This window comes from Bradyrhizobium sp. JHI2711, from assembly GCF_056156565.1.
The window spans coordinates 54319-109758 of the sequence record NZ_JBPZPT010000001.1 but is presented as its reverse complement, the minus strand read 5'-3'; the positions used below and the strand labels follow the sequence as shown (position 1 = coordinate 109758).

Here is a 55440-nt window from a genome sequence, read left to right as displayed (position 1 = left end):
CTGCGCCGCCAGCAGAAGGACGGCGCCGATCTGCCCGACGAACATCGCAACGAAGATGAAGAGGCCCCACACCGCCGTGCCCCAGAACTTCCAGACGCGCGGCGCCGCCGGCGTCGCGGTCAGCGGCGGATGATCGGGATTGAGGGAGTCCATCGGGAGGCTTTCGTTTTGGAGATTCACGGCAGCGCCCGCTCCAGCAGCGCGCGCACGGCGGCGCTGTCGAGCTCGACCGCGCCGTACATGCTGGCATGGTTCGTCGCGAGGCGGGTCGCGGCAAACAATTCGGCCTGGCGCGGCGACACGCCATTGAGCGCGGCCGTCGCGGCCAGCAATGCCAGCTTCTCGACCGCAAGCCGCGCGACGCGCTCGCCGTCGGCGCGCCGAAACGTCTTGCCGATGAAGCTGGCCGCCTCGCCCGCCCCCGGCAGCCCCTTGGTCTCGGCCGCCAGCGCTTGCAGCACCGCCGTCGCCGCCTCGCCCTCGCGCGAGAGCGCGCGGAGCACGTCGAGGCACATCACGTTGCCCGAGCCCTCCCAGATCGCGTTGACCGGCGACTCCCGATAATGGCGCGCCAGAATGCCGTCCTCGACATAACCGTTGCCGCCGAGGCACTCCATCGCCTCAAACAGGAACGGCGGCGCGCTCTTGCAGGTCCAGTATTTGATCGCGGGCGTGAGCAGCCGCATATAGGCCGCCTCCGCCGCATCGTGCGGCGTGCGGTCGAAGGCGCGGCAGAGCCGCATCACCAGCGCCGTGCTCGCCTCCACATGCAGGGCCATGTCCGACAGCACGGCCTGCATCAGGGGCTGATCGGCCAGATGCTTCTGGAACACGCTGCGATGCCGGGCATGGTGCAGCGCATGCGCAAGCCCCGAGCGCATCAGGCCGACGGAGGCGATCGCGCAATCCTGCCGCGTCAGCTGCACCATCTGGATGATGGTACGGATGCCCTTGCCCTCCTCGCCGACCCTTTCGGCATAGGCGCCCGTGAATTCGACCTCGGATGAGGCATTGGAGCGGTTGCCGAGCTTGTCCTTCAGCCGCTGGAACTGAATGGCGTTGACCGATCCGTCCGGCGCGAAGCGCGGCATGAAGAAGCAGGTCAGCCCGCCTTCGGCCTGCGCCAGCACCAGGAACGCATCGCACATCGGCGCCGACATGAACCATTTGTGGCCGGTGATGCGATAGCCGTCCCCGTCGCGCACCGCACGCGTCATGTTAGCGCGCACGTCGGTGCCGCCCTGCTTCTCGGTCATGCCCATGCCGAGCGTCATGCCGCGTTTCTGCCACCACGGCGCAAAGCTCGGATCGTAGCTCTTGGTCGACAACACCGGCATCACGCGCGCGAGCAAGTCAGGCTGCATCGCCAGCGCACCGACGGAGGCGCGCGTCATCGTGATCGGGCAAAGGTGGCCGGTCTCGACTTGCGCAGCCATGTAGAACTTTGCGGCACGAATGACCTCAGTGGCATCGCCCGCAGGTTTTCCGTCCGCCATCCACGTCGAATTGTGCACGCCGGCATGCGCACTGTGCGCCATCAGCTCGTGATAGGCGGGATGAAACTCGACCTGGTCGCGGCGATTGCCTTTGGCATCGAAGCTGCGCAGCTTCGGCGTGTTCTCGTTCGCAAGGCGCCCGCGATCGGCCATTGCTGCCGAGCCCCAATGCCGGCCGAACTCCGACAGTTCCCGCTCCACCGCTGCGCCGCCATTGGACCTGACCGCCTCGACCAGCGGTCGGTCCACGGCGAAAAGATCGACGTCCTCGAACGGCGGCGACTGGTTGAAGACCTCGTGGGTCGCAAATGTGGGCTGGGTCATTTTGCGTCCTCGGCGCGGAATCAGTTCCGTCGCGGCTGGATCGGGAAATCATAGGCCGCCCCGCCTGCCCCCGGCAGCGAAAAATGCCACCACTCCTTCGAATAGTTCACAAAGCCTTGCCTGGCCATCACAGCCACCAGCCGCTTGCGCCAGGCGCGCTGCTCCGGAGTGATCGATGGTGCCGCAGTGTGCCCCTTCGGGTCGGTACAGTCGTAGCCTGTGCCCATGTCGACGCTGCCCTCGGGCGCCCGCGCCTCGACCGGCGCCGTGCAATCCGCATAGGTCTTGGCTGGATCATATTTGGCAGAATTGTCCGCCCTGAGATCGACCAGCGTGAGATCGAGTGCCGCACCGGTCGAATGCTGCGAGCGGCTCGCAATGTAGCCGAGGCGGAACAGCTCGGTCTTGGGGATCTTCGGATTGTAGCGCCGCTCCGACGCCGTCTCGCGGCCGTTCTGCGACCACTTGACCATGTCGAGCGAGGCCCGCGCCGGCCGGTAGCAGTCGAACATCTTGAGCGAGAGATTTTGCGCCGCCAGCTCCTGCTGCACCGCTTTCAGCCGCAGCCCCACCTCGCGCTTCACCACGCATTCGCCTGCTTGGTAGCCGGCGAGCGGACGGCCGACGAAATTGTTCGACGTGGCGTAACGGATATCCTGGATGATGCTGGGATCGATATCGCGCAGATAGACGAAGTCACCGGGCAAGCTCTGCGCCCGCACGGGAACGAGAAACGATAGTGCGAGCAGCACGACAAGCGCGACGCGCGCCGCGGTTCCGGTCCTTGCGGTCATTGCACCGGATCCGAGTTGACCAGAAGTTTCGTGATCGCGGTGTCCGTATATTTGTTGCCGGCCCAGACATCGTCGATGATGAACTGCATCCAATGGGCCGACACCGGCGGCCGCAATGTCAGCAATTGCGCCGACAGCTTGTCGTCGAGAATGAAGGTCTGCGACTCGCCGCCCGAGAACAGCACGCGGATCTGGCGAACCCTGTTGTTCTTGGCGAAGATGTCGGGGCTTTTCTGGTAGCCGTTCTGCACGTGGATCGACTTGACCCGCCGCAGGGTTTCGAACTCGATGGCGATCCATTCGCCGATGCCGTTGCCGGATGCGCCTTCGACCCAGGCCGTCCCCGTCGAGGCGTCGAACAAATTCGCTGCGCCGTACGAATTGCCGAATTGCGGCTTCAGCATCGAGCTGACGCAATAGGTCTCGAAGCCGCTGCGGGCGCAGCTTTCGCCTGCCGCGGAGGGACGCGGCGGACGCATGGTGGCGCGCTCCGCGACAGCAGGCCTTGCCGGCGGCTTCGCCAGCATGCCCGCCACTTTCGGCGCCCCGTTCGACGATTCCGCATTCCAGAGAAAGATGCGCCCGCCGAGCGTCTGGTCGTAATAAGCGGGCGTCTGCTCGTGCGGTGCTGCTTGTCCTCCGGCATCCGTCGCCGTCAGCGCCAGCGCCGCCACGCGCTCGCGCACCTCGACCGCGAGGTCTCCGAGATGTAGCTCGGGCCGCTTGAGCTGCTCGACGAATGTCCGCGTGAACACCGAATTGTGCGCCGTATCGTTGCTGCCGAGCTGGTCGAGCGCGGTCTGGCCGATGCCTGCGGAATAGAGCGTGAAGATCCCGCGCGCAGGCCGGGCGTCAGCAAGCCCCCGCGTGTTCCCGATCGAACGGCCGGCGGCGCGCGGAAACGGATTGTCACGGCAGGCATCGATGACGACGAAGGCGACCCGCACTGCCTTGGCCTGAAGCTCCGCGATCACGTCGGGCTCGGCGATCGAGGCCCCGCGCACCCGCGCCTCGGCGCCCTCGTTCACGGTGGGAACGTCGCTCGGCACGAGGTAGTTCACGCCTGCGATCGCAACGCCGTGTCCGGCATAGAAAACGGCGGCGGTATCGCCCGGCTCGAGCCGCGACGTGAAATCCGCAAGCCGGTCGATCATGCCCTGGCGGCCAAGATTGGTCCCGAGCACGATGTCGAACCCGAGCGACCTCAGCGCGTCGGCCACGGTCGTTGCGTCATTGGCGGCCTTCTTCAATTGCCGGTCGGCCGGCAGGTTCGGATAGAGATCGTTGCCGATCACGAGTGCGACGCGTTTTTCGGCCCAAGCCGGTGTCGCAAGGCCAGCCATGCACGCGGTCGCGAGCGCAGCAACATTGCGCGCCAGTCGATTAAAATACCGCGTGCCCGTCATGATCCAGCCCGTGACGCAACCAATGTTGCGAGTCTAGCGCAAAGCGGCTGCCCCGAACACCGGCTGGCGGCGCCGCCTCCGCCGCAAAGCGCCGTGGATAAGTCCGGCGGCGGGATTTGAAGCTTGCTCCCCCCGCCGTCCGCCCCTATAGCTCTGCTTTTAATGACATCGAAATCGACCTTCGTCCTCGGCCACCGGCATTTGCTGGGCATCGAGGGCCTTTCCGCGGCCGACATCAGCGGCCTCCTCGACCTGTCCGAAGAATATGTCGAGCTCAACCGCCAGGTTGACAAGAAGCGCACCGTCCTGCGCGGACGGACGCAGGTGAACCTGTTCTTCGAGGCCTCCACCCGGACCCAATCCTCGTTCGAGCTTGCGGGAAAGCGGCTGGGCGCCGACGTCATGAACATGTCGGTCGCCTCCTCGTCCATCAAGAAGGGCGAGACACTGATCGACACCGCGATGACGCTCAATGCGATGCACCCGGACATCCTGGTGATGCGCCATCACGCCTCCGGCGCCGTGGAACTGCTGGCCCGCAAGGTCGACGGTTCCGTGATCAATGCCGGCGACGGCGCGCACGAGCATCCGACCCAGGCGCTGCTCGACGCGCTCACCATCCGCCGCAACAAGGGTCGGATCGAGGGGCTCGTGGTCGCGATCTGCGGCGACGTGATGCATTCGCGCGTCGCCCGCTCCAACATCATCCTGCTCAACACCATGGGCGCCCGCGTCCGCGTCGTCGGGCCCTCCACGCTGCTGCCGCCGGGCATCGAGCGCATGGGCGTCGAGGTCGCGCGCGACATGCGCGAGGGTCTCAACGGCGCCGACATCGTCATGATGCTGCGGCTGCAGCGCGAGCGCATGAACGGCTCCTTCGTGCCCTCGTCGAGCGAATACTTCCACTATTTCGGGCTCGACCAGAAGAAGCTCGCTTACGCCAAGCCGGACGCGCTCGTGATGCATCCCGGCCCCATGAACCGCGGCGTCGAAATCGACACGGCCGTCGCCGACGGTGCGCAATCCCTGATCCGCGAGCAGGTGGAGATGGGCGTCGCCGTGCGCATGGCGGTGCTGGAAGCGCTCGCCCGTAACCTGCCGAACGCGTGATGCCGATGCTGACCGATCGCCGCCCCATCCTGCTGGCCAATGCCCGCGTCGTCGATCCCTCCAGGGATTTCGACGGCGTCGGCGACGTCCTGATCGCGGACGGCAGCATCCGCGAGACCCGCCGCGGCATCGGCGCGGCCGGCGTCCCCGAGGGCACCGACATCGTCAATTGCTCCGGCAAGATCGTCGCACCCGGCCTGATCGACATGCGCGCCTTCGTCGGCGAACCCGGCTTCAGCCACCGCGAGACCTTTGCCACCGCGAGCCAGGCGGCCGCGACCGGCGGCATCACCACCATCATCTGCCAGCCCGACACCTCGCCGGTGATCGACAATTCGGCAACGGTCGACTTTGTGATGCGCCGCGCCCGCGACACCGCGATCGTCAACATCCAGCCGATGGCCGCCCTCACCAAGGGCATGCACGGCCAGGAGATGACCGAGTTCGGCCTGCTCAAAGCCGCTGGCGCCGTCGCCTTCAGCGATGGCGCCAGAAGCGTGACCAATGCGCAGGTGATGCGCCGCGCGCTGACCTATGCGCGCGATTTCGACGCGCTGATCGTGCATTACACCGAGGACCCCGATCTTGTCGGCGAAGGCGTGATGAATGAGGGCGAGTTTGCCTCGCGGCTCGGCCTGATGGGCATCCCGAATGCCGCCGAAGCCGTGATGCTGGAGCGCGATCTGCGCCTCGTCGCCCTCACCGGCGGCCGCTACCACGCGGCGTCGCTGACCTGCATCGATTCCCTCGACATCCTTCAGCGCGCGCGCGATGCCGGGCTCGCCGTCAGCGCCTCGGTCTCGATCAATCATCTGGCGCTGAACGAGAACGACATCGGTCCTTACCGTTCGTTCCTGAAGCTGTCGCCGCCGCTGCGCACCGAGGACGACCGCCGCGCCCTGGTGGCGGCGATCGGCTCCGGTCTGCTCGATGTCATCATGTCCGACCACAATCCGCAGGACGTCGAGGGCAAGCGCCTGCCGTTCGCGGAAGCCGCGCCCGGCGCCGTCGGGCTCGAGACCATGCTGCCGGCCGGCCTGCGGCTGGTCCACAACGGCGAGATCGAGCTGAAGACGCTGATCCGCGCGATGTCGACCCGCCCGGCCGAGCTGCTCGGCCTGTCGGGCGGAACCCTGCGCGCCGGCAGCCCCGCGGATGTCATCGTGATCGACCCCGACGTGCCCTGGGTGGTCGATCCCGCCGACCTCAAGTCGCCCTGCAAGAACACCCCGTTCGACGAGGCCCGCTTTACAGGCCGGGTGGTGCGCACCATTGTCGGCGGACGAACGGTATATGAGCATGTCTGACGTGCGGCTTCGTTCGACGTGGAGAATGGGCCTTTGGAGATGCCGCCATGGCGCTTGAACCATTTCTGCCGGTGGCTTTCGTCATCGGCTATCTCCTCGGCTCGATTCCGTTCGGGCTGATCCTGACCAGGCTCGCGGGCACCCAGGATATCCGCTCGATCGGCTCCGGCAGCATCGGCGCCACCAACGTGCTGCGCACCGGACGCAAGAGCCTCGCCGCGGGAACCCTGCTGTTCGACGCGCTCAAGGGCACCGTGGCGGTGGTGATCGCCGGCTACATCGCAGGCCCCTACGCCGCAATGGTAGCCGGGCTCGGCGCTTTCCTCGGCCACCTCTTCCCGGTCTGGCTGAAGTTCAAAGGCGGCAAGGGCGTCGCGGTGTATATCGGCATCCTGCTGGGGCTGTTCTGGCCGGGCGCCGTCGTGTTCTGCCTGCTCTGGCTGGCGACCGCCTTCACCACCCGCTATTCCTCGCTCTCGGCGCTGGTGGCGGCGTTCATCACACCGATGTTCCTCTGGTGGTTCGGTCATCTCGCATTGTCGGCGCTCGCCGCCGTGCTGACCCTGCTGTTGTTCTACGCGCATCGCGAGAACATCAAGCGCCTGCAAGCGGGCAAGGAAAGCCGGATCGGCGAGAAGGCCTAGAGCATGATCCGGAAAAGTGCGTAGCGGTTTTCCGAAAAGATCATGCTCAAACAATAACCTAAAGCGTGATGACGATTCCTAATCGCATCGCGCTTTAGAGCGTTTTCGAGCGAATTGGATTCCGGTTCGCGTCGCGACAACGCCTCAAACAAGAATTTGAGGTCGGAAAAAGTACGGATACCGCCGCACCCCTTCCGCATTATATGCCAAATCCTGTTCGCAATTCTCCTGCGAGTCACGGCAGGCTGTAGCGAACTGGTTCCATGCCTGTCATCCTGATACGGGAAACGGCGTTAGGCGGTTGCTCAGAATGAGCGAGAAGATTGTCGGCGTGAATGACGGGATCGGCTCGCTCGGTGCTTCCGGCACTGCAGCAAGCCGGCTGCTCTCGGCGACCAATATCTGGTCCGACGCGCCGCTGCCCGCGCCCGCTGCACGGCCAGCGCCGCAGCCGGAGCCTGCAGTCAAGCCTGACGCTCCGCTCGATGTCGCCGTCGCCAAGGCTGCACCGGTCGCGCCCGCGCGGGCGCGTTCCGAGCAATGGCCGCCGCGAAAGCTTTCGCTGGCGCTGCAGGGCGGCGGCACCTTTGCGGCCTTCACCTGGGGCGTGCTGGAGCGCCTGCTCGAAGAGACCTCCATCGAGATCGACACCGTCAGCGGCGCCAGCGCCGGCGCCATCAATGCGCTGCTCCTCGCTTGCGGCCTGGCCGAAGGCGGCCGTGAAGGCGCACGCTCCCGGCTGAACCGGTTCTGGGTCCGGCTGATGCACGAGGCCTCGTTCCGCTCACTGATGCTGATCGGCGGCTTTTCGCCGGCGGGAAGCTCGGTCGCGTTCGGCCCGACCCTGCGCTCCGGGCAGTTCGATCCGTTCGATCTCGATCCGCTGCGGCAGGCGGTCTCCCGCGACATCAATTTTTCCGTCCTGCGCCATGCGCGGTGCCCAAAACTGCTGATCGCGGCGACGCGGATCCGCGACGGGCAGCAGCAGATTTTCGGCAACGAGGCCATCACCGCCGACGTCGCGCTGGCCTCGACCTGCCCTCCGCTGGTCCATTGTGCGGTCGAGATCGATGGCGAGGCCTATTGGGACGGCGGCTTCGGCGGCAATCCGCCGCTGCTGCGCCTGGTGCAGGACACCGCGGCAACGGATCTGCTGCTGGTCCAGGTCACGCCGACGCGCGACAGCTATGTGCCGATCACGCTCGCCGCGATCGACCGCCGGCTCGACCAGATCGCGGCGAACGCCGCGCTCAATGCCGAGATCTCCGCGATCGAATGGGCGCAGTCGCACATGGCCTCTCCGCTGCGGCTCACCAGGATCGCGGCGGAAGACTCCGTTGACGGCCTGGCGCAGCGCTCATCCACCGATCTCGGCCGCGGCTTCATTCGCCTGCTGCACCGGAGCGGTCGCGAGGCCGCGGAGCGTTGGCTTGGACAACGTGCAAGAGCCGGCTCAGCGCCCGCTCAGGCCCGTGCTCCCTCCGAACCTGCGCTAGCGTGATTTCGCCAGCGCGTCCTCCAGGAACCAGGCAGAGGTCAGCGCGACAGGATCATTGCCGAAGCGCGCGATCACCTGCACGCCAACAGGCAGGCCGCCAACCTTCAGCACCGGCACATTGACGCAAGGATTGCCCATCAGCGTCCACAGCCGGTTGTAACGGGGCGAGCCGGTCGAGGCGAGCTCCTTGGCTGGCGCTATGCCCGGCGCCGAATAGGTCAGCAACACGTCGAACCCTTCGAACAGCTCGCCGAGCTCGCGGCGGCCGCGGCGGGCGATGCGGCGCGCATCGTCGTATTCCTTCGATGTCAGTCCGACCGTCTCATCGAGGCTGGCGCGCAGCAGCGGCGCGATCTCGTCGTGACGCTCGGAAAACTCCCAGGCCAGCGCGCGATGCGCCTCGAAGTTCTGGATGATGGGATGGATGCGCCAGGCTTCCTTGACCGCCTCGGGCAGATCGATGATCTGCACGCGGGCGCCGGCCTTCTCGGCCGCCTTGATCGCAGCCAGCAAACCCTCCTCTGCCGCCGGCTCCACGGCTTCGGCAAATTCCTGCCTGACCACGCCGATGCGCGGCGCCTTGGCTGGACCGATGCCGTCGAATTCAGTGCGGCCGGTAATCGCCAGCAATCCGCGCGCGAGATCTTCCGCGCGGCTACCGAACAGGCCGACCGTGTCGAGGGCCCACGAATAGCACTTCACGCCGATGGTCGGCAGCATCCGGAACGATGGTTTTATCGCGGCAGCGCCGCAATAGGCCGCCGGCCGGATCACCGAGCCTCCGGTCTGGGTGCCCAGCGCCAGCGGGATCATGCCGGCGCCGACGGCCGCCGCCGAACCCGCGGACGAGCCGCCGGGCGAATGCGCCGTATTGTGCGGATTGAGCGTCGGCGTCGGATCGCTCGAGGCGAACGCGGTCGTGGTGGTCTTGCCGATGATGGTGGCCCCGGCTCGCTTCAGCATCATCACGACCGGCGCATCGGCGCGCGGCTGCCAGCCGCGATAGATCTCCGAGCCCATCTCGGTCGGCATGTCAGCGGTGTCGATGATGTCCTTGATGCCGACGGCAATGCCGCGCAGCGGGCCCGAGGCTTGCGCTCTCGCGGATTTGTCGTGCCGGACGAAAGCCTGAACGTCCTTCTCCTTGGCTTCGATCGCCGCATGCGACTGAGCGATGGCGGCGTCGGGCGAAAGCTCCCCCGCTTCAATGCGGCGCTGGAGGTCGGCGAGTGAGATCATGACAACATCCTTCTTATTGGCATCGCTTTTAGCATCGCAACAAGGTCGTGCAAGCGCACGTCCCTGTTGCGCAACGCCCTCTGGTTGTTCCATGCTGTCACTGCAAGGAGACGCCGTGGACGCCATCAATTCAAGCGTGGAGCTGACCGAGGCCGAGCGGATCGACCGCCTGCGGCTGATCCGTTCCGACAATGTCGGGCCGCGCACCTTCCGCTCGCTGGTCGATCATTTCGGCAGCCCGCGCGCCGCGCTGGAGCGGCTGCCCGATCTCGCCCGCCGCGGCGGCGCGGCGCGATCGGCGCGCATCTGCAGCGCGGATGAAGCAAAGGCCGAGCTCGCCGCGAGCCGCAAGTTCGGCATCGCCTGGCGCGCGCCCGGCGAGGACGGCTATCCGGAGCGGCTGGCGATGATCGACGATGCGCCGCCGCTGCTCGCGGTGCGCGGCGACACCAAATTCCTGATGCGGCCGATGATCGCGATCGTCGGCTCACGCAACGCCTCCGGCGCCGGCCTCAAATTTGCCGGCCAGCTCGCGCGCGAGCTCGGCGAAGCCGGCTTCGTGGTCATCTCCGGGCTCGCCCGCGGCGTCGACCAGGCCGCGCATCGCACCAGCGTCGAGAGCGGCACGATCGCGGTGCTCGCCGGCGGCCACGACTGCATCTATCCGCCCGAGCATGGCGACCTGCTCGCCGCGATCCTCGACCACGCCGGCGCTGCGATCTCCGAAATGCCGCTCGGCCATGAGCCGCGCGCCCGCGACTTTCCCCGGCGCAACCGATTGATCTCGGGCGCTTCGCTCGGCGTCGTCGTGGTCGAGGCGGCGCACCGCTCGGGCTCGCTGATCACGGCACGCATGGCGACCGAACAGGGCCGCGAAGTGTTCGCCGTCCCGGGCTCGCCGCTCGATCCGCGCGCCGCCGGCACCAACGACCTGATCAAGCAGGGCGCAACGCTCGTCACGGAAGCTGCCGACATCGTCAACGCGGTTCAGCCGATCATGGAGCGGCCGCTGATGCATCCCGTGGGCGAGCCCGACAGCGAGCGGTTCGAGAGCGATCCGCAAAGCCATGATCGCGACCAGATCACCGCCCTGCTCGGCCCGGCCCCTGTTACAATCGACGACCTCGTCCGGATGTCCGGCGCCTCGCCTGCGATCGTGCGCACCGTGCTGCTGGAGCTCGAGCTCGCCGGCAAGCTCGAACGCCACGGCGGCGGGATGGTGTCGCTGGTTTAGCCTCCCCAGGTGTCATTCCGGGGCGCGACGAAGTCGCGAGCCCGGAATCCATTCATCCACTTGATCTGTGGCCAAATGGATTCCGGGCTCCCTCGCTTCGCTCAGGCCCCGGAATGACGGGATGAACTATCGAGGCGCAACGCTAGCCGTCGTTACGCTGGTCGAACTTCGTGCGCGCGGCCTCGATCTGATCCAGATGCTCCTTCGCCCATTTGCCGAGCGCCTCGACGGGGCGCGATAGGCCGCGGCCGAGATCGGTCAGCTCATAATCTACCCGCGGCGGGATGGTCGGAAAGATCGTGCGCGTGACGAGGCCGTCGCGCTCGAGGCCGCGCAGCGTCAGGGTCAACATCCGCTGCGAGATGCCGTTGATCATGCGCTTGAGCTCGTTGAAGCGCTTTGGCCCGTCGCTCAGCATCATGATGACGAACACGCTCCATTTGTCGCCGACGCGGGACAGCACGGAGGCGACCCCACGGCAGTCCGCATGGTTGGGATCCGGCATCGGCCTGGTATCCAGTCTCGGATTTGGCCGCGGCGGTGCGGGCAATTCGGTGTGCGCAGGTTTCAATGATGTGCCCATGGCTCAAAAAAGTGCGTTCTTGCGGGGATTTCGATAGTCACACATGTAGTGCTGGTTACAAACTTATACCAGGGTGACCCCACATGAAACTCCTCCATGTCGACTCCAGCGTGCTCGGCCCCCACTCCGTCAGCCGGCAGGTTTCCGCCGCCATCGTCGACCGGCTCCGGCAGGCGACGCCCTCGCTTCAAGTCGTCTACCGCGACCTGACCCAGACACCGCTAGCCCACCTCTCCGGCTCGCACCTCGCCGCCGCGCAAGGCGCCGCCACGCCGGCGGAGCTTGGGCCCGACCTTGCCGCAAGCGCCGCGGCGCTGGAGGAGTTCCTGGCCGCCGACATCGTCGTGATCGGCGCGCCCATGTACAATTTCACTATTCCGAGCCAGCTCAAGGCCTGGATCGACCGCATCCTGGTGGCGGGAAAAACTTTCAAGTACGGCGCGGCCGGGCCGGAGGGGCTCGCCGGCGGCAAGCGGGTGATCGTGGCCATCTCGCGCGGCGGCCACTACGGCGCAGAGACGCCTTACGCAGCCGGCGAGCATCTCGAAACCTACCTGCGCTGGGTGTTCGGCTTCATGGGTATCACCAGCGTCGAATTCATCCCGGCCGACGGTATCCAACTCGGGCCGGAGCACCGCGAGAAGGCGATCGCTGGTGCGCTCCAATCGGCAACAAGCCTGAGCGCAGCCTAGCCGTGGCTAACACTTCGGGCGCAACGCGAATGTTGCGCCCGAGCAAATTCGCTTGATTTGATCAGCCGCGATAGATCGGCGCGCCGCTCGGCGAGGCCACCGCGCCGCCATCGACGAAAATCTCCTGGCCCTGCACATGCGCGGAATCGTCGGAGGCGAGGAACAGCACCGTCTTCGCCACGTGATCCGTTTCACCGATGCGGCCGAGCGGCGTCGACAGTGCGATCCGCTTCTCGAACGCCTTCTCGGCTTCCGGCGTCGCGGTCGCAGGCCCCCAGATCGGGGTGCGGATCGCACCCGGCGCGACCACGTTGACGCGGATGCCGCGCGGCGACAGTTCTGAAGCCATGATCCGCGCCATCGCCCGCACGCCGGCCTTCGCCGCGCCATAGGCCGAGTAGCCGGGAATGCCGAGCACCGAGATTACCGAGCCGTTGAGGATGATCGAGGCGTTGTCGTTGAGATGGGGCAGCGCGGATTGAACGGTGAAGAACACGCCGGTGAGGTTCGTGCTGATCACCTTCTCGAACACCTCTGGTATCGCCGATCCCAGCGGTGTGCCGCCGGCGATGCCGGCATTGGCGAACACGATGTCGAACTTGCCGAATTTCTCTGCGCCCTGCTTGATCGCAGCTTCCGTCGCCGCGATGTCCGTCGCGTCGGCTGGCAGCGCGAGCGCGTTCGGCCCGAGCTCCTTCGCGGCCGCCGCCAGCGTCTCCTTGTTGCGCCCGGTGATCACCACCTTGGCGCCCTCGGCCACGAACAGTTTTGCCGTTGCCAGCCCGATGCCGCTATTGCCGCCGGTGATCAGCGCCGTCTTGTCCTTCAGTCTCACGCTCGCCTCCAGTAGTTGCATGATGAAACTAAGTTGCCATCTAGGCCATTTGGTTTTATGATGCAACCACACAAGCGCGTGATCGGCGCTGGCGGCGTGTGAATGCGAAAGGACGAACGATGGTGAAACGGACGAGCTTCGAGGGTGATGCCTGCCCGATCGCGCGGTCGCTGGAGGCGCTCGGCGACTGGTGGTCGCTCTTGATCATCCGCGAGGCGCTGTTCGGCGTCCGCCGCTTCGGCGAGTTTCAGAACAAGCTCGGCATGGCCAAGAACATCCTGGCGGCGCGGCTGCGATCGCTGGTCGACCACGGCATTCTCGAAACCGCCCCCGCCTCCGACGGCAGTGCCTATCAGGAATATGTGCTGACGCCGAAGGGCCGCGGCACTTTCCCGATCCTGGTCGCGCTGCGGCAGTGGAGCGAGGAGTTCGACGACCGCCCCGAGGAGATTGCGACGATGCTGGTCGATCGCGCGAAGGGCCGTCCGGTGAAGAAGCTGGAAATGCGCGCCGAAGATGGCCGCCTGCTCAGCCCGGCCGACACCACGCTAAAGCCGCGGCCGGCACCGCGACGCAAGTCGGCGTGAAAGTCCCAAGTGGTACCCCACCGCCATCACGACAGCTTGCGCTTGGTCCGTAGCCGCAGGTGCTCGTCGGCCTCGAGCTTGGTCATGCCCAAGAGATAATGCAGCACGTCCAGCTTGTGGCGCTCGGCCAGCTTGCGTAAGGCCCCGGTCTGCTCGGCGATGAAGGCCACGGCCTCGTCCGCACCGCCCTCCCCCGGTTCCTCGTGACGCGTGCCCCCCGGCGCGCCGGATCCGGCGCGCGCCCGTTTCTTTCCTGGCCTGGTCACCAGAACCCCACCCGAATCCATGCCCCGACAGGACATTACGCCCACATCAACCGCAACTCCAAGGTGGTATTCTGCAACTTTTTCGATATGAAACTTTTCCCATTGTGGCGCCTTTCAACACCCCACGATTTGACAGGGGGCCGCTCACCACCCATGTTCGGGTCGAAACGGCCGACCCGAGTCCTTTCGTTTTCGGCCCAAGATTTTCCCGTAAGCCACTGGAACTAAATGAATATCGTCATTGTGGAGTCGCCGGCGAAAGCCAAGACGATCAACAAATATCTGGGCTCGTCCTATGAGGTTCTGGCCTCGTTCGGCCATGTCCGCGATCTCCCGGCGAAGAACGGTTCCGTCGATCCCGACGCCAATTTCAAGATGATCTGGGAGGTCGACCCCAAGGCGGCCGGCCGGCTCAACGATATCGCGAAGTCGCTGAAGGGCGCCGACCGCCTGATTCTCGCCACCGACCCCGATCGCGAGGGCGAAGCCATCTCCTGGCACGTGCTCGAGGTGATGAAGGAGAAGCGCGCGCTGAAGGATCAGAAGATCGAGCGCGTGGTGTTCAACGCCATCACCAAGCAGGCCGTCTCGGAAGCGATGAAGCATCCGCGCGAGATCGACGGCGCCCTGGTCGACGCCTACATGGCGCGCCGTGCGCTCGACTATCTGGTCGGCTTCACCCTCTCCCCCGTGCTCTGGCGCAAGCTGCCGGGCGCCCGCTCGGCCGGCCGCGTGCAGTCGGTGGCGCTGCGCCTCGTCTGCGACCGCGAGCTCGAGATCGAGAAGTTCGTAGCCCGCGAATATTGGTCGCTGATCGCGACCCTGCTCACGCCGCGGGGCGATGCCTTCGAGGCCCGTCTCGTCGGCGCCGACGGCAAGAAGATCCAGCGCCTCGATATCGGCACCGGGGCGGAAGCCGAAGACTTCAAGAAGGCGCTGGAACTGGCGACTTACGCCGTCACCGCGGTCGACGCCAAGCCGGCCCGTCGCAATCCGCAGGCGCCCTTCACCACCTCGACGCTGCAGCAGGAAGCCAGCCGCAAATACGGCTTTGCGCCGGCGCATACGATGCGCATCGCCCAGCGTCTTTATGAGGGCATCGACATCGGTGGCGAGACCACCGGACTCATTACTTATATGCGTACCGACGGCGTGCAGATCGCCCCCGAGGCGATCACCCAGGCGCGCAAGGTGATCGGCGAGGATTACGGCAACGCCTACGTGCCGGATAGCCCGCGCCAGTACCAGGCCAAGGCCAAGAACGCCCAGGAAGCGCACGAAGCGATCCGCCCGACCGACCTCTCCCGCCGCCCCGACAGCATGAGCCGCAAGCTCGATGCCGATCAGGCCAAGCTGTATGAGCTGATCTGGAAGCGCACCATCGCGAGCCAGATGGAATCCGCCGAGCTCGAGCGGACCACCGTCGACATCACGGCGAAGGCAGGCTCCCGCACATTGGAGCTGCGCGCCACCGGCCAGGTCGTCAAGTTCGACGGCTTCCTCGCGCTCTACCAGGAAGGCCGCGACGACGAGGAGGACGAGGATTCCCGCCGCCTGCCCGCGATGAGCCAGGGCGAGGCCGTGAAGCGACAGAGCCTGTCCGTCACCCAGCATTTCACCGAGCCGCCGCCGCGATTCTCGGAAGCATCTCTCGTCAAGCGCATGGAAGAGCTCGGCATCGGCCGGCCCTCGACCTATGCCTCGATCCTCCAGGTTCTGAAGGACCGCGGCTACGTCAAGCTGGAGAAGAAGCGTTTGCACGGCGAGGACAAGGGCCGCGTCGTGGTCGCCTTCCTCGAAAGCTTTTTTGCCCGCTATGTCGAGTACGACTTTACGGCGAGCCTCGAAGAGCAACTCGACCGTATCTCCAACAACGAGATCTCCTGGCAGCAGGTTCTGAAGGACTTTTGGACCGGCTTCATCGGCGCCGTCGACGACATCAAGGAGCTGCGCGTCGCCCAGGTGCTCGACGTGCTCGATGACATGCTGGGCCAGCACATCTATCCGCCCCGCGCCGATGGCGGCGATATCAGGCAGTGCCCGAACTGCGGCACCGGCCGGCTGAACCTCAAGGCCGGCAAGTTCGGCGCCTTCGTCGGCTGCTCGAACTATCCGGAATGCCGCTACACCCGTCAGCTCGCCGCCGATGGCGAGGCGACTGCTGACCGTTCGCTCGGCCAGGATCCCGACACGGGTCGCGATGTCTGGGTCAAGGCCGGCCGCTTCGGCCCCTATATCCAGCTCGGCGAGCAGAAGGATTATGAGGAAGGCGAGAAGCCCAAGCGCGCCGGCATTCCGAAGGGCACCTCGCCCAGCGACGTCGATCTCGAGCTTGCGCTGAAGCTGCTGTCGCTGCCGCGCGAGATCGGCAAGCATCCGGAGACCGGCCAGCCGATCACCGCGGGCCTCGGCCGCTTCGGACCGTTCGTGAAGCACGAGAAGACCTATGCGAGCTTAGAGGCCGGCGACGAGGTGTTCGACATCGGCCTCAATCGTGCGGTGACGCTGATCGCGGAGAAGGTTGCCAAGGGTCCGAGCCGCCGCTTCGGCGCCGATCCCGGGAAGGCGCTCGGCGATCATCCGACGCTTGGCACCGTCACCGTGAAGAGCGGCCGTTACGGCGCCTATGTCACCGCGGGCGGCGTCAACGCGACGATCCCGGCCGAGTTCGAGAAGGACACCATCACGCTGCCGCAGGCGATCGCGCTGATCGACGAGCGCGCCGCCAAGGGTGGCGGCAAGGGCGGCGGCAAGGCCAAGAAGGCGGCGAAGCCGGCCAAGGCCAAGAAAGCGTCAGAGAAGGCTGCGGACGGCGAGGACGCCGCACCGAAGCCGAAGAAGCCGGCTGCGAAGAAAGCCGCGGCCAAATCCAAATCCGAATCCACCAGCAAGGCGCGCGCCGCCGTGCCGTCGACCGCAAAGACGTCGCCGACCAAGGCAGCCGCCACCAAGGCTCCGGCCAAGAAGAGTGCCGGCAAGACCTGAGATCAAGAATTAGAGGTTAAGTGAAACCAAAGAAAGACCGTGGCTTTCCCGACAGGCAAGCCATCGTCGCCTTCATCAAGGCAAATCCAGGAAAGGTCGGGACTCGCGACATCGCGCGCGAGTTCGGCCTGAAGAACGCCGATCGCGCCGAGCTCAGGCGCATGCTGCGCGAGCTCGCCGACGACGGCACCATCAAGAAGAAGCGCCATAAGGTCTCCGAGCCGGACGCGCTGCCGCCGACGCTGCTCGCCGACATCACCGGCCGCGACTCCGATGGCGAATTGATCGCCTCCCCCGCCGAATGGGACGAGGTCGAGAACGGCGAGCCGCCAAAGATCCTCATCGAGATGCCGCGCCGGCCGAGGCCCGGCACCGCCGCCGGCGTCGGCGACCGCGCGCTGCTGCGCGTCGAGCGCAGCGATGACGATGAAGGTCCCGCCTATCGCGGCCGCATCATCAAGGTCATCGACAAGGCCAAGAGCCGCATCCTCGGCGTCTTCCGCAGCCTGCCCGAGGGCGGCGGACGGCTCGTCCCCGTCGACAAGAAGTTCGCCGACCGCGAGCTGAACATCGCGAGGACCGATACGGGCGGCGCTGAGGATGGCGACCTCGTCAGCGTCGACATCGTCCGCACCCGCGGCTTTGGCCTCGCCTCCGGCCGGGTGAAAGAAAAGCTCGGCTCGGTCAAGTCGGAAAAGGCGATCAGCCTGATCGCGATCTACGCCCACGACATCCCCTTGCAATTCTCCTCCGCCGCCGAGCGCGAGGCGGAAGCGGCGGAGCCGGCCAATCTGAAAGGCCGCGAGGATTGGCGCGACGTCCCGCTTGTCACCATCGATCCGCCCGACGCCAAGGATCACGACGACGCGGTGCATGCCGAGCCCGATCCGGATCCCAACAACAAGGGCGGCTTCATCGTCAATGTCGCCATCGCCGATGTCAGCTTCTACGTGCGGCCGGGCACGGCGCTCGACCGCGACGCGCTCGACCGCGGCAACTCGGTCTATTTCCCCGACCGCGTCGTGCCGATGCTGCCCGAGCGCATCTCCAACAATCTCTGCTCGCTGGTGCCCGGCGAGCCGCGCGGCGCGCTGGCGGTGCGCATGGTGCTCGGCCCCGACGGCCGCAAGCGCTCGCACAGTTTTCATCGCATCCTGATGCGGTCGGCCGCCAAGCTCGCTTACGCGCAAGCGCAGGCCGCGATCGACGGCCGGCCTGATGACACCACCGGCCCCCTGCTCGATCCGATCCTGAGGCCGCTCTATGCCGCCTATGCCTGCGCCAAGCGCGCGCGTGACGAGCGCGATCCGCTCAATCTCGATCTGCCCGAGCGCAAGATCCTCCTGAAGAGCGACGGCACCGTGGACCGCGTCGTGGTCCCCGAGCGTCTCGATGCGCACAAGCTGATCGAGGAGTTCATGATCCTCGCCAACGTCGCCGCAGCGGAGACATTGGAGAAGAAATCTCTGCCGCTGATCTACCGCGTGCACGACGAGCCGACCTTGGAGAAGGTTCACGCGCTCGCGGAATTCCTGGAGACGCTGGACGTTCCCTTCGCCAAGTCCGGCGCGCTCCGCCCGACCACGTTCAACCGTGTGCTGGCTCAGCTTGAAGGCCACGACTATTACCCGCTGGTGAGCGAGGTCGTACTGCGCGCGCAGGCGCAGGCCGAATATTCCTCGGAGAATTACGGTCACTTCGGCCTGAACCTGCGCCGCTATGCGCATTTCACCTCGCCGATCCGCCGCTATGCCGACCTCGTCGTGCACCGCGCGCTGGTGCGTGCGCTTGGCCTTGGCGAAGGCGCCCTGCCCGACAGCGAGACGCCGGAAAGCTTGAGCGAAGTCGCCGCGCATATCTCGCTGACCGAGCGGCGCGCCATGAAGGCGGAGCGCGAGACCGTCGACCGCCTGATCGCCCATCACCTCGCCGACCGCATCGGCGCCAGCTTCCAGGGCCGCGTCTCCGGCGTCACCCGCGCCGGCCTGTTCGTGAAGCTCAGCGAGACCGGCGCTGACGGGCTGATCCCGATCCGATCCCTCGGCACGGAATATTTCAACTATGACGAAAGCCGCCATGCCCTCGTCGGCACGCGCAGCGGCACCATGTACCAGCTCGGCGACGTCGTCGACGTCCGCCTGATCGAGGCCGCTCCCATCGCGGGCGCGCTGCGCTTCGAGCTGCTGTCGTCGGAGAGCGACAGCGGCCCGCGCCAGCGCAGGCCGCTCCGTCCGCAGCGCAAATCGTCCAAGCCGCAGCCCGGACGCAGCCCGGAGCGAAAACGCAAGCCGGAGAAGAAAAAGTCCGGCAAGGGAAGGAAGGCCAAAGGAAAGAACAAGGGTAAGGGCAAGAAGGGCAAGGCATGGTGACGATGAGCACGGCACCAAAGATCTGGACGCGCGAGAACGGTCTCGTCGAGAAGCGCGACGTCTGGTCAGCAATGAAGCGCGGCTTCCGCGGCCGCTGCCCGCGCTGCGGCGAAGGCAAGCTGTTCCGCGCCTTCCTGAAGACCGCCGACCATTGCGCCAAATGCGGCCTCGACTTCACCCCGCATCGCGCCGACGATCTGCCTGCCTATCTCGTCATCGTCATCGTCGGCCACATCGTGGTGCCGGCCATCCTCTGGATCGAGACCAATTATTCGACGCCGGTCTGGCTCAGCTTCGCAGCCTATCTGCCCTTCACCTTCGTCGCCTCGCTCGCGCTGCTGCAGCCCGTGAAGGGAGCTGTGGTCGGCTTGCAATGGGCTCTGCGCATGCACGGGTTTGACGACAACCCTCCCGATGGTATTCCGCCTGTGTAAACACGTAAAAGAACAGTTCGGGTGAGGACATGACCGATATTTCGCAGGCCGAGGAGAAGACCAGGGTTCACGAGGAGAAGGAAGCCGATCATCATCCTTACTTCCGCCCGAAGGATGCGGCGACGCTGATCCTGGTCGACCGCAGCGGCGCCATTCCGAAAGTGCTGGTCGGCAAGCGCCACGACAAGGTGGTGTTCATGCCGGGAAAATTCGTCTTCCCGGGCGGACGCGTCGACAAGGCCGATTATCGCGTGCCCTGCGCCGCGCCCATCACCGCCGAACTGGAAGCCAATCTCGCCAAGGGCAGCCCGAAGACGCCGGCCTCGCGCGCGAAATCGCTCGCCATTGCCGCCATCCGCGAAGCCTGCGAGGAGACCGGCCTCTGCCTCGGCCGCAAGGCCGAAGGCAAAGTGCCGAAGCTCGAAGGTCCCTGGCAGCCGTTCGCGGATGCGGGCCTGCTGCCTGATCCCTCCAGCCTGTTCCTGATCGCGCGCGCGATCACCCCGCCCGGCCGCGTCAAGCGCTTCGACACGCGTTTCTTCACCGCCGATGCCTCCGCGATCACCCACCGCGTCGAAGGCGTGATCCATGCCGATGCGGAGCTGGTCGAGCTGGTCTGGGTCGAGCTCGGCTCGAAGCCGCTCGCCGATCTGCATCCGATGACGCGCAACGTGCTCAACGAGCTCGACACCCGCCTCGCCACCGGCCCGCTCCGTCACGACGCGCCGGTGCCGTTCTTCCACTTCTACGCCGGCAAGATGCAGAAGGACGTTTTGAGCTAGTTGGCGCGCTGGGGCGTAGTTCGATCAAGTCTATCCTCCGTCATTCCGGGGTGCGCCTCTTGGCGCGAGCCCGGAATCCATACTCCGGATGGTGGTTATGGATTCCGGGCTCGCCGATCCGCGTCGCCCCGGAATGACGTGCTGAGAGAGCTACGAAAAACAAAAAATTCTTCCCGCCTCCCCCAATGGCGGAGTTCCCACTCATGCCTATGTCTTTGCGAGCGTCACCAAGAACGGACACCGGGCGATGGCACAAAGGCAACTCAAGCTTGGCGCGTTCATGCGCCCGATCAGCATCCACACCGGCGCCTGGCGCTATCCCGGGGCCTGGCCCGACGCCAATTTCAACTTCTCGCACATCAAGACGCTGATCCGAAAGCTCGAGGCCGGCAAGTTCGACGCCTTCTTCATGGCCGATCACCTCGCCGTCCTGAACATGCCGATCAACGCGCTGAAGCGCAGCCACACCGTAACCTCGTTCGAGCCGTTCACGCTGCTGTCGGCTTTGTCAGCCGTGACCGAGCGCATCGGCCTGATCGCGACCGGCTCGACCACGTTCGACGAGCCCTATCACGTCGCGCGCCGCTTCGCCTCGCTCGACCATCTCAGCGGCGGCCGCGCCGGCTGGAACATCGTCACCACCTCGAACCCGGACGCGGCGCTGAATTTCGGCCTCGACGATCACATGGAGCACGCCGAGCGCTACAAGCGCGCCCGCGAGTTCTACGACGTCGTCACCGGCCTCTGGGACTCCTTCGCCGACGATGCCTTCATGCGCGACGTCGAGAGCGGCCTGTTCTTCGATCCCGCCAGGATGCACACCCTCGACCACAAGGGCAAATACTTCAAAGTGCGCGGCCCCCTCAACATCGCCCGCCCCGTGCAAGGCTGGCCCCTGATCGTGCAGGCCGGCGCCTCCGAAGACGGCAAGCAGCTCGCCGCCGAGACCGCGGAAGCGGTGTTCACCGGCGGCGGCAGCCTCGCCGACGGCCAGAAACTCTATGCCGACATCAAGGGCCGCATGGAGAAGATCGGCCGCGACCCCGAGCACCTGAAGATCCTCCCCGGCGCCTTCGTCGTCGTGGGCGACAGCGTGGATGAGGCCAAGGAGAAGCGCGCTTTGCTCGACAGCCGCGTGCATTACGACAGCGCCATTGCCTCGCTCTCCGTCATCCTCGGCACCGATGCCTCCGGCTTCGATCCCGATGGGCCGCTTCCCGAAATCCCCGAGACCAATGCCAGCAAGAGCGGCCGGCAGCGCCTGGTCGATCTCGCCGCCCGTGAGAAGCTCACCGTGCGCCAGCTCGCCCAGCGCGTCGGCGGCTATGGCGGCCTGTCCTTCGTCGGCACCGCCAAGACCATCGCCGACCAGATGGAGGAATGGCTGGTCGGACGCGGCTCCGACGGCTTCAACATCATGTTCCCGTTCCTGCCTGCCGGTCTCGACGATTTCGTCGACAAGGTGGTCCCGGAGCTGCAGAAGCGCGGGATTTTCCGCAAAGAGTATGAAGGGCCCACTTTGAGGGAGAATCTGGGCCTGCCGCGGCCGAAAAACCGGTTCTTTGAGGCCTAATGGGCCCGATTTGAGCGGTTTCCGCCGCCTGAAACCTTGACTTCCCGTCGTTTCTGACTAGGTTGCCGGCCAACGCGGGCCGTTTGGCCGGCTCCAGATTCCCCTGATATTCTGAGGTTCAGAACATGGCCAAAGCGGTCACCATCAAGGTCAAGCTCGTGTCCTCGGCCGACACCGGCTTCTACTACGTTGCCAAGAAGAATTCGCGCACCATGACCGACAAGCTGGTCAAGAAGAAGTACGACCCGGTCGCGCGCAAGCACGTCGAATTCCGCGAAGCCAAGATCAAGTAAGATCGCGGCGTAGCGCGCTAAGGTTTTTTGCGGGGCCCTTGCGGGCCCCGTTGTCGTTTCGGCTCGCATGTCCCTGCTCATGTACCCTGCTACCCAGCGCTGCGCTGCTTAGCGCAGCGAAGCAAATCCGGACCGGCTCTGCGAGATCACACTGGGACACTCCGGCGTGACGAGAGGAACTCGCTTGAGTCGTGGTTGTTGAGCCAGCATCGTCAAGCGGCTATCTTTCGGAGCGAACCTCTTGCGTTGCCGCTCAACTGACTTGATGGGAGAATCGCATGCGCATCGCTCTGCTCATTGTCGTTATGGTCATCGGATTTTCTTCCGCAGCAAACGCTCAGTATGACTATCCCTGGTGCGTTTTTGGCGGAGGGCTCGGCGCTTCCGGAGACTGCATGTATTCGACGCGGGAACAGTGCCTGGCCTCGGCATCCGGGCGATCGAACACCTATTGCGATGTGAACCCGCGCGTGAGGTTCAAGCAGCACGCTCCGCAGCGGCCGCGCTGATCATGATGCGCGCGCTTGCCTGTCTGCTCTTCGTCCTGATCACCATGTCCGCGCCCGGTCCAGCGGCAGCGCAGCGGTTCGGCGGCAATTTTCCGGTATGTCTGCAGGAGTGGGAATGGGGCGGCGGCACCTACATCTCTTGCCAGTATCGTTCATTTGACGAATGCAGAGCCAGCGCGGCGGGCCGTTCGGCGATGTGCCTGGAAAACCCATATGTGCAGCGGCCGTCCCCTCCAGGCCGCAGCGCGCGTCCCCGGTAGGGCTAGAGCATGATCGGCCCGTGACGAGCGCCGATCCAGCCATCATTCCGTGCCTTCCGGCCTGCCCCGCAACGTCGACCTTCTCGGTTGAATCCTCTACATGAAACCCGGATTGCGCGGGAAATAGCTACCCCAATCTCCGAATGGTCGATTTGACATCAGCAGCATCGGGAACGTCAGCCGCATCCCGTGGTCGATTGCCGCCTTGAGCGCCGGCTCGCTCGCGCCCGGCACAAAAGCCGAAATGGCCGGACAATCGCTCTGGGCCGCGAACGACAACGCAGCGGCGAAAGCGGACTCAACCAGATCTGGCCTGTGGACTGCAAGCGGACCAATGTGTCCACCCGAAATGTAGACGTACCCGACGCACTCATTGCCGGCGTGGATGGTGAATCCGCGCGTCGTGCTGTCGCCAAGGAGAAATCGATGATGCTTCTCCCTGGAAACGCCGACTGCGCTGACATCGATCTGCGCCAGCCTGTCGTATGGGATCGCGTCGGCCGTGAGAGATTCAAGACGGAGCCGCGGCGCAGCCAACCGTGGCGCCAGGCGGTCACGAGGGACGCCGACCATGTAGATCGGAAAGCGCGGGAACAGTCCGTGGCGGATGTAGAGGCCTTGAGATACGTTGTTGAACGTGAAGGTGATCAGTGCCTTGATGGGTGCTCCGCGCATTTCTGCATGCGCGAATGCCTTGTTGATGAGTTGATTGCCGATGCCGTCGCTCTGACGATCAGGCGCGACGAACAATTGGGCCAGGAACCAAAGCTCGCCACAGACCCAACTCCACGCGAAGCCGACTATTTCTCCGTCGTCATCGGCCACCCATAAGCCCGGGATCATCCGCGAGCGAGAAGGCCTGAAAATTCGGCGGACGAGAGGATGCCATCTTCCCGAACCCCCGCCGTTCGGTTAGCTCATTGATGCTGGCGACCACGATGTCATCGGCCTGCTTCAAGTCGTCGATGCGAGCGGGCCTGCACACGACCGCCATTCTCTAGTCCCTCCCGGGCGTCAGCTCGCCCCGCCCACGATGCATCGGGTCGCGGCTTAGTTTCTACTCACATCTTGATGAGAGCGAGAAATCGTCAGCCGGCAATCAGGCGAGCGGCCGGATGTTCTGGTTCATCCGGAAGAAGTTCGTAGGGTCGTATTTCGCTTTGATCTGCTGCAGGCGCCTGTAGTTCCGCCCATAAGCAGCGGCAACCGGATCGCCTGTCTCATCGTCGTCGAGATAATTGACATAGCGTCCTGAGGCAAAGAAGGGCCGCATCCTTTCATAGGTTGCGCGTGCCCACGAGATGCTGCGGCTGGTATCGCTGGCCTGCGTCCATTGCGCGAGGATCAGGAAATTGTAGCCCTCCTGCCGATGCACAAATGCCGTATCCCCGGCACCCACGCGGGCCGCGGCACCGTGGATGTGCTCGAGCAGCAGCTGCCCCATCTGAGTCGGGCAGCGGGCGAAGCATTCGATCATCGTCGCGATCGCACCATCGCTCAGCTCCGTGAGGAAGTTCGACTTCCAATAGTTGAACGCGCCTTTCGGATAGTTGGCGTCGAGCATGCGGTTGAGCTCGCAATAGGTCATCGGTCCGACCGCATCCAGAATGGGAGGCCCGAACTGTTTCAGCGGCTGCATCGCTCGTTCGGCCTCGGCGACTGGACCGCAGTGGCTGGTAACCAGGGCCGCGACCTCCCTGCCGGACCCGTCGGGCGCATGGGTCAGGGATGCGAACAGCATGTGCTCGTCCGTGAGCGATCGCGTGCTGGTCCGGAAAAATTCCAGCACGTCGCGGGAACGCTCGATAGGGTGAACGATCGGGCCGCCGGTGATGATGGGCCCTACCGTATGGAGGTCGTATTCAAGACTGGTGGCAATCCCGAAGTTTCCGCCGCCGCCGCGCACGGCCCAAAAAAGATCGGGCTGCTCTTGCTTGCTGGCCCGCACAACCTTGCCATCGGCGGTGACGAGTTCGACAGCCCGCAGATTATCCAACGCGAGGCCGTACTTGCCCATCAACCAGCCCAGTCCTCCGCCGAGCGTCAGGCCCGCGATGCCGGTGGTCGAGACCACGCCGCCGGTCACCGCAAGTCCGTGAAGCTGCGTTTCTCGATTGAGCTCGCCCCAGGTGACCCCGCCCTGCGCCCATACGGTCTTGCCGATCGCGTCGATCCGGACCCCCTTCATGGGTGAGAGGTCGATCATGATCCCGCCGTCGATGGTTGCGCGCCCGGCCACATTGTGGCCACCGCCGCGAACAGCGACCTCGAGGCCGAGCTTGGTCGCAAGTGCCACGGCATCCACGACATCAGCCGCACTGCGACATCTGGCAATCAATGCTGGCCGTTTGTCGACCAGCCCATTGTGAACCTTGCGCGCCTCGTCGTAGCCCTCGTCCGCTGGCTTGAGCAGTTCTCCTCCGAAGGAGGCGCTAAGTTCGGCGGCAGCGCTGGCAACAGATGCGATGGACATGACACGAGCTCCCTAGCTTGGCCCGCCACATCCTCGATCGCGGGCTGTCTCAGAGCAAATCCGAAGAATTCAGGTGACGATGAACTGATTTCACCTACACTCGCCGCATGCACAAGCTGCCGCCCCTGATCGAGTTCCGCGCTTTTGAGGCTGCCGCGCGTCATCTGAGCTTCAAGAAAGCCGCGGCAGAACTCGGCGTCACGCCGACCGCGATCAGCCACCAGATCGGATTGCTCGAGCAGTATTGCGGCCGCGCTCTATTCCGGCGCAGACCACGCCCTCTTTCGTTGACCGATGCCGGCGCGCGGCTGTTTCCCGCCATTCGCGGCGGACTCGAGGCGTTTGCCGCTGCCATTGCGTCCCTCAAGCAGGAAGGTGACGAGCAGCCGCTCCGGGTTACGACGACCAACGCCTTCGCTAGCCGCTGGCTCGTGCCCCGCCTGCCCCTGTGGCGGAAGTTGCATCCTGACGTGCCATTGGAAGTGATCGGCACTGACACGGTGCTCGATCTGCAGGCCGGAGACAGTGACGTTGCCATCCGTTATGCGACCAGCCGCGTACCGCCGACAGACGGAATCGTCGATGAACTCTTTAGCGATACGTTCTGGCCGATCTGCAATCCGGATTTGCTTTCAACCGGACGGCTGAAGAGACCAGTCGACCTCGCAAAGCACGTTCTGATCCACTCCTATTGGTCGCCGGCCGATCGTGAGCCACCGACGTGGCAGAGATGGCTCGGTTTGGCCCAGCGCCGGTGGCGCGAGGTGCCCCAATACAAGGACCTGCAGCACTTGAGTTTCCGGGAAGAACTGCACGCCATCGAGGCGGTGATCAGTGGGCAGGGCGTCGGGATCTTCAGTGATGTGCTCGTGGCACACGACCTCGCCGCCGGCACGCTCGTGAAGGCATTCTCGTTGAACCTACCCGGCTACAGCTTTTATGTGGTCAGCAGGCCAAGCCACCCGCGCGCGCGGACCATTCGGGTCTTTTCGCAGTGGTTGCGGTCGAGTACCTGATCCGGACCGGGTCAGCACAAAGTGCGAAGCCGGGAGAGGTCATGCGAATAACCCGAAGCGCGACCAGCAGCGCGGACCAACTCCAGCTGCGAACCGGAGCGACGGGGCCGACCCGAGAATTGACGGCGCCGAGCAGGTCACCGTTGCCCTTACGTTTCTTTAGGGTGCAGCGGAGTCGCGAAACCCGAGAACGTTACGGAGCTCCAATGGAGCGCGCTTACGACAAGCTCCACGTTACACTCAGAGTTCTTCCAGCAGCGCCTTGCTTTCCTTCAAGTCGCGAACGTCGAAGCCCTCGCTGAACCAACCGTAGACCGGCGCGAGAAGACCGCGTGCTTCATCACCCCTGTCCTGATCACGCCAGAGCCGGGCGAGACTGACGGCGGAGCGAAGTTCCCAGAGTTTCGCCTCCTGCTGGTGAGCAATCGCAATGGCGTGGCGAAACTCGGCCTCCGCATCGGCCTCCGCGCCTGGCCGAGCCCTTAGCATCAACTCGCCTCGGCGCCGATGCAGCTCGGCCTCGAACCACCGCACCCCCGATTTCTGGGTTAGTGCCAAGGCGTCGGAGAGTTGGCCGAGCCCCGTTTCATATCGTGCTCTCTTTGCCTCGGCTGCTGCGAGCTGCGCAAGGTAGAACGGAAGAGTCCATGCTGCGCCGGACGCCTGGAATCCCTCGATGCCGCGCCGCAGTAAGTCCACCCCGGCCTCGGGGTCGCCGGCTTCGGCCAGCGTCCAGCCGCGATATGCCGTCCCCATCGCGAGAAAGAAGGCAAAGCGCTGCTCGGTGGTGAGCGCAACCAGCTCGTCCGCCCGTTGCCCAACCATGCCCGCGTCTTCGAGCACGAAATGCAACCGGCAGGCAACGCTCAGCGCGAATGCGAGGCTGATCGGGTGCGACGAATCGCGGGCCTCTGCCAGGGCGTCACTGCTCTGCACGCGCGCCTGATCGGCGAAGCCAAGAAGGCCACACGTAAGCGAAAGGAACGAAAGCATCGCCACGCGGGCGTTTTCTGCGAACAGGGCCGTCAGAGAGCGCTGCTGCGCCGGATCGTAAAGGGCGAGCCCCCGCTCGAGATGGGTGCGCGCCAAGGCCAATTGTCCGCGATGAAGCCAGCTATCGCCGACTGCCCGATGACCGGCGACAAGAATGGCCGCATCGTTCTGTCGCCCGGCCAAATCGAGCAGATTCTCGGCGATGCGATGCGATCGGTCCGTTTCACCACGGACGTGATAATGCACGAACTCGCCCCAGAGTGCCTTGAGCAGATTCGGCGTGTCGTTGAGTGCCTCGCAGAGGCAACGCGCCCGGGCGTAGGCCCTGCCGGTCTCTTCGGCCGCGTGGCCCTTCGCGGCGATCAGTGCACCGCCGAGCGCGAGTTGAAGTTCAGTTTCGGTGCGCTGGCGCCCGGGAGCATCCGGCAGTTGAGATAGCAAATCAAGCGCCTTTCGCATCTGCGCGATTGCTTCTGTCATTGCCGATCGAGCCTTTGAACGCTCACCAGCCTCCTGCCAATAGGAAATCGCCTTTTCGGCCAAGCCCGCATGTCCGCAGTGGTGGGCGAGGATTTCCGGCTGCTCTTGGATGCCTCTAGCGAGCCTCTCCTCGAGTGCGCCAGCGATCCGAGCGTGCAGCTCGCGGCGTTGGCCGCGCAACATTGTGCCGTATGCCGCATCCTGGACCAGTGCATGTTTGAACAAGAAATTGGCGTCGGGCGGCTCGACACTCCCAAACACGAGGCCGGTGTTGATCAGCCGGTCAAGCGCCGCCCGCAACTCGTTGTCGCACCGCTGTGCGACCGAGGCCAGCAGATCATAGGAGAACTCGCGGCCAATAGCTGCGCCGATTTGTGCCACCTCCTTGGCGATCGGCCCAATCCGGTCGAGCCGCGCCATCAACGAAGCATGTAGCGTGGCCGGTACGGCAAGTCCGGGCAGCGGCGCGAAGGAGATCGCTCGCGCGATACTCTGGGGGCTTGTTTCGAGCACCGCTTTGGTCAACTCCTCAACGAACAGCGGCACACCATCCGTACGTTCAGCAATTTCATTGACGATTTCGGTCGGCAGCGTCTGGCCACCTGCCACGCTCCGGATGAGCGCAGCGCCCGCATTCTGGTCGAGCCGGTTCAGCACGAGCAAGCTGACATGCGGCTTTCCGGTCCATACTAACTGGAACTCGGGACGGTAGGTGATCAAGACCAAAACCGGCAGGCTTGCTACGCGATCGACGGTTCGGTCCAGCAGCTCGCGCGAGCTTGGATCGATCCATTGCATGTCCTCGAACACGATCATGATTGGACGTCTTTGCGCGAGAGCTTCAAGCTGGCGAACCAGAGCGGCGAAGCTTCTCTCCTTCTTTTGTTGCGGCGTACTCGTAACCGGTAAGTATAGATTATCGTTGGGGATCGACAGAAACTCGGCCAGGATCGCCGCGTCCTCGTTGGGCGACAATGCAGGCGACAGGAGCGCTCGAAGTTTGTCGAGCTTGGTCGTCGGTGTGTCCTCACGATCGAAGCCAGCCGCTCGCTGGAGTTGTGCGATGAAGGGGTAAAGCGCGCTTTCCTGATGATGAGGCGAGCAGAAGTAGCGCAAGCAGGTGTGCGGCTCTCGCTCGATACGCTCCTGAAGAGCCGCAACGAGGCGCGACTTGCCGATCCCCGCCTCGCCGACAAGCAGCATGACTTGACCGGTACCCGCCCGCGCATGGCGCCAGCTCCGCTCCAACCGCGCGAGGTCTTCCTCACGCCCAACCAGCGGGGCGAGGACCGAAGGGTGCAACGCCTCGAACCGGCTCTCCGCTGTTCCCTCACGAAGCACCCGCCAGGCTTGCACCGGTGCGGCGAAGCCCTTCAGCGTCACGGCGCCGAGATTCTCGTAGTCAAAGAGCCCGCCGATGAGCCGCCGCGTGTCCTCAGGGATGACTACCCCATCCGGTTCGGCGAGCGCTTGCAGTCGAGCGGCAAGGTTCGGCGTCTCGCCAAGCACGGCCTGCGCCTCCGCCGCTTCGCTGCCGATAAGGTCACCTACGACGACGAGGCCAGTCGCGAGCCCAAGACGAACCCGCAGCTCGAACTCGGCTGGGGCTCCCGGCGCGTGCCTGGTCGCGGCGATCTCAAGCGCAGCGCGCACTGCGCGTTCGGCATCGTCCTCATGCGCTGAAGGATGACCGAATAGTATGAGCATGCCATCGCCGATGTAACGGCTGACGGTGCCACCGTATTTGCGGACGACCGCCGCTACGCTATCGCGGTACTCAGCAATTATGTCCCGTAGATCTTCCGGATCGAGCTTTGTCGCAAGTGCCGTCGAGCCGACGAGATCGCAGAACATCACTGTGAGCTGACGACGCTCGGCGGAAGAACTTGGTGCGGCCAACAAGCCTGCGCGCTCCGTGACCGGTGGCACGATGGACGTCGCTGCGCCGGCCCCTCTCGTCATTTGCGGCGGTACGGTCGGCGTGAGCGCGGCACCGCAGTCGCCACAGAAGTTCTTGCCTGTCGGATTGTCGCCCCCGCACGCAGGGCAGCGAAAGAACAGCGGCGCGCCGCAATCGCCGCAGACCTTCGTTCCCTCCGGGTTGACTCTGCCGCAATTCGCGCAATCCATGGCCGCACCCGATCGAATTCCGACCGACATGAGTTCGCGTCGGTCTATCGGCGAATCTTGAAAGCGCGCTCTTTCAAGATTCTCTTCCCTCAGCCGCCTACCAAGCGCCAAGCATGATCAAACTCACAATGACCAGGAAGTAGACACAGGCGATAGTCGCAGGGAAAATGAGCCAGCCGGGCGTCATCGTTGCCTCCCGAGCGGTTGTCTCGAAAGCTTAAGCTGGCCGGCGCGATTAGGATTATGAACTGGCTAACACTCTGCAACTCAAGCCCATTTTCAATCTGAGAAGGCTGACCACAGCCTGACACGACCCAAACGCGAAATTGGCAAGCCCATGAACGACCGCCTGCCGAGTCGACGAAAGGTTCTCTCGCACGTCAGCAACCGAGCGCTTTGAGGCAAATGCAAATTTGTGAGAACGGCAGCGGTGCAAGGCCAAGGAAAACGACCACCCGCCCCGCCCTACGCTGTCCGCAGCACTGGCGTGGGCGGCTGCGACGGCCTGACAAGCGCGAACGCGACCTGCACGATGCCGCCGGCAAGGCCGAGCGCGACACCGATGCGCCAGGCCATGGTGTAGGAGCCGAGCGCGTCGTAGAGCAGCCCGCCTCCGTAAGCGCCGAGGAAGCTGCCGATCTGGTGGCTCATGAAGGCGAGGCCCTGGATCATCGCCTGCCAGCGCAGGCCGAACATCTCGGCGACCGCGCCCGCGACGAGCGGGCCGACGCCCATCCACAGAAAGCCCATGATCGCGCCGAACAGCAGCGTCGAGAACGGGCTTGCCGGCAGCATGAAGTACCAGGCGAGTGCGAGCGAGCGCAGGATGTAGATCCCGCCCAAGAGCGCCAGCTTGTTCCAGCGTTGGCCGGCCCAGCCGAAGAACAGCGAGCCCAGCACGTTGAAGCCGCCGATCATGCCGAGCGTCTGTGCGCTCAGCATCGGATCGAGGCCGCAGATCGCGAGATATGACGGCAGGTGCGTGGTGAGGAACACGAGCTGCATGCCGCAGACGAGATAGGCGCAGGTCATCACCACGAAGGAGGCATTGCCGAACGCGGTCCTCGCCGCGGCTGCAGCCGTGGCATCATCGATCTCGTCGGCCGCCGGCTTCGGCAACGGAATCTTGTCGACGCGCCCGGCATACCAGGCCGCAGGGATCATCAGCACCGACATGATGACGAAGCCCGCGAGCCCGACGCGCCAGCCAAAGCCCTCGTTGAGCATCTGTCCGATCGGCGCCGAAAGTAGCGCGCCGAGCGAGCCCGCGCCGGAGACGATGCCGAGCACGGTCGAGCGCACCGTCTCCGGCACCGCACGTGCCGCCACCGACATCGCGATCGCCGCCGCGGTGCAGGCGAGCGAGGTCCCGATCAGCACGCCGGCGCCGATCATGATGCTGAGAAGCCCATTCGCCGTTGCCATCAGCGCGAGGCCCGCGATGTACATCAGCGCGCCCGCGATCATGATCGGTCGGAAGCCGTAGCGCACGGTGAGTGCACCGGCGGGCGGCTGCAGGAAGCCCCAGGCGAGGTTTTGCACGGCCAGTGCAAGCGTGAAATCCGAGATCGAAATGTGGATGTCGCGCGTCAGCGGCTGCATGAAGATACCGAGCGACTGCCGCAGCCCCATGCTCAAGGTCAGCATGATCGAGGCGCCGATCAGGATCGGCAAGGTGGGACGCAGAACCTGCAGCAGGGGCATTTTTCTTCTCCCTTTTGGGCGCGGCACGCGTGCCGTCGTCTGCTTTTGCCGATGTTTTTGGGTACACAGACCTGTGCACTTAGGCTATAGATGGAAGCGGCTGTCAAGCGAACAGGACGCATTCCGCTGCATGGCTCCCCCGCCCCTCCCACAGACGATGAAAGAGCGGATCCTTCAGACCGCCGACAAGCTGTTCTATCTGCAAGGCATTCGCGCCATCGGCGTCGACACCATCGCGGCCGAGGTCGGCATCAGTAAGCGCACGCTCTACAATCACTTCCCGTCCAAGGACGCGCTGATCGCGGCCTATCTCGAGCGCCGCTTTGTCAGCGCACGCCCCTCCGACAAGCCGCCCGCCGAGCAGATCCTCGCGAGGTTCGATTCGCTGGAGCAACGCTTCGCGGCGAAAGACTTTCGCGGCTGCCCGTTCGTCAATGCGGTCGCCGAGCTCGGCCCCGGCGACCGCGCCGTGAAGAAGATCGCGATCGCCTTCAAGGAAAGCCGCCGCCTCTGGTTTCGCGACCGCCTGACCGAGCTCGGCGTTGCCGAAGCGGACGCGCTCGCGACGCAGCTGGTGCTGCTGGTCGACGGCTCCATCGCGCAGGACCTCGTGCGCGATGATCCGGCGATGGCAAGGGCGGCGAAGGAAGCGGCGAAGGTGCTGTTGCGAAATGCGGGGGTGGATGTGGGCGAGGATGCGAACCCGGCGGAGAAACGGAGCAAGCGCGCTCCAGACTAACCGCTGTCGCCTGATCGCTCGCTGTCATCACCCGCGAAGCGGGTGATCCAGTATTCCAGAGACAGTGAGGCTAGACCCGAGACGCTGCGGCGTACTGGATTCCCCGCTCCAGCGCGACTGCGCACAAGGCGGGGAATGACACCGGAATTTGTGGAGGAAGCGCGGGCGCCTGACTACCCGTCAGGACCATTTCGCGACCCTACCAATATGCTCCTGTTTTGCCCGACGGGTCAAACGACGCCGCTGCCGGCGCAAATTATCTCGCCACCCGCGTAACCCATTGATCCCGCTCGCGCCGGCTACTGTGCATGGGGTTGTTTTCGCAACTTTGTGCGGGCGGCCCTCACGCCGCCTGCGACACCACGCGGTTACGCCCGTCGTGCTTGGCCCGGTAGAGCGCCGTGTCGGCGCGCTTGAGGACGTCGGCCACCGCCTCGCCCTTTCGCTCGAGCGTGGTGAGGCCGATCGAGATCGTGACCTCGATGCGCTTGGCCCCCTTGTGGATCGCGAAGGGCTCACCCGCTATCGAGCGGCGCAGGCGCTCGGCGACCATGCCGGCAACATGGAGATCCGTCTCGGGCATCACGATGACGAATTCCTCGCCGCCGTAACGGCAGGCGAGATCAATGCCGCGGATCGATTTGCGCACCCGCACCGCGAACTCGCGCAGCACGTCGTCGCCGGCATCGTGGCCGTAATTGTCGTTGATCGACTTGAAATAGTCGATGTCCAGGATCATCAGCGCCAGCGGCTTGCCGCGGGTCGCGGCCTGTTCGGCGAGCGTTGCCAGATGGCTCTCCATGTAGCGGCGATTGTGCAGGCCGGTGAGCGCGTCGGTGATCGCCATCTCGATCGAGTTCTGCACGTTGTCGCGCAAATGATCGGTGTAGCGGCGGCGGCGGATCTGGGTGCGGGCGCGCGCCAAGAGCTCGGTCTTGTCGATCGGGCGCAGCAGGTAGTCGTTGACGCCGATCTCGAGGCCGCGCAGCAGCCGTGTCGAGTTCTCGGGGTCGGCGATGGCCAGGATCGGCACGTGCCGCGTGCGCTCCAGCGATCGCGCCTGGCTGCATAGGCGCAGGCCGTCGAAATTGTTGAGGTCGAGCGAGACGATCAGGAGGTCGTAATTGCCTTCGGCGGCGTGGAATAGCGCCTCCGTCGGGTTCGGCTCGACGTCGATGGTGTGCTCGGCGGCGAGGATCGTCGCCAGCCGCTCGTAGGAGGACTGGCGGTCGTCGACCAGGAGGATGCGGCCGCCCTTGCCGGTGTCGGCGATCGCACTGCGCTCGGGCGCCTGCATGCCGATCTCGAGCGAGGTGATGGCGCGCATGCGCAGCTCATCCGTCATCATCTTCAGCCGCGTCAGCGAGCGCACCCGCGCGATCAGCACGACGTCGGAGACGGGTTTGGTCAGGAAGTCGTCGGCACCGGCCTCGAGCCCGCGATTGCGGTCGGCGGGGCTGTCGAGCGCGGTGACCATCACGACGGGAATGTGGTGCGTGGCCGGATCGGTCTTGAGGCGGCGGCAGACCTCGAAGCCGTCCATGTCGGGCATCATCACGTCGAGCAGGATGATGTCGCATTCGGCGCGCCTTGAGATCGCGAGCGCCTCGGTGCCGTTCGCGGCGGTCATCACGTCGAAATATTCGGCGGAAAGGCGGGCCTCTAACAGCTTGACGTTGGCGGGGACGTCGTCGACGACCAGGATACGCGCGGACACTGTGAACTCACTTCCTATCCGATAAAACGCCGGACCGTCTCAATGAATTTGCCGACCGAGATCGGCTTGGACAAATAGGCTTCGCAGCCGCCCTCGCGGATGCGCTCTTCGTCGCCCTTCATCGCGAACGCCGTGACCGCGACGACTGGAATGGCGCGCAGCTCCGGATCGTCCTTGATCCAGCGCGTCACCTCGAGGCCGGAGACCTGCGGCAGCTGGATGTCCATCAGCACGAGGTCGGGCCGCATCTTGCGCACGAGGTCGAGCGCCTCGTAGCCGTTGCTGGTGCCGGAGGTCTGGTACCCGTGCGCCTCCAACAGGTCGCGGAAGAGCTTCATGTTGAGCTCGTTGTCTTCCACGATCAGGACGGTCTTAGCCATCCCGCCCTCCTGATTGGTCCGAAGGACCGGTACATGTGACGCCTCAGACGCCGCTTCCCGGCGTTTCGAAAACTGGATTCAAACTAGCCTCAGATTCGCTTGAGTTTCGTTAAACCCGAGGGTCCACTTTCTGCGATGTGGTTTCCAGTTGCTCGTCCGGGGCCGGAAGACTTGAGCACGAGACTCGGGCATGATGATTCCAAATTAGAGACCGAAAGTTAACGGAAAGGCAAACCGTCCCCGTGAAAAAGCCTGTTCACAACCCCCGCGAAGTCGCTGAAATCGTTGCGATTCAGGCCCTGTCCTTCGTCGCGGGCGAGCCTGAGCGGCTGGGCCTGTTCCTGGCCGAGACGGGGGTCGGTCCGGAGACCCTGCGCAACGCCGCCGCGGACCCGAATTTCCTCCTCAGCGTGCTCGATTTCGTGATGCGGGACGATGCCACGGTGAAGGCCTTTGCCAAGGTGGCGGAACTGCACCCGACCAACGTTGCCGCGGCGCGGCAGGTCCTCGGCGATGCGCTCGGTGACCCCTCCTGGGAGCGCGACGTGCCGTGAGCGTCCCAGAGCCGGCCGGGCCCCGCTGCTTCTGCCGGGATTGTCTGGCCGATCTGAATATGGGCCTGCGGCGCTGCTCGGCCTGCGGTTCCCCCCGCCTCGTCCGCCACCGCTCGCTCGCCGGCCTGACCATCGCCCATATCGACTGCGACGCCTTCTATGCGACGGTCGAGAAGCGCGACCACCCTGACATCGCCGACAAGCCCGTCATCATCGGCGGGGGCAAGCGCGGCGTGGTGTCGGCGGCCTGCTACATCGCGCGCACCTATGGCGTTCGCTCGGCGATGCCGATGTTCAAGGCATTGGAAGCCTGCCCGCATGCGACCGTGATCCGCCCGGACATGGCAAAGTACGTCCGGGTCGGCCGCGAGGTCCGCCAGGCCATGCAGGCGCTGACGCCGCTGGTCGAGCCGCTCTCGATCGACGAGGCCTTCCTCGATCTCTCCGGCACCGAGCGGGTGCACGGCATGATCCCCGCCAAGGTGCTGGCGCGCTTTGCCCGCAACGTCGAGCGCGACATCGGCATCACCGTCTCGGTCGGCCTGTCCTGCAACAAGTTCCTGGCCAAGATCGCCTCCGACCTCGACAAGCCCAGAGGCTTTGCCGCGCTCGACCAGGAGGAAGCGCGGTTGATGCTGGCGGAAAAGCCGGTCGGCTTCATCTTCGGCGTCGGTCCCGCGACGCAGGAACGCCTGGTGCAGCGCGGCTTCCGCATCATCGCCGATCTGCAGAAGGCCGACGAGATCGAGATGATGCGGCAGTTTCCGAGCGAGGGCCGCAGGCTGTGGCGGCTCGCACGCGGCATCGACGACCGCCGCGTCGAGCCTGACCGCGGCGCCAAGACCATTTCAAGCGAGACGACGTTCGAGACCGACATCCGCGATTTCGCGACGCTGGAGAAGATCCTGTGGCGACTCTGCGAGAAGACGTCGTCGCGCCTGAAGAGCAGCGAGCTCGCCGGCTCCACCGTGACGCTGAAGTTGAAGACCGCCGATTTCCGCCAGCGCACGCGCTCGCAATCGATCGCCGCCCCGACGCAGCTGGCCGCGAAGATCTTCTCGATCTGCCGCGAGATGCTGGCCAAGGAAATCGACGGCACCGCCTTCCGCCTGATGGGCGCCGGCGTCAGCGCGCTGCGCGAGGGCTCGGCGGTCGATGACACCGACATGCTCGACCGCCGCGCCGCCCACGCCGAACGCGCGGTCGACAGCCTGCGCAAGAAGTTCGGCAGCGCCGCGGTGATCCGCGGCATTGCCTATGAGGGCCCGGAGAAGGCGCAGGAGTGATGACGTGTGAACGCGATCTCAATGCGCTGCTGAGACTGATGAAGCCGGAGCGCGACCGGGCACCTTCGTATTTTGCACGATCGCGGCAGACGAGACTATTCCCGCAGCAGTCGATCCGCTCCTGATCTTCCGCGAGGCGGAGGGCACAACGGTCGTAGCACCGCTGGAGGATGCCGAACGCGCAGGACTGCGCTACGAATTCGCCTCACGCCTGATCACGCTCACGGTTCACTCCGCGCTCGATGCGGTCGGCTTCCTGGCGGCAATCACGGCGCGCCTCGCCGACGCCGGCATCAGCGTGAATGCCGTGTCGGCGTTCCACCACGACCATCTCTTCGTACCGTCCGACAGAGCCGACGAAGCGATGGCGGCTCTACAAGAGCTGTCAGAGGCGAAGCACTCATAGCAGCTGTAGCCCGGATGGAGCGGAGCGCAATCCGGGACAGTGCTCCGTGGCGACAGGCTTCCCGGATTACGCTTGCGCTTCATCCGGGCTACAGGAAAACCTCAATCCGCAACCGCGACCGCCTCGATCTCGATCAGCCATTCCGGCGCAGCGAGCGCGGAGACGCCGACGAGCGTCGAGGCTGGCGGCTCCATGCCTTCGAAGAAGGCCGAGCGGGCCTTGCCGATGATGGGCCGCAGCTCCGGCTTGTAGTTCACCACGAAGGTCGTGATCTTGACGATGTTGGAATAGCTCGCCCCCGCGGCCTTCAGCGCGAGGCCGAGATTCTGCATCACCTGGGTGGTCTGCGCAGCGATATCGCCCTCGCCGACGATCCGGCCCTCCTCGTCGGTCGAGACCTGGCCGGAAATGTAGATCGTGCGCGCCCCCGTCGCGGTGACGACGTGGGAATAGGCTGGATTGTGATGCAGGCCGCTGGGGCGGAGATGGTCGAGCTTCGGCATGGGCTGGCTCCCCGAATTTGTGGTTGGGAGGGAGCGTAGCGGGAGAGTGTGACGAGAGCTAGCCCCGTCATTGCGAGGAGCGAAGCGACCAAGAGAGATCTCGTAGGGTGGGCAAAGGCGCACTTGCGCCGTGCCCACCATCTATCAACGATTATCGAGAGAAAGCGTGGGCACGATCCGCTTTGCCCACCCTACGACGCTGCTCGCGACGAGAGACCTAGCCCTCAATTACAGGGCTTGCTGTCCTTCACGTCGAACTTGCCCATGGCGCCGGAGATGACGAAATCGTTGTAGTCGAGCACGAGCTGGCGCGAGACGCCGTTCTCGTAGAGCTCGAACGCCATCGCATAGACCGGCGTCTGCTCGCCCTCCTTCTGCTGGGCGTCGCGGTCGAAATAGCTGACGGTGACTGGCCAGCGCTTGAGCGACTTCATGTGCTCGTCCGCAGTCGACGGATCGGACGAGGTGGCACGGTCGGCGGGGATCGGCTGACCGATCACGGTCAGCGTGTTGTAGACCTTCTGGCCGTCATCGGAGCCGTCATAGACGGAGAGTTCGAGCAGCGATTTGCCTTCCCTCGCCGCTGCGATGATGCGCTGGATTTGCTCGGTTGGGAACACGATCTTGCCGTCGAGCGTGAACGTCTTCGGCGCCGGAAGCTTCAGCTTGACGTTGATGTGGTCGCCGTCGCGCTCGGCCGAGCCGTCGACGCGGCCGGCATCCGTCTCGTTCATGCGCGTCTCGATCTTGAAACGGTAGCTCTTGCCGGCGGCGTCCTCCCAGGAGTTGGAGCGGAGGTCGCTGAGCGTGACCTTGCCCTCGCCGCTGTCGAGCTCGGAGACCTGGCGGAATTCCGAGGTATAGCCCTCGCAGGCGTTCCCCGTGAAATTGTAGAGGATCCGGCCGCGGGCGCTATTGACCGAATTGGTGCGCGATTTGACAAGGCGGAGATCATACAGCGCCTGGTGCGCGAGAAACGGACCGTTGGCGGCCTCGGCTACGCCGCCAAGGCCGACACTGGCCGCGGCAAGCGCCATCACACCGAGCGAAGTCCGGAAAAGATGCACCATGTCTGTTCCCTGAGGAAAGCGCAGATTCGACATTTTAATGACCGTTCCATTGCGCCGCAACTGAGGCCGTCCACGTAAATTGCCCCTCCACGTTGAACCTGCTGGCCTGCCTCAACAAAATGCAGCCCCTCCGGTTGCTTGCATGTGGCGGCACGATGGGCGAAACAGGGCGCGCCCGGCCATCCAGGGGACGCGCCGGAGCGAAGGATTTTTGGACAACGAGGTCGGACATGGCGGGCACGGTCGAGCAGAAACTGGCGGAGCAAGGCATCAAGCTGCACGAGGCCCCCTCCCCCGTCGCCAACTACGTGCCCTTTGTGCGCACGGGCAACCTCCTCTTCGTCTCCGGCCAGGTCTGCTTCGACCCCGCCGGCAAGCTGATCGCCAAGGGCAAGCTGGGCGCCGGCGTCTCGATCGAGGACGGCGCCGCAGCCGCGCGCGGCTGCGCCGTCAACCTGTTGGCCCAGGTCAAGGCGGCGCTCGGCGATCTCGATAAGGTCGTACGCGTGGTGCGCCTCGGCGGCTTCATCAACTCGGCCCCGGATTTCCTGGATGGGCCGAAGGTGCTCAACGGCGCCTCCGACCTGATGGTTGCCGCCTTCGGGGACAAGGGCCGCCACGCCCGCACCACCGTCGGCGTCGCCTCGCTGCCCGCGGATGCGGCGGTCGAGGTCGAAGGCGTGTTCGAGGTCGCCTGACGCCAAATGCGCGCTCCGGATTGGCTGACAGCGCGGCCGGTCGCCCATCGCGGCCTGCATGACATTTCGCGCGGCATCGTCGAGAACATGCCGGGCGCGGTGCAGGCTGCGATTGCTAGTAATTTTGCTATCGAGGTCGATATCCAGCTCTCGGCCGACGGCGAGGCCATGGTCCATCACGACCATGCCCTGGGCCGACTCACCGAGGCCACCGGCGAGGTGATCGCAAAGACCGCGACCGAGCTGAAGGCCGTCAGGTTCAAGGACACCGACGAGCGGATGATGTCGCTCGCCGACCTCTGCGCCATGGTCGCCGGACGTGTGCCCCTGGTGATCGAGGTGAAGAGCCATTTCGGTGGCGATCGCAAGCTGGTGAAGCGGATGGCCGAGGTGTTGGCCTCGTATGACGGCCCCGCCGTCGGCATGTCCTTCGATCCCGACCAGGTGCTGGCGCTGCGTGACCTGTTGCCCAACCGTCCGCGCGGCATCGTCGCGCAGCGGAGCTATGAGGACGAGTACTGGGCCAACCTCACCCAAGAACAGCGCGACAGCATGCTGTACCTCCGCCATGGCTTGCAGACCCAGCCGCATTTCGTCGCCTTCAAGGTCGACCACCTGCCGGCCCCCGCCCCCTGGATCGCCCGCAACCTGTTCGGCTGCGCCCTGCTCGGCTGGACCGTCCGCACCCCGGAGCAGCGGAGCCGGGTCGGGCGGTATGCGGACCAGATGATCTTCGAGGGGTTCGTGCCGTAGGGCTTGCCCGTGTCCCGGACAAGCTGCGACGCGTGAGCATCGCAGCGCTGAGCCGGGACCCATCTCTCCGCAAGCGCGCGGCCACGTGGGCCCGGCTCAGCGGCGCACCACACGGGACGATGCTTCGCATCGCCGGGAGTGCTGCGCCGCGTCCGGGGCACGAGACCTGTGTTCCCCCGCCCTCTTGAAGTCGCTGCTGCAATGCACGATCTTGGGCACGATGGCATCATCGGAAATCACGCTCGAGGCCGTACCTTCGATTGGCGACGTGTCACCGGAGGATTGGGACGCCTGCGCCAATCCCGGCGGACGGTGCAATGGGGCTGGCACCAGAACCTCATCCGCTCTTCCAAGCGATTCCCTCGACCTCTCAAGACCCGCCTATAACCCGTTCGTCTCCCACGCCTTTCTCTCTGCGGCCGAGAAATCGGGTTCGGCCACGATCCGGACTGGCTGGGGACCCCGGCATCTGGTCGCCCGGCTCGGCGGCCGCGTGGCTGGCGTCGTGCCCTGCTATCTGAAATCGCACAGCCAGGGCGAGTACGTCTTCGATCGCGGCTGGGCGGATGCCTATGAGCGCGCCGGCGGGCGCTACTACCCGAAGCTCCAGGTCTCGGTTCCCTTCACGCCGGCCACGGGGCCGCGGCTGCTGGTGCGTGATGGCGTCGATCGCGAGCGCATCACCGAGGCGCTGGCGAGTGGGCTCATCGCGCTGTGCGGCGTCAGCAAGGCCTCCTCCGTCCACGTCACCTTCGCGCAGGAAAGCGAATGGAAGCTGCTCGCCGAGCACGGCTTCCTCCAGCGCACCGACCAGCAGTTCCACTGGCACAATGAGGGCTTTGCGAGCTTCGACGACTTCCTGGCGACGCTGAACTCGCGCCACCGCAAATCGATCAAGCGCGAGCGGCGCGATGCACTCGCCGCCGGCGTCACCATTCACTGGCTCACCGGCAAGGACATCACCGAGGATGCCTGGGATGCCTTCTTCGCATTCTACATGGAGACCGGCTCGCGCAAATGGGGCCGGCCGTACCTGACGCGCGAGTTCTTCTCGCTGATCGGCGAGTCCATGAGCGAGGACGTGCTGCTGGTGATGGCCCGCCGAAACGGCCGCTGGATCGCGGGCGCGATCAACTTCATCGGCTCGGACACGCTGTTCGGCCGCAACTGGGGCGCGGTCGAGCATCACCCGTTCCTGCATTTCGAGGTCTGCTACTACCAGGCGATCGATTTCGCGATCAAGCGCGGCCTCAAACACGTCGAGGCCGGCGCACAGGGCGAGCACAAGATCGCGCGCGGCTACCTGCCGCGCACCACTCATTCCGCCCACTTCATCGCCGATCCCGGCCTGCGCCGCGCCATCGACGATTACCTCAAGCGCGAGCGCGCCTATGTCGCGGAAGCCGGACGAGAGCTCGCCGAGCTCGGCCCGTTCCGCAAAGCGGCCGACGAGGCGCCTTGACGCCTCGCCACGGCTGGTGACAGTAAGCGCAAATCGTTCGAGGAGCCGCCGCCATGACCGCCTACGACACTAACAACATCTTCGCGAAAATCCTGCGCGGCGAGCTGCCCTGCTACAAGGTCTACGAGGATGAGCACGTCTTCGCCTTCCTCGACATCATGCCGCGCGTGCCCGGTCACACGCTGGTGATCCCGAAGGCCCCTGCCCGCAACATCCTCGACATCAAGCCCGACGATTACGCCCATGTCGCCCGAGGCGCGCACAAGATCGCGGCCGCCGCAATGAAGGCGTTCAATGCCGACGGCATCACAGTGCAGCAGTTCAACGAGCCTGCCGGCGGACAGGTGGTGTTTCACCTGCACATGCACGTGATGCCGCGCCACGACGGCGTCGCCATGCTGCCGCCTGCGAGCCGCAAGGAAGACGACAAGGTGCTGCAAGAGCACGCGGCGAAGCTGATGGCGGCGTTGAAGGGGTAGCCGGCGCTGCATCCTCGTCATTGCGAGGAGCTCTTGCGACGAAGCAATCCAGACTGCCTCGGTGGAGGGATCCTGGATTGCTTCGCTGCGCTCGCAATGACGACGTTGGAGCGGAGGCCCCTCACTCCGTCTCGAAATCGCCCGTCTGCGGCGCGGCCAGCGGCGTGAACTCGCAGCGGTCGGGCTTGATGTCGATCAGCGGCGTGTTGTCGATGCAATCGAGGCCGCGCACCAGGATGGCATTGCCCTCGATGCCGACCAGCTTGACGATCGAGGTGCCGATCGGATTGGGCCGCACCGGCGAGCGCAGCGAAAAGGTGCCGCGGGTCTTCTCATTGTTCTTCGGGCTCTGCAGGACGATGTCGCGGCGCGAGCGGTCGAGCCAATAGAGCACTTCGAGGTTGCTGTAGAAGTCGACGCCCTTGATGGCCGGCACGAACGGCTCGAAGATCTCGAGGCGGCAGATCGGACCGTCCTGACGTCCCTGCCGCGGCGTCTCCAGCCGCGACGACCAGGGCGTGCGGATCCGGCCGATGAAGACGAGGCCGGCATCTTGCGTCGGCGGCAGCTCGATGGCGACCTCGCCCTCGCGGAGCTCCTGTTCGCGAACCATATGTCCTGTTCCCTGGCTGTTCGCTGGCGGTTTTAGCCCAACCACCACTTGCCGGCCAGCATGAAGACTTCGCCCGTGACCACGCCCGCGAAGATCGAACGGCGGGTCAGCAGGAAAACGACGAGCCCGGCACCGACCGCGCCATAGCGCAGGACATCAGGCACGCTGGCCAGCGCCCCCGGCGGCTGGACCACGATCTGGGCGATGACGCCGGCCAGGATCGCGGTGGCGACCGCCCTGACCCAGACCAGCAGCTCCGAGCCCTCGTCGATGCCGCCGCCGAACCACAGGCCCAGCATGCGCCAGATCTGGTTGGGAACGACGCCGGCGACGAACAGGACGGCCAGCGCGTGCCAGTCGCCGATCGCTTGCGCAAAGCTCATGCGCGTACCTCCCGCCACCAGTGCACGCCATAAGCGATCGTCCCGGCGACCACGCCGCTGACGAGGATATCGAGGCCGGAGTTCATCTTCGCCGCCAGCGGATAGAGCACGATGCCCAGCACGAGCGCGACGACGTCGGCGACCTCGCGGCTGTTGCGCGCCGTCGAGAACAGGAACGACAGCGGCGTCAGCAACAGGATCGCCGCACCAAGCGTCTGCGTCAGGTTGGCGGCGAGGAAATAGCCGACGATATTGGCGACAAGGCACACGGAGACGAGCCCGCAGCCGAGCCCGTGGACGAAGGCGATCCGCCGTTCGCGCGGCACCTGCGGCAGGAAGCGGTGGCATTCGACCCACAGCGTCACTGCGGTGAGATGCGCGGCGAAAATCAGATCGCGCCGCTTGGTCGTGGGTGTGCGCATCAGCGGCAGCACCGAGACCACCATTGGAAACAGGCGGATGGCGCTGACGGTCACCGCGATCGCCGACTGGATGATGGTGGCGCCCGAGCCGAGCGTGGTGATCAGGATGATCTGCGCCGGACCTGCCCAGACGAACAGCGTCGAGCACAATGCCCAGAGCAGGCTGAAATGGGTGTCGTGAGCGAGCGCACCGATGCCGAGATAGGTCACGAACAGCACGATGGTGAGGATCGTCTGCGTGATCGAGCGCAGTCCCCACGCGAAGGCGCGCCAGGGACTATTCCATTGCGGTGAATCGAGCGGAGGAAGCGCCACGGGAGCTTTGGCCGGTGAGGAATCGTGCCCGCATAACGAGCGAGACGGGTGCGCGCGTCAAGGAAAGGCGCGGCGGGGCTGGCATGCATGACAGCCAGGCTCACCGCCGTCATTCGGGGGCGCTGCACTTGGCGCGAACCCGGAATGACGGCTCATCCTACCCCGCCACACCCCTGTTCCTCAGCACGAAACACGCCCCGCCCGCCTTGCGGATGCGGTTGCACAGATCATCAGCCTCGGCGCGCGTATCCGCGCCGATGCGGACCTGATAGAACGCGCGCGTGCCACGGCTGCGCATCACCGAGGAGAGCAAGCTCGGATCACGCTCGCCGATCACGGTGCTCAGTTTCGTCACGGCCCGGGAATACATCGCGAGCGCCCTGTTGCGGTCGAAGCCGGCCGCGAGCTGCACGCCCCAGATCTTTGCGGCTGCAAGCTCGACATGCTGCTCGAGCTCGGCGACGAATGGATTGGGAGCACGCTTGAGCAGCGCGATCAGATCACGGCAGCTCGTCGTCGGCGAGCTCGGTGGTCCCTTGCCGGTGCTCCCCGCCTTGGCCCAGGCATCGACGCTGGTGCCGGTGATGGCATACACGTAATTGCGGGTCTGCTCCGGCATCGGCCCGGTGCCGGCGAGCCATTCCTGCACGCGCCGGGGGCCGGCATTGTAGGCGGCCGCGGCAAGGCCGAGATTGCCGAACTGGTTGCGCAGCTCATTCAGGAATTCGGCCGACTTCGGCAAAGCCTGCACCGGATTGAACGGATCGAGCAGACCGCGCTCGCTGGCAGTGCCCGGCATGAACTGCGCGATCCCCTGCGCATGCTGGCCGCTGCGCGTCATGGGCCCGACCGCATCGGCCTGGAAGCGGCTTTCCTGCCAGATCACGCGCGCGAAGAATTCCAGCGGCAGGTTATTGTCGCGCGCGGCCGCCTCCACGATCAGGCAGATCGACTCCCGCGTGTCGCTCTCGCGGGCATCTTTCGGTTTCTCCGCTGGCTTCTCGGGTTCCTCGGCCTTCGGAGGCGCATCGGTGGAGGGTGCCTCCTCCGCGAGCGCCGGTGCCAGCAGCAAAGCCTGGCACAACACAGTAATGACCCGAGCTATTCGCATGGCATTGACGCTATCGGACAAATCGGACCTTGACTTGGAACCAGAGCCAACTAGCAACAGACGGCAGTATCAACACCGGTCATGCCCGATGGTGACAATCTTTTTTGATCTCGACGGCACGCTGACGAACCCGAAGCCCGGGATCACCCGCTCGATCCAATATGCGCTGGAACGGCTCGGCGTTCCCGTGCCGAGCGAGGACGAACTGACCTGGTGCATCGGCCCTCCGCTGCTTGCCAGCCTTCGCAAGCTCACCGGAGCCGATGAGCTCGCCGACCGAGCACTGCTGCTCTATCGCGAGCGCTTTAGCGATATCGGCCTGTTCGAGAACGAGGCTTACAGCGGAATTACGGACACGTTATCTTCGCTCGCAGCGACACGTCAGCGCATGTTCGTGGCGACCAGCAAGCCCGCCGTCTACGCCAGCCGCATCGTCGATCATTTCGGCCTGAAGCCGTATTTCGAACGCGTGTTCGGCTCCGAGCTCGACGGCACGCGTGTCGACAAGCGCGACCTGCTTCGCTACGCGCTCGACGAGACCAGCGTCGATGCGAACAGCGCGCTCATGATCGGCGACCGCAGCCACGACGTGGTCGGCGCCCGCACCAACGGCATGACCGCCATCGGCGTGCTCTACGGCTATGGCAGCGAAAGCGAGCTGCGGGAGGCCGGCGCGCATCACATCTGCGCGGCACATCCCGAGCTGCTCGGCCATTGTGTCGCTTAGGTGCTGACAGTTTCGACCGCCGCTAGCATGCCTGTCTTCGGGTGACAGTTCAGATATTCGAAGAACTGTTCGTCGGCGGCCGCCACCGTCACTTCGTGATAGAGCCGCAGCTTGGCTGACGGCCCGAGCGTCGACAGATATTTCATGGCCGCGCCGAAGATCCTGACATGGGTCGGATGCGACTCCGCCCAGCGTTCGAGCGCGGCGAGGCTCTTCCACCAGCTCTGCCCGTAGGATTTTTCGCTCGCGCTTCCGTCGGCCGCCAGCACCTGCATGTAGCGGTTGGCATAGCAGCCAATCGCGAGGCCATCATCGCGCAGAAAGTCCATGCCTTCGCGTAGCACCGGTTCGACGTCGTCGAGATAGAGCTTTCGCTCGGATGCTTCCGTATCGCTCCAGTCCTGCCCGGACCGGATCAGGCAGAGATTATCGTGCGCCACGACTCTCAGCCGCGGGCCGTCGCAAATCAGCTCAGGCGCGCCACCAGGCGCCATCGCATCAGTCTGCGACAGCGGGATACGGTCGCGCATCCCGCCCCAATAGGCGTGCTCCTGCACCTCGCCGCTCATGCCCTCCGCAACGACGGCGACACCTTCCGGCCGATCGGGCGAGGAGAACAGCGTCTCGTGACGGGCCACAATAGGACGCAGCACCTCGACGAAGGTACCGATGCCTTCGCGTTGCCGCCCGGTCCACATCTCGCGAGCCTGCGCGAACCAGGCATCAAAGCGTGCGAGATCGTCCCAATAAGCGACCGTGACAACATTCTCGCTGCCGGACTGATCTCTATAGCTTGCCCGGTCCCAATGCGACGGACCGCCATCCATTGCGAACAGTCCTGCGAGTTCTTTCAACGCGTCAATTGCTGCCTCCGGTGCCGCACCGCCATACTGAACACCGAAATAGGCCATCACGACCCGGCTGACCGAAGGCTTGTAGCGCGCCACGAAGGACGGATATGGCGGCTGGTAATCGTCCGGCACGCGCTTGTGGCGCGTGCGTGGCGTTTCGAGATGCGCAGGAATTGCGGATTCCATAGCGATGCCCTCCCCGTGATCGCCGCGTTCAGCTTGCCGCCGCCGCAATGTCCATAGGCTCGACAGTGTCGACCGGCAGCGCGAACTGCTCGACCCGCTGGTACCGCTTCTTGTTGAGCAGCAGCCGTGTGACGTCGGGCCGCGAATAATGTCCGGCGGGATCGGCAGCATTCTTGGCAACGCCAATGGCGCCGAGATCGATCTCGGCGATCAGCAGGCCTTCCTGATCGGGTGCCAGCTTGTCCCCGATCTGACTGCCGTCGGGGCCGTAGATGGCCGCAAAGCCGCCGCCCGCATGCAACAGCGCATTCTTGTCCGGCCGGTCGCAGAGCTCGTCGATCATGGCCTGCGAGACGGTGGCGCAAGGCGCGAGCACGAAGCAGGAGCCTTCCACCGCATAGACGCGCGAAGCCGCGTTGTTGACCTCGGCCCCTAATGCCGGCGCGAAGGGATCGTAGAGCGAGAAGCTCGGCCAGGCCGCGACATGGACCTGCTCGTTCTGAGCGTACATCGCATATTTCGACAGCGGCTGCAGATGCTCCCAGCAGCACAATGCGCCGAGCCGGCCGATGTCGGGCCGCGCATGCACGGCGAGGTCGCTGCCGTCGCCTTCGCCATAGACCGTGCGCTCGGCATGGGTCGGCCGCAGCTTGCGGCGCTTTGCGATGGTCTCGCCATCAGGGCCGATCAGCCATTGCGCGAGGTAAAGGCTGCCGCCGTCGCGCTCGGACAAGCCGATCACGGCGGTGAGCCTTGCCTTGCGCACGGCCTCGCGCAGGCGCTCGGCCTGCGGGCTGTCATAGGACAGCGAGTTGTCGAAATAGCGCTGCACGAAGCCCCGCCCGATCGCCCAGGCCGGGGAGTCCAGCCAGATGTGCCAGGGGTAGCCGGGGATGAAAGCTTCAGGAAAGGCGATCAGCTTGGCGCCCTTTTCCGCGGCCTCCCCGATCAGCGCGATCGACTTGTCGATCGAGGCGTCGAGATCGAGCCAGGCCGGTGCCGCCTGCACCACCGCAACCTTGTATTTCGGATGTTCGATGCCCATTGCCGCCTCCATTGCCGGTTGATCGCAAGCCACGTCCGATGCAGTCTATTTGGCCAAGCTGGGCGGCCAGGCGCTCGACCACGGCGGAACAAAAACTCGACTGGAAGGGATCGCCCGGTACGGAATTTGCCTCCGGTCAGGCTCGATCTGCGCCAACATGCGGTTTTGCAGGATGTGAAAGGGAGGCTGTCCTGATGCCAATCCAGTTCACGACAGACGGCAGTCCCGGCTACCGGCGGCTCGCGCTCTGGCAGGACATCGTCTGCGACGTCTTCGTCGGGCTCGACTGCAAGTCCGACCTCGGCAGCGCCTTTCATGGCTCGGTCACGCAGGCCTCGCTCGGCAAGGCCGTGTGCTCCGAGGTCTGCTCGGACCGCCAGCACGTCTTCCGCACACCGTCGCGCATCGCGCGCTCGGATCAGGGTTTCGTCCTAGTCGCACTCGGCAATCGCGGCAACGGTGGCGTTGTACAGGACGGCCGCGAGACCGTGATCCACCCCGGCGAGTTCGCGCTCTACGACACGACGCGCCCGTACGAGCTGAAGTTCAACGACAGTTTTACGCAGACCATCTTCAAGGTCCCACGCGAGATGCTGCAGCGGCGGCTCGGCGGCACCGAGACGCTGACAGCAATGTCATTTGGCGCCGACGCACCGCTCGAGCGGCTCGCCTATGATTTCATTGTCCGGCTCTGCCAGAATGCGGATAGCTTGGCTCTGGATACGGCTACGGCGCTGTCGGAGCAGGCAGTTGATCTGCTTGCGATGGCATTGAGCGAGCGGCTCGGCAAGTCATCGCTGCCGTCCTCGACCCACCGCTCGGCCCTGCTCTACCGAGTGAAGGCGCACATCCGCGCGCACCTCACCGATCCCGATCTCTCGGTCGCTGAGACCGCAGCCGCGCTCGGCATCTCGCCGCGCTATGTCAACGATCTTCTCGCAGACGAGGACACCTCCTTCCAGCGTCATGTCCTTGCCGAACGCCTCGCCCGATGTCGGAGAGATCTCGCCTCGCCTCTGCTCGCCCATCGCCACATCAGCGAGATCGCCTTCGCCTGGGGCTTCAACGACCTCTCGCATTTCGGCCGCGTCTTCCGCGAGCATTTCGGGATGTCGCCGCGCGACTTCAGGCAGAGTCAGCTGCGGCATTGAGGTGCATTCCAGCAGGCTGTCATCTGCACGATCAGGTCATGCCGAGCAGGGCCGGTATGTGAGCAGGTGATAGGACACGGCGCCTGCTTGCAGTATCTTCCGCCGCCAAGGCCGCCACGATCATTAGCGGCCAGCCAGGGAGCATTCCGATGGAATACCGACGCTTGGGCCGGTCCGGCCTTATGGTGCCTGCCTTGAGCCTGGGAACGGGCACGTTCGGCGGCGTCGGCCGCCTTGCGGCATGGGGCACGACGGACGCGACCGAGGCGCGGCGTCTTCTGGACATCTGCCTCGAGGCCGGCGTGTCGATGTTCGACACCGCGAATGTCTATTCGCTCGGCGAGTCCGAGCGGGTGCTCGGTGAGGCCATCAAGGGTCGCCGGGACAAGGTCCTGATCTCGACCAAGGCGACCTTCCGCTTTGGCGACGGTCCCAACGATATCGGCTCGTCGCGTGAGCACCTGCTCAAAGCCATCGACGGTTCGTTGAGCCGGCTCGGCACCGATTATATCGATCTTTTCCAGCTCCACGGCTTCGACGCCTTCACGCCGTCCGAAGAGGTGCTCTCGACTCTCGACGTGCTCGTGCGCGCCGGCAAGATCCGCTATGTCGGCGTCTCGAATTTCTCGGGCTGGCACCTGATGAAGTCGCTCGGCGTCGCCGACAAGCACGGTTTTCCGCGTTACGTCGCCAACCAGACCTACTATTCCCTGATCGGGCGCGACTACGAATGGGAGTTGATGCCGCTCGGCCTCGACCAGGGGTTGGGCGCCGTGGTCTGGTCGCCGCTCGGCTGGGGGCGCCTCACCGGAAAGATCCGCCGCGGTCAGCCGAAACCGGAAGTCAGCCGCCTGCCCAAGACGGCCGAATTCGGACCGCCCGTCTCGGACGAGCACGTCTACCGTGTCGTCGATGCGATCGACGAGATCGCGAAGGAGACCGGCAAGAGCGTCTCGCAGATCGCGCTGAACTGGCTGCTGCAGCGTCCGACGGTCTCGACGCTGATCATCGGCGCACGCAACGAGACCCAGCTGCGCGAAAATCTCGGCGCGGTTGGCTGGTCCTTGACCAAGGACCAGGTCGCAAAGCTCGATGCCGCGAGCACGGTGACGCTGCCCTATCCCTACTGGCACCAGCGCGTGACCTTCAGCGACCGCAATCCACCGGCGGTGTAGGACAGCTGCATCAAGCGCGCTTGGGTAAGCCGGCGCGCTGGCGGCCGGTTCCGGAACTATCGCGGCCCTGCCCTGTTGGCGCAATACTCGGCATGTGGCCGAGTCCGATTCGCCAACGATACGCCGCTCACGATGTCGACAGTCACCATTGAGCATGCCGACGGCCTGCCGCAGCCGCAACGCAATCAGGCGGTGCTGACCATTGCGCTCGGCATCGTCATGGCGGTGGTCGACAGCACCATCGTCAATGTGGCGCTGCCGACGATCGCGGCCGATCTCGATGCGACCCCGGCCTTGTCGATCTGGATCGTCAGCGGCTACCAGCTCGCGATCACGATCTCGCTGCTGCCGCTGGCTTCGCTCGGCGAGGTCGTCGGCTATCGCCGCGTCTATCTGGTCGGGTTGGCGCTGTTCACGCTGGCCTCGGCCTTCTGTGCGCTGGCCCACACGCTGCCGCTGCTGACGATCGCGCGCATCCTCCAGGGCTTTGGCGCGGCCGGCATCATGAGCGTCAACGCCGCGCTGGTGCGTTTCACCTATCCGCGCAGCCTGCTCGGCCGCGGCATCGGGCTCAACGCGCTCGTCGTCGCCTTCTCGGCCGCGATCGGCCCGACACTCGCCGCCGGCATCCTCGCGGTCGGAAGCTGGCCCTGGTTGTTCGCGATCAACGTGCCGCTCGGCGTGGTGACGCTGGTGCTGGGCCTGCGCAGCCTGCCGCACACCAAGCCCGCGAGCCGCTCGTTCGACTGGCAGAGTGCGGGGCTGTCGGCGATCACGTTCGGCGTCGGCATCGCGGCGGTCGACAACGTCGGTCATGGCGAGGCCGCGATCACCTGTCTCGTGCAGTTTGCCATCGCGATCGCCGCGGGTGCGCTGCTGATCTATCGCGAGACTCACATGACCTCGCCACTCTTGCCAATCGACCTGCTGCGCATCCCCGTGTTCGCGCTGTCGATTGCGACCTCGATCGCATCGTTCTGCGGGCAGATGCTGGCCTTCGTCGCGATCCCCTTCTATCTCCAGAGCCGCTTCGGCTATTCGGCCGTGCATATGGGCCTGTTGATCACGCCATGGCCGATCGCATTGGCGTTTGCGGCCCCTCTCGCCGGCCGCCTGGTCGAGCATTATCCGGCCGGCCTGCTCGGCGGTATTGGGCTCACGCTATTCGCCTGCGGCCTTGGCGCGCTGGCCTTCCTGCCGGCGACGCCAACGCCGCTCGACGTGATCTGGCGGATGGCGCTCGCCGGCGCCGGCTTCGGTCTGTTCCAGACCCCCAATAACCGCACCATGATCGCAGCCGCCCCGCGCGAGCGCGCCGGCGGCGCCAGCGGCATGCTGGGGACGGCGCGCCTGCTCGGCCAGACCACCGGAGCGGCGCTGGTGGCGCTGTTGCTCGGACGGTATCCGCTTGAGGGGACCAGGCTGGCGCTCCTTGTCGGCGTTGGATTTGCGCTGTGCGGCGCGATGCTGAGCATGCTGCGGCTTTCCACAGCCGGCGCGCGCGGTGCCGAGCACGTCCGCGTGCAGGACGATCAGCGCCTGCGGGGTGAATAGCCGGACCCGACCCGGTTCGCGCGTAGTCGTGCACAACCTCCGCGTGGCTTAACTATTCGGAGCAATGGCCTATTGCCCTCCCGCGCCGGTTGCGCATAGTGGCGGTGGGACAAGGGGCATTTCATGCGTTCATTTGGAATTGTGGCGCTCAGCGTCATGCTGGGCGGCTGCGCGTCGGTCACGCGCGGTACGACGGAGAATATCAGCATTTCATCGACACCATCAGGCGTGGAAGCCGTCGTCAGCGGAATGGACGTTCCGACCACCTGCACGACCCCTTGCTCCGTGGTCGTCAAGCGGAACGCCGACATCTCGATCACCTTCCAGAAGGAAGGCTATCAGCCGCAAATCGTTCCGCTCAGCCGGGACGTCCAGACGGGCGGAGCCGCGGGTTTTGCGGGCAATCTCCTGTTGGGCGGTATCGTCGGCATGGGCGTCGACGCAGCGACCGGAGCCGCGACCGATCACAAGCCGAATCCGGTCATCGTGACGATGCAGCCGTCGGTCCCGCACGCAGCACCGCGCGCACCGAGAAAGCCGCGGCCACCGCGCGAACCGCAGGCCGGAACGTAAGGCCTCCTCGCGGAGACATCGGTGCAAACAAAAAGGCCGGCTTTGCAGCCGGCCTTTTCGATTTCATCACGTGCCGATCAAACCTTGACCAGCGGCCCCTTGGAGGTCGGCCCCTTTGAGCCGCCGGGGCCACCCGGCTTGGATTTGCCCGGCGGGCGCTTGCGGGTGCCGGGCAGCTTCTCCTGCTTCGGCGTGACCGGGCCCTCGACGAATTCGAAGCCGATCTTCTCCTTGGTCTCGTCGGCGTCGTCCTTGACAAGGACGACGCGAACGTGGCCGCCACCCTTGAGCTTGCCGAACAGCACCTCGTCGGCCAGCGGCTTCTTGATGTGCTCCTGGATCACGCGCGCCATGGGACGTGCGCCCATCTGCTCGTCGTAGCCGTGCTGGACCAGCCAGGCCTTCGCCGGCTCGGACAGCTCGATGGTCACATCGCGGTCGCCGAGCTGCGCCTCGAGCTGAAGCACGAACTTCTCGACCACGGTGCCGATCACCTCGACGCTGAGATGGCCGAACGAGACGATGGCATCGAGACGGTTGCGGAATTCCGGCGCGAACTGCCGGTTGATCGCCTCGTGATCGTCGCCTTCCCGCTTCGACCGGGTGAAGCCGAACGCCTGCTTGGCGAGATCCGCCGCGCCGGCATTCGTGGTCATGATCAGGATCACGTTGCGGAAGTTGACCTGCTTGCCGTTGTGGTCGGTGAGCCGGCCGTGGTCCATGATCTGGAGGAGCACGTTGTAGAGGTCGGGATGCGCCTTCTCGATTTCGTCGAGCAGCACCACGCAATGCGGATGCTGGTCGACGCCGTCGGTGAGCAGGCCGCCCTGGTCGAAGCCGACATAGCCGGGAGGCGCGCCGATCAGGCGCGACACGGTGTGCCGCTCCATGTACTCGGACATGTCGAACCGCAGCAGCTCGACGCCGAGCGTCGCCGCGAGTTGCTTGGCGACCTCGGTCTTGCCGACGCCGGTGGGGCCAGAGAACAGATAACAGCCGATCGGCTTCTCCGGCTCGCGCAGGCCGGCACGCGCCAGCTTGATCGAGGCGGCGAGCGATTCGATCGCCTTGTCCTGCCCGAACACGGTGCGCTTCAAGGTCTGCTCGAGATGCTTGAGCACCTCGGCGTCGTCCTTCGACACGCTCTTCGGCGGGATCCGAGCCATCGAGGCGATCGTGGTCTCGATCTCCTTGATGCCGATGGTCTTCTTGCGCTTGTTCTCGGCGACCAGCATCTGCGCCGCGCCGGACTCGTCGATCACGTCGATCGCCTTGTCGGGCAGCTTGCGGTCGTGGATGTAGCGCGATGAGAGCTGCACCGCCGCCTCGATCGCCTCGTTGGTGTACTTCAGCCGGTGATAGTCCTCGAAGTACGGCTTGAGGCCCTTGAGGATCGCGATGGCGTCCTCGACCGTCGGCTCGTTGATGTCGATCTTCTGGAAGCGCCGCACCAGCGCGCGGTCCTTCTCGAAGTGCTGGCGATATTCCTTGTAGGTGGTCGAGCCCATGCAACGGATCGTGCCCGAGGCCAGCGCCGGCTTGAGCAGGTTCGAGGCGTCCATCGCCCCGCCCGACGTCGCGCCCGCACCGATCACGGTGTGGATCTCGTCGATGAACAGGATGGCGTTGGGATGCGCCTCGAGCTCCTTGAGCACCTGCTTCAGGCGCTCCTCGAAGTCGCCCCGATAGCGCGTGCCGGCAAGCAGCGTGCCCATGTCCAGCGAGAACACGGTGGCGGCCGCCAGCACCTCCGGCACTTCGCTGTCGACGATGCGCTTGGCAAGCCCTTCTGCGATCGCGGTCTTGCCGACGCCGGCTTCACCGACGAACAGCGGGTTGTTCTTCTGCCGGCGGCACAGCACCTGGATCGCGCGATTGATTTCGGAATTGCGTCCAATCACCGGATCGATCTTGCCGTCGCGCGCCTTCTTGTTGAGGTTGACGCAATAGGTCTCGAGCGCCTCGCCCTTCTTCTTGGCGTCCTCGTTACCCTTGGTCTCGGTCTCCTCGTCGACGCCGCGCACCGGCCGCGCCTCGGAGACGCCCGGCCGCTTGGCAATGCCGTGGCTGATGTAGTTGACGGCGTCGTAACGCGTCATGTCCTGCTCCTGCAGGAAATACGCGGCATGGCTCTCGCGTTCGGCGAAGATCGCGATCAACACGTTGGCGCCGGTCACCTCTTCGCGACCGGACGACTGCACATGGATCACCGCGCGCTGGATCACGCGCTGGAAACCGGCGGTCGGCTTGGCGTCGTCGGCGCCATCCGTCACCAGGTTCTCGAATTCGGTCTCAAGGTAGTTGACGAGGCTCGTACGGAGCTTGTCGAGATCGACGCTACAGGCGCGCATGACGGCGGCTGCATCGGAGTCGTCGATCAATGAGAGCAAGAGATGCTCAAGCGTCGCGTATTGGTGATGACGCTCATTTGCGATCGCCAGCGCACGATGCAGGGATTGTTCAAGGCTTTGGGAAAAAGTCGGCATTCGCGTCCTCTATGGCCCCCACCATCATGATCGTCATCGCCCGGTCAGGCAACAACAACCTTTGTCACATATAGTTATACAAGACCGCGGCGAAAGACCGGTTCCGCGACTCGGCGGCGACACACTTGCGGCATTTTCGATGCAAAACCCGTTCCGATTTGGGCGGGATCGGCGCCGGCGCAGAATTCCGTAGTTTTGCCGGCTGCAGCCCACCGCGCGCAGCCGCTACGCGACAATCACACTGCGGCTTGTACAAGAGCCGGCTTCAAACGCGCCGCAAGCCGTCTTACTTCTTTTCCATCACGCATTGCAGCGGGTGCTGGTGCTTGCGGGCGAAGTCCATCACCTGCGTCACCTTGGTCTCGGCGATCTCATAGGTGAACACGCCGCACTCCCCGATCCCGTGATGATGGACGTGCAGCATGATCTTGGTCGCGGCTTCGATGTCCTTGTTGAAGAACTTCTCCAGCACGTGAACGACGAACTCCATCGGCGTGTAGTCGTCGTTGAGGATCAGCACGCGATACAGGTTCGGCCGCTTGGTCTTGGGCTTGACCTTGGTGATGACCGACGTGCTCGGACCCGAGGGAGTACCCGAACGGTTGTCGTCATTGCTCATGCGAGGCGCGTCGGCAGCGGCTGGCGCGGACAGATCGAGGCTGGAAGTCAATTGCAGCATGGCACAGGCGTTCAAATTCCCCACGGAAGCGAATGGCGGTCACCGCGCGACCCCGCCCTTCGGAGCCTGGCGCAGGCGCGCCGCCTTGGATCGCCGCTCCCGGCAA

52 protein-coding genes and 1 pseudogene (1 of these 53 only partly in view) are annotated in these 55440 nt (G+C 65.0%); 29 read left to right on the top strand and 24 right to left on the bottom strand.

The features are described from left to right. The 4 genes in view from ACTEK7_RS00545 to ACTEK7_RS00530 are tightly spaced (at most 23 nt apart) and all read right to left on the bottom strand, a layout consistent with a single transcriptional unit that may run on beyond the window. Positions 1 to 153: the start of a CPBP family intramembrane glutamic endopeptidase gene (locus ACTEK7_RS00545; RefSeq protein WP_225148413.1), read on the bottom strand. It extends 612 nt beyond the left edge of the window; only the first 153 of its 765 coding nucleotides appear in the window; its start codon is at positions 151 to 153; the stop codon falls past the left edge of the window. Between the two features lie 23 nt (positions 154 to 176). Further along, complete coding sequence (locus ACTEK7_RS00540; RefSeq protein ID WP_225148412.1) at positions 177 to 1820, bottom strand: acyl-CoA dehydrogenase family protein; 1644 nt, start codon at positions 1818 to 1820, stop codon at positions 177 to 179. A 20-nt stretch (positions 1821 to 1840) separates the two neighbouring features. Next, positions 1841 to 2614, bottom strand: coding sequence for a M15 family metallopeptidase (locus ACTEK7_RS00535; protein WP_036025543.1), 774 nt, complete (start codon positions 2612 to 2614; stop codon positions 1841 to 1843). Continuing rightward, positions 2611 to 3957 (bottom strand): NADase-type glycan-binding domain-containing protein, encoded by a 1347-nt coding sequence (locus ACTEK7_RS00530; protein WP_225148411.1) that lies wholly within the window; start codon positions 3955 to 3957, stop codon positions 2611 to 2613. Before ACTEK7_RS00530 ends, ACTEK7_RS00535 begins: the two co-directional genes overlap by 4 nt. A 225-nt stretch (positions 3958 to 4182) precedes the next feature. Between ACTEK7_RS00530 and ACTEK7_RS00525 the strand changes: the two genes are divergently transcribed. The 4 genes from ACTEK7_RS00525 (at position 4183) to ACTEK7_RS00510 (ending at position 8582) form a co-directional block, all read left to right on the top strand. After that, positions 4183 to 5130 carry an aspartate carbamoyltransferase catalytic subunit gene (locus tag ACTEK7_RS00525; RefSeq protein ID WP_036015092.1) on the top strand — a complete coding sequence of 316 codons (948 nt, stop codon included), beginning with the start codon at positions 4183 to 4185 and terminating at the stop codon, positions 5128 to 5130. A gap of 5 nt (positions 5131 to 5135) precedes the next feature. Continuing rightward, entirely contained in the window at positions 5136 to 6437 is a 1302-nt protein-coding gene (locus ACTEK7_RS00520; protein ID WP_036015131.1) for a dihydroorotase, read from the top strand. Positions 6438 to 6484: 47 nt separating this feature from the next. After that, positions 6485 to 7081 (top strand): glycerol-3-phosphate 1-O-acyltransferase PlsY, encoded by a 597-nt coding sequence (gene plsY, locus ACTEK7_RS00515; protein WP_036015094.1) that lies wholly within the window; start codon positions 6485 to 6487, stop codon positions 7079 to 7081. A 310-nt stretch (positions 7082 to 7391) separates the two neighbouring features. After that, positions 7392 to 8582, top strand: coding sequence for a patatin-like phospholipase family protein (locus ACTEK7_RS00510; protein ID WP_225125092.1), 1191 nt, complete (start codon positions 7392 to 7394; stop codon positions 8580 to 8582). On the opposite strand, the gene ACTEK7_RS00505 is transcribed toward ACTEK7_RS00510, so the two are convergent. Continuing rightward, positions 8574 to 9818, bottom strand: a complete 1245-nt coding sequence (locus tag ACTEK7_RS00505; protein WP_036025548.1) for an amidase — start codon at positions 9816 to 9818, stop codon at positions 8574 to 8576. The genes ACTEK7_RS00510 and ACTEK7_RS00505 overlap by 9 nt on opposite strands. A gap of 91 nt (positions 9819 to 9909) precedes the next feature. On the opposite strand from ACTEK7_RS00505, the gene dprA reads away from it, so the two are divergent. Then, entirely contained in the window at positions 9910 to 11052 is a 1143-nt protein-coding gene (gene dprA, locus ACTEK7_RS00500) for a DNA-processing protein DprA (protein ID WP_225148410.1), read from the top strand. Positions 11053 to 11194: 142 nt separating this feature from the next. Here the strand turns inward: dprA and ACTEK7_RS00495 are convergent, their stop codons facing one another. Beyond that, positions 11195 to 11635 (bottom strand): winged helix-turn-helix transcriptional regulator, encoded by a 441-nt coding sequence (locus tag ACTEK7_RS00495; protein ID WP_109143507.1) that lies wholly within the window; start codon positions 11633 to 11635, stop codon positions 11195 to 11197. A gap of 83 nt (positions 11636 to 11718) precedes the next feature. Between ACTEK7_RS00495 and ACTEK7_RS00490 the strand changes: the two genes are divergently transcribed. Then, positions 11719 to 12327: an FMN-dependent NADH-azoreductase gene (locus ACTEK7_RS00490; protein WP_109143506.1), complete on the top strand. Its 609-nt coding sequence runs from the start codon at positions 11719 to 11721 to the stop codon at positions 12325 to 12327. Between the two features lie 61 nt (positions 12328 to 12388). Here ACTEK7_RS00490 and ACTEK7_RS00485 read toward each other — a convergent pair whose 3' ends face one another. After that, the gene (locus ACTEK7_RS00485; RefSeq protein ID WP_225148409.1) at positions 12389 to 13162 is read right to left on the bottom strand and encodes an SDR family oxidoreductase; all 774 of its coding nucleotides are present in this window, start codon (positions 13160 to 13162) and stop codon (positions 12389 to 12391) included. A 119-nt stretch (positions 13163 to 13281) separates the two neighbouring features. Between ACTEK7_RS00485 and ACTEK7_RS00480 the strand changes: the two genes are divergently transcribed. After that, a complete protein-coding gene (locus ACTEK7_RS00480; RefSeq protein ID WP_225148408.1) occupies positions 13282 to 13749 on the top strand; it encodes a winged helix-turn-helix transcriptional regulator in 468 nt (155 codons plus the stop codon). A gap of 26 nt (positions 13750 to 13775) precedes the next feature. Here the strand turns inward: ACTEK7_RS00480 and ACTEK7_RS00475 are convergent, their stop codons facing one another. Further along, positions 13776 to 14015: a hypothetical protein gene (locus tag ACTEK7_RS00475; RefSeq protein WP_036039304.1), complete on the bottom strand. Its 240-nt coding sequence runs from the start codon at positions 14013 to 14015 to the stop codon at positions 13776 to 13778. A gap of 228 nt (positions 14016 to 14243) precedes the next feature. Between ACTEK7_RS00475 and topA the strand changes: the two genes are divergently transcribed. The 8 genes from topA to ACTEK7_RS00435 all read left to right on the top strand — a co-directional run bounded on the left by topA (position 14244) and on the right by ACTEK7_RS00435 (position 23220). Continuing rightward, entirely contained in the window at positions 14244 to 17000 is a 2757-nt protein-coding gene (gene topA, locus ACTEK7_RS00470; protein WP_225148407.1) for a type I DNA topoisomerase, read from the top strand. Between the two features lie 20 nt (positions 17001 to 17020). Then, entirely contained in the window at positions 17021 to 19369 is a 2349-nt protein-coding gene (gene rnr, locus ACTEK7_RS00465; protein WP_225148406.1) for a ribonuclease R, read from the top strand. After that, positions 19363 to 19803: a DUF983 domain-containing protein gene (locus tag ACTEK7_RS00460; protein WP_036015117.1), complete on the top strand. Its 441-nt coding sequence runs from the start codon at positions 19363 to 19365 to the stop codon at positions 19801 to 19803. Before rnr ends, ACTEK7_RS00460 begins: the two co-directional genes overlap by 7 nt. A 29-nt stretch (positions 19804 to 19832) precedes the next feature. Beyond that, entirely contained in the window at positions 19833 to 20585 is a 753-nt protein-coding gene (locus ACTEK7_RS00455) for an NUDIX hydrolase (protein WP_036015119.1), read from the top strand. A gap of 247 nt (positions 20586 to 20832) precedes the next feature. Then, positions 20833 to 22158: an LLM class flavin-dependent oxidoreductase gene (locus tag ACTEK7_RS00450; protein ID WP_225148405.1), complete on the top strand. Its 1326-nt coding sequence runs from the start codon at positions 20833 to 20835 to the stop codon at positions 22156 to 22158. A gap of 125 nt (positions 22159 to 22283) precedes the next feature. Further along, positions 22284 to 22451, top strand: a complete 168-nt coding sequence (rpmG, locus tag ACTEK7_RS00445) for a 50S ribosomal protein L33 (RefSeq protein WP_007603295.1) — start codon at positions 22284 to 22286, stop codon at positions 22449 to 22451. A gap of 278 nt (positions 22452 to 22729) precedes the next feature. Then, positions 22730 to 22960, top strand: a complete 231-nt coding sequence (locus ACTEK7_RS00440; protein ID WP_074448008.1) for a DUF3551 domain-containing protein — start codon at positions 22730 to 22732, stop codon at positions 22958 to 22960. A gap of 2 nt (positions 22961 to 22962) precedes the next feature. After that, positions 22963 to 23220 (top strand): DUF3551 domain-containing protein, encoded by a 258-nt coding sequence (locus ACTEK7_RS00435; RefSeq protein WP_225113849.1) that lies wholly within the window; start codon positions 22963 to 22965, stop codon positions 23218 to 23220. 96 nt (positions 23221 to 23316) lie between these two features. Here ACTEK7_RS00435 and ACTEK7_RS00430 read toward each other — a convergent pair whose 3' ends face one another. After that, positions 23317 to 24045 (bottom strand): GNAT family N-acetyltransferase, encoded by a 729-nt coding sequence (locus ACTEK7_RS00430; RefSeq protein ID WP_244429336.1) that lies wholly within the window; start codon positions 24043 to 24045, stop codon positions 23317 to 23319. A 274-nt stretch (positions 24046 to 24319) separates the two neighbouring features. Next, the gene (locus ACTEK7_RS00425; RefSeq protein ID WP_036025574.1) at positions 24320 to 25693 is read right to left on the bottom strand and encodes an FAD-binding oxidoreductase; all 1374 of its coding nucleotides are present in this window, start codon (positions 25691 to 25693) and stop codon (positions 24320 to 24322) included. A 107-nt stretch (positions 25694 to 25800) separates the two neighbouring features. Here ACTEK7_RS00425 and ACTEK7_RS00420 point away from each other — a divergent pair, with 107 nt between their 5' ends. Beyond that, the gene (locus tag ACTEK7_RS00420; protein WP_036025575.1) at positions 25801 to 26709 is read left to right on the top strand and encodes a LysR substrate-binding domain-containing protein; all 909 of its coding nucleotides are present in this window, start codon (positions 25801 to 25803) and stop codon (positions 26707 to 26709) included. A gap of 240 nt (positions 26710 to 26949) precedes the next feature. On the opposite strand, the gene ACTEK7_RS00415 is transcribed toward ACTEK7_RS00420, so the two are convergent. Then, a complete protein-coding gene (locus ACTEK7_RS00415) occupies positions 26950 to 30342 on the bottom strand; it encodes an adenylate/guanylate cyclase domain-containing protein (RefSeq protein ID WP_225113847.1) in 3393 nt (1130 codons plus the stop codon). A 435-nt stretch (positions 30343 to 30777) separates the two neighbouring features. Further along, on the bottom strand, positions 30778 to 32016 hold the full coding sequence (locus ACTEK7_RS00410) for an MFS transporter (RefSeq protein WP_036025577.1): 1239 nt from the start codon (positions 32014 to 32016) through the stop codon (positions 30778 to 30780). Between the two features lie 130 nt (positions 32017 to 32146). On the opposite strand from ACTEK7_RS00410, the gene ACTEK7_RS00405 reads away from it, so the two are divergent. Then, positions 32147 to 32755, top strand: a complete 609-nt coding sequence (locus ACTEK7_RS00405) for a TetR/AcrR family transcriptional regulator (protein ID WP_345944104.1) — start codon at positions 32147 to 32149, stop codon at positions 32753 to 32755. 343 nt (positions 32756 to 33098) lie between these two features. Here ACTEK7_RS00405 and ACTEK7_RS00400 read toward each other — a convergent pair whose 3' ends face one another. Then, the gene (locus tag ACTEK7_RS00400; RefSeq protein ID WP_036025582.1) at positions 33099 to 34472 is read right to left on the bottom strand and encodes a PleD family two-component system response regulator; all 1374 of its coding nucleotides are present in this window, start codon (positions 34470 to 34472) and stop codon (positions 33099 to 33101) included. A 14-nt stretch (positions 34473 to 34486) separates the two neighbouring features. Next, positions 34487 to 34852 carry a response regulator gene (locus tag ACTEK7_RS00395; protein ID WP_008566616.1) on the bottom strand — a complete coding sequence of 122 codons (366 nt, stop codon included), beginning with the start codon at positions 34850 to 34852 and terminating at the stop codon, positions 34487 to 34489. A 242-nt stretch (positions 34853 to 35094) separates the two neighbouring features. Here ACTEK7_RS00395 and ACTEK7_RS00390 point away from each other — a divergent pair, with 242 nt between their 5' ends. The 3 genes and pseudogenes from ACTEK7_RS00390 (at position 35095) to ACTEK7_RS00380 (ending at position 37098) form a co-directional block, all read left to right on the top strand. After that, positions 35095 to 35406 carry a DUF3572 domain-containing protein gene (locus ACTEK7_RS00390; protein ID WP_036015155.1) on the top strand — a complete coding sequence of 104 codons (312 nt, stop codon included), beginning with the start codon at positions 35095 to 35097 and terminating at the stop codon, positions 35404 to 35406. After that, entirely contained in the window at positions 35403 to 36692 is a 1290-nt protein-coding gene (locus tag ACTEK7_RS00385; protein WP_225148403.1) for a DNA polymerase IV, read from the top strand. Before ACTEK7_RS00390 ends, ACTEK7_RS00385 begins: the two co-directional genes overlap by 4 nt. Further along, positions 36692 to 37098, top strand: a pseudogene (locus ACTEK7_RS00380) (ACT domain-containing protein). The gene ACTEK7_RS00385 and the pseudogene ACTEK7_RS00380 overlap by 1 nt, the downstream one beginning before the upstream one ends. A gap of 101 nt (positions 37099 to 37199) precedes the next feature. On the opposite strand, the gene ACTEK7_RS00375 reads toward ACTEK7_RS00380, so the two are convergent. Both ACTEK7_RS00375 and ACTEK7_RS00370 read right to left on the bottom strand, forming a co-directional pair. After that, a complete protein-coding gene (locus tag ACTEK7_RS00375; protein ID WP_018646938.1) occupies positions 37200 to 37601 on the bottom strand; it encodes a RidA family protein in 402 nt (133 codons plus the stop codon). 224 nt (positions 37602 to 37825) lie between these two features. Next, positions 37826 to 38671: a cell envelope integrity EipB family protein gene (locus ACTEK7_RS00370; RefSeq protein ID WP_036039325.1), complete on the bottom strand. Its 846-nt coding sequence runs from the start codon at positions 38669 to 38671 to the stop codon at positions 37826 to 37828. Positions 38672 to 38901: 230 nt separating this feature from the next. On the opposite strand from ACTEK7_RS00370, the gene ACTEK7_RS00365 reads away from it, so the two are divergent. The 4 genes from ACTEK7_RS00365 to ACTEK7_RS00350 all read left to right on the top strand — a co-directional run bounded on the left by ACTEK7_RS00365 (position 38902) and on the right by ACTEK7_RS00350 (position 42063). After that, complete coding sequence (locus ACTEK7_RS00365) at positions 38902 to 39369, top strand: RidA family protein (protein WP_036015166.1); 468 nt, start codon at positions 38902 to 38904, stop codon at positions 39367 to 39369. A 6-nt stretch (positions 39370 to 39375) separates the two neighbouring features. Then, positions 39376 to 40122 carry a glycerophosphodiester phosphodiesterase gene (locus ACTEK7_RS00360; protein ID WP_225148402.1) on the top strand — a complete coding sequence of 249 codons (747 nt, stop codon included), beginning with the start codon at positions 39376 to 39378 and terminating at the stop codon, positions 40120 to 40122. 220 nt (positions 40123 to 40342) lie between these two features. Continuing rightward, positions 40343 to 41584: a GNAT family N-acetyltransferase gene (locus ACTEK7_RS00355; protein WP_225148401.1), complete on the top strand. Its 1242-nt coding sequence runs from the start codon at positions 40343 to 40345 to the stop codon at positions 41582 to 41584. Between the two features lie 53 nt (positions 41585 to 41637). Further along, the gene (locus ACTEK7_RS00350) at positions 41638 to 42063 is read left to right on the top strand and encodes an HIT family protein (protein WP_057029794.1); all 426 of its coding nucleotides are present in this window, start codon (positions 41638 to 41640) and stop codon (positions 42061 to 42063) included. 121 nt (positions 42064 to 42184) lie between these two features. Here ACTEK7_RS00350 and tsaA read toward each other — a convergent pair whose 3' ends face one another. The 4 genes from tsaA to ACTEK7_RS00330 all read right to left on the bottom strand — a co-directional run bounded on the left by tsaA (position 42185) and on the right by ACTEK7_RS00330 (position 44907). Further along, complete coding sequence (gene tsaA / locus ACTEK7_RS00345) at positions 42185 to 42676, bottom strand: tRNA (N6-threonylcarbamoyladenosine(37)-N6)-methyltransferase TrmO (RefSeq protein ID WP_057029795.1); 492 nt, start codon at positions 42674 to 42676, stop codon at positions 42185 to 42187. A gap of 32 nt (positions 42677 to 42708) precedes the next feature. Further along, a complete protein-coding gene (locus ACTEK7_RS00340) occupies positions 42709 to 43059 on the bottom strand; it encodes an AzlD domain-containing protein (protein ID WP_036015173.1) in 351 nt (116 codons plus the stop codon). Then, positions 43056 to 43796 (bottom strand): AzlC family ABC transporter permease, encoded by a 741-nt coding sequence (locus ACTEK7_RS00335; RefSeq protein WP_225148400.1) that lies wholly within the window; start codon positions 43794 to 43796, stop codon positions 43056 to 43058. The genes ACTEK7_RS00340 and ACTEK7_RS00335 overlap by 4 nt, the downstream gene beginning before the upstream one ends. 157 nt (positions 43797 to 43953) lie before the next feature. Then, positions 43954 to 44907: a lytic transglycosylase domain-containing protein gene (locus tag ACTEK7_RS00330; protein ID WP_109143489.1), complete on the bottom strand. Its 954-nt coding sequence runs from the start codon at positions 44905 to 44907 to the stop codon at positions 43954 to 43956. 88 nt (positions 44908 to 44995) lie between these two features. Here ACTEK7_RS00330 and ACTEK7_RS00325 point away from each other — a divergent pair, with 88 nt between their 5' ends. Further along, complete coding sequence (locus ACTEK7_RS00325; protein ID WP_225148399.1) at positions 44996 to 45634, top strand: HAD family hydrolase; 639 nt, start codon at positions 44996 to 44998, stop codon at positions 45632 to 45634. Here the strand turns inward: ACTEK7_RS00325 and ACTEK7_RS00320 are convergent. Both ACTEK7_RS00320 and ACTEK7_RS00315 read right to left on the bottom strand, forming a co-directional pair. Further along, complete coding sequence (locus tag ACTEK7_RS00320) at positions 45631 to 46671, bottom strand: phenylacetaldoxime dehydratase family protein (protein WP_036025605.1); 1041 nt, start codon at positions 46669 to 46671, stop codon at positions 45631 to 45633. The genes ACTEK7_RS00325 and ACTEK7_RS00320 overlap by 4 nt on opposite strands. 28 nt (positions 46672 to 46699) lie before the next feature. Beyond that, positions 46700 to 47716, bottom strand: coding sequence for a carbon-nitrogen hydrolase family protein (locus tag ACTEK7_RS00315; RefSeq protein WP_128265338.1), 1017 nt, complete (start codon positions 47714 to 47716; stop codon positions 46700 to 46702). Between the two features lie 194 nt (positions 47717 to 47910). On the opposite strand from ACTEK7_RS00315, the gene ACTEK7_RS00310 reads away from it, so the two are divergent. The 4 genes from ACTEK7_RS00310 (at position 47911) to ACTEK7_RS00295 (ending at position 52169) form a co-directional block, all read left to right on the top strand. Continuing rightward, entirely contained in the window at positions 47911 to 48867 is a 957-nt protein-coding gene (locus tag ACTEK7_RS00310) for an AraC-like ligand-binding domain-containing protein (protein WP_225135735.1), read from the top strand. 149 nt (positions 48868 to 49016) lie between these two features. After that, positions 49017 to 50042 carry an aldo/keto reductase gene (locus ACTEK7_RS00305; protein WP_036015181.1) on the top strand — a complete coding sequence of 342 codons (1026 nt, stop codon included), beginning with the start codon at positions 49017 to 49019 and terminating at the stop codon, positions 50040 to 50042. Between the two features lie 132 nt (positions 50043 to 50174). Beyond that, a complete protein-coding gene (locus ACTEK7_RS00300; protein ID WP_225148398.1) occupies positions 50175 to 51596 on the top strand; it encodes an MFS transporter in 1422 nt (473 codons plus the stop codon). Positions 51597 to 51719: 123 nt separating this feature from the next. Next, the gene (locus tag ACTEK7_RS00295; protein ID WP_036025610.1) at positions 51720 to 52169 is read left to right on the top strand and encodes a PEGA domain-containing protein; all 450 of its coding nucleotides are present in this window, start codon (positions 51720 to 51722) and stop codon (positions 52167 to 52169) included. 77 nt (positions 52170 to 52246) lie between these two features. Here ACTEK7_RS00295 and clpA read toward each other — a convergent pair whose 3' ends face one another. Continuing rightward, on the bottom strand, positions 52247 to 54655 hold the full coding sequence (gene clpA / locus ACTEK7_RS00290) for an ATP-dependent Clp protease ATP-binding subunit ClpA (protein WP_225148397.1): 2409 nt from the start codon (positions 54653 to 54655) through the stop codon (positions 52247 to 52249). A 286-nt stretch (positions 54656 to 54941) separates the two neighbouring features. After that, entirely contained in the window at positions 54942 to 55274 is a 333-nt protein-coding gene (gene clpS / locus ACTEK7_RS00285) for an ATP-dependent Clp protease adapter ClpS (RefSeq protein WP_036015195.1), read from the bottom strand. Positions 55275 to 55440: the final 166 nt, after the last annotated feature.

Excerpts from the sequence above, each read along its gene's own strand:
- ACTEK7_RS00320 (WP_036025605.1), bottom strand. The coding sequence starts at position 46,671 with ATGGAATCCGCAATTCCTGCGCATCTCGAAACGCCACGCACGCGCCAC.
- ACTEK7_RS00365 (WP_036015166.1), top strand. The coding sequence starts at position 38,902 with ATGGCGGGCACGGTCGAGCAGAAACTGGCGGAGCAAGGCATCAAGCTG.
- ACTEK7_RS00360 (WP_225148402.1), top strand. The coding sequence starts at position 39,376 with ATGCGCGCTCCGGATTGGCTGACAGCGCGGCCGGTCGCCCATCGCGGC.
- ACTEK7_RS00505 (WP_036025548.1), bottom strand. The coding sequence starts at position 9,818 with ATGATCTCACTCGCCGACCTCCAGCGCCGCATTGAAGCGGGGGAGCTT.
- ACTEK7_RS00495 (WP_109143507.1), bottom strand. The coding sequence starts at position 11,635 with ATGGGCACATCATTGAAACCTGCGCACACCGAATTGCCCGCACCGCCG.
- ACTEK7_RS00330 (WP_109143489.1), bottom strand. The coding sequence starts at position 44,907 with ATGCGAATAGCTCGGGTCATTACTGTGTTGTGCCAGGCTTTGCTGCTG.
- ACTEK7_RS00350 (WP_057029794.1), top strand. The coding sequence starts at position 41,638 with ATGACCGCCTACGACACTAACAACATCTTCGCGAAAATCCTGCGCGGC.
- ACTEK7_RS00375 (WP_018646938.1), bottom strand. The coding sequence starts at position 37,601 with ATGCCGAAGCTCGACCATCTCCGCCCCAGCGGCCTGCATCACAATCCA.
- rpmG (WP_007603295.1), top strand. The coding sequence starts at position 22,284 with ATGGCCAAAGCGGTCACCATCAAGGTCAAGCTCGTGTCCTCGGCCGAC.
- plsY (WP_036015094.1), top strand. The coding sequence starts at position 6,485 with ATGGCGCTTGAACCATTTCTGCCGGTGGCTTTCGTCATCGGCTATCTC.
- ACTEK7_RS00370 (WP_036039325.1), bottom strand. The coding sequence starts at position 38,671 with ATGGTGCATCTTTTCCGGACTTCGCTCGGTGTGATGGCGCTTGCCGCG.
- ACTEK7_RS00415 (WP_225113847.1), bottom strand. The coding sequence starts at position 30,342 with ATGTCGGTCGGAATTCGATCGGGTGCGGCCATGGATTGCGCGAATTGC.
- ACTEK7_RS00435 (WP_225113849.1), top strand. The coding sequence starts at position 22,963 with ATGATGCGCGCGCTTGCCTGTCTGCTCTTCGTCCTGATCACCATGTCC.
- ACTEK7_RS00480 (WP_225148408.1), top strand. The coding sequence starts at position 13,282 with ATGGTGAAACGGACGAGCTTCGAGGGTGATGCCTGCCCGATCGCGCGG.
- ACTEK7_RS00490 (WP_109143506.1), top strand. The coding sequence starts at position 11,719 with ATGAAACTCCTCCATGTCGACTCCAGCGTGCTCGGCCCCCACTCCGTC.
- ACTEK7_RS00405 (WP_345944104.1), top strand. The coding sequence starts at position 32,147 with ATGGCTCCCCCGCCCCTCCCACAGACGATGAAAGAGCGGATCCTTCAG.
- ACTEK7_RS00310 (WP_225135735.1), top strand. The coding sequence starts at position 47,911 with ATGCCAATCCAGTTCACGACAGACGGCAGTCCCGGCTACCGGCGGCTC.
- ACTEK7_RS00325 (WP_225148399.1), top strand. The coding sequence starts at position 44,996 with ATGGTGACAATCTTTTTTGATCTCGACGGCACGCTGACGAACCCGAAG.
- ACTEK7_RS00395 (WP_008566616.1), bottom strand. The coding sequence starts at position 34,852 with ATGGCTAAGACCGTCCTGATCGTGGAAGACAACGAGCTCAACATGAAG.
- ACTEK7_RS00455 (WP_036015119.1), top strand. The coding sequence starts at position 19,833 with ATGACCGATATTTCGCAGGCCGAGGAGAAGACCAGGGTTCACGAGGAG.
- ACTEK7_RS00340 (WP_036015173.1), bottom strand. The coding sequence starts at position 43,059 with ATGAGCTTTGCGCAAGCGATCGGCGACTGGCACGCGCTGGCCGTCCTG.
- ACTEK7_RS00535 (WP_036025543.1), bottom strand. The coding sequence starts at position 2,614 with ATGACCGCAAGGACCGGAACCGCGGCGCGCGTCGCGCTTGTCGTGCTG.
- ACTEK7_RS00355 (WP_225148401.1), top strand. The coding sequence starts at position 40,343 with ATGGCATCATCGGAAATCACGCTCGAGGCCGTACCTTCGATTGGCGAC.
- tsaA (WP_057029795.1), bottom strand. The coding sequence starts at position 42,676 with ATGGTTCGCGAACAGGAGCTCCGCGAGGGCGAGGTCGCCATCGAGCTG.
- clpA (WP_225148397.1), bottom strand. The coding sequence starts at position 54,655 with ATGCCGACTTTTTCCCAAAGCCTTGAACAATCCCTGCATCGTGCGCTG.
- ACTEK7_RS00420 (WP_036025575.1), top strand. The coding sequence starts at position 25,801 with ATGCACAAGCTGCCGCCCCTGATCGAGTTCCGCGCTTTTGAGGCTGCC.
- ACTEK7_RS00305 (WP_036015181.1), top strand. The coding sequence starts at position 49,017 with ATGGAATACCGACGCTTGGGCCGGTCCGGCCTTATGGTGCCTGCCTTG.
- ACTEK7_RS00525 (WP_036015092.1), top strand. The coding sequence starts at position 4,183 with ATGACATCGAAATCGACCTTCGTCCTCGGCCACCGGCATTTGCTGGGC.
- ACTEK7_RS00450 (WP_225148405.1), top strand. The coding sequence starts at position 20,833 with ATGGCACAAAGGCAACTCAAGCTTGGCGCGTTCATGCGCCCGATCAGC.
- ACTEK7_RS00425 (WP_036025574.1), bottom strand. The coding sequence starts at position 25,693 with ATGTCCATCGCATCTGTTGCCAGCGCTGCCGCCGAACTTAGCGCCTCC.
- ACTEK7_RS00540 (WP_225148412.1), bottom strand. The coding sequence starts at position 1,820 with ATGACCCAGCCCACATTTGCGACCCACGAGGTCTTCAACCAGTCGCCG.
- ACTEK7_RS00460 (WP_036015117.1), top strand. The coding sequence starts at position 19,363 with ATGGTGACGATGAGCACGGCACCAAAGATCTGGACGCGCGAGAACGGT.
- ACTEK7_RS00315 (WP_128265338.1), bottom strand. The coding sequence starts at position 47,716 with ATGGGCATCGAACATCCGAAATACAAGGTTGCGGTGGTGCAGGCGGCA.
- ACTEK7_RS00530 (WP_225148411.1), bottom strand. The coding sequence starts at position 3,957 with ATGGCTGGCCTTGCGACACCGGCTTGGGCCGAAAAACGCGTCGCACTC.
- ACTEK7_RS00520 (WP_036015131.1), top strand. The coding sequence starts at position 5,136 with ATGCTGACCGATCGCCGCCCCATCCTGCTGGCCAATGCCCGCGTCGTC.
- topA (WP_225148407.1), top strand. The coding sequence starts at position 14,244 with ATGAATATCGTCATTGTGGAGTCGCCGGCGAAAGCCAAGACGATCAAC.
- clpS (WP_036015195.1), bottom strand. The coding sequence starts at position 55,274 with ATGAGCAATGACGACAACCGTTCGGGTACTCCCTCGGGTCCGAGCACG.
- ACTEK7_RS00295 (WP_036025610.1), top strand. The coding sequence starts at position 51,720 with ATGCGTTCATTTGGAATTGTGGCGCTCAGCGTCATGCTGGGCGGCTGC.
- ACTEK7_RS00410 (WP_036025577.1), bottom strand. The coding sequence starts at position 32,016 with ATGCCCCTGCTGCAGGTTCTGCGTCCCACCTTGCCGATCCTGATCGGC.
- ACTEK7_RS00300 (WP_225148398.1), top strand. The coding sequence starts at position 50,175 with ATGTCGACAGTCACCATTGAGCATGCCGACGGCCTGCCGCAGCCGCAA.
- dprA (WP_225148410.1), top strand. The coding sequence starts at position 9,910 with ATGCTGTCACTGCAAGGAGACGCCGTGGACGCCATCAATTCAAGCGTG.
- ACTEK7_RS00440 (WP_074448008.1), top strand. The coding sequence starts at position 22,730 with ATGCGCATCGCTCTGCTCATTGTCGTTATGGTCATCGGATTTTCTTCC.
- ACTEK7_RS00510 (WP_225125092.1), top strand. The coding sequence starts at position 7,392 with ATGAGCGAGAAGATTGTCGGCGTGAATGACGGGATCGGCTCGCTCGGT.